50 protein-coding genes (1 of these 50 only partly in view) are annotated in these 55,578 nt (G+C 66.6%); 27 read left to right on the plus strand and 23 right to left on the minus strand.

The features are described 5' to 3' along the window. Positions 1-673 precede the first annotated feature (673 nt). Positions 674-1,819 carry a hypothetical protein gene (locus ABIC94_RS17245; protein WP_354374221.1) on the plus strand — a complete coding sequence of 382 codons (1,146 nt, stop codon included), beginning with the start codon at positions 674-676 and terminating at the stop codon, positions 1,817-1,819. Here the strand turns inward: ABIC94_RS17245 and ABIC94_RS17250 are convergent. The 3 genes from ABIC94_RS17250 to ABIC94_RS17260 are packed head-to-tail and all read right to left on the minus strand — an operon-like array spanning position 1,733 to position 7,682. After that, positions 1,733-3,313, minus strand: a complete 1,581-nt coding sequence (locus ABIC94_RS17250; protein WP_354374222.1) for an efflux transporter outer membrane subunit — start codon at positions 3,311-3,313, stop codon at positions 1,733-1,735. The two genes, ABIC94_RS17245 and ABIC94_RS17250, sit on opposite strands and share 87 nt — an antisense overlap. Further along, positions 3,310-6,450, minus strand: coding sequence for an efflux RND transporter permease subunit (locus tag ABIC94_RS17255; RefSeq protein ID WP_354374223.1), 3,141 nt, complete (start codon positions 6,448-6,450; stop codon positions 3,310-3,312). The genes ABIC94_RS17250 and ABIC94_RS17255 overlap by 4 nt, the downstream gene beginning before the upstream one ends. Positions 6,451-6,461: 11 nt before the next feature. Further along, on the minus strand, positions 6,462-7,682 hold the full coding sequence (locus ABIC94_RS17260) for an efflux RND transporter periplasmic adaptor subunit (protein WP_354374224.1): 1,221 nt from the start codon (positions 7,680-7,682) through the stop codon (positions 6,462-6,464). A 170-nt stretch (positions 7,683-7,852) separates the two neighbouring features. On the opposite strand from ABIC94_RS17260, the gene baeS reads away from it, so the two are divergent. Next, positions 7,853-9,232, plus strand: coding sequence for a sensor histidine kinase efflux regulator BaeS (gene baeS / locus ABIC94_RS17265; RefSeq protein ID WP_354374225.1), 1,380 nt, complete (start codon positions 7,853-7,855; stop codon positions 9,230-9,232). Then, a complete protein-coding gene (locus ABIC94_RS17270; protein ID WP_354374226.1) occupies positions 9,229-9,912 on the plus strand; it encodes a response regulator in 684 nt (227 codons plus the stop codon). The genes baeS and ABIC94_RS17270 overlap by 4 nt, the downstream gene beginning before the upstream one ends. A 91-nt stretch (positions 9,913-10,003) precedes the next feature. Here ABIC94_RS17270 and ABIC94_RS17275 read toward each other — a convergent pair whose 3' ends face one another. Further along, positions 10,004-10,792: a DeoR/GlpR family DNA-binding transcription regulator gene (locus ABIC94_RS17275; protein ID WP_354374227.1), complete on the minus strand. Its 789-nt coding sequence runs from the start codon at positions 10,790-10,792 to the stop codon at positions 10,004-10,006. A gap of 213 nt (positions 10,793-11,005) precedes the next feature. Here ABIC94_RS17275 and deoC point away from each other — a divergent pair, with 213 nt between their 5' ends. From deoC to ABIC94_RS17315, 8 genes are all read left to right on the plus strand, one after another. Further along, on the plus strand, positions 11,006-12,091 hold the full coding sequence (deoC, locus tag ABIC94_RS17280; RefSeq protein ID WP_354374228.1) for a deoxyribose-phosphate aldolase: 1,086 nt from the start codon (positions 11,006-11,008) through the stop codon (positions 12,089-12,091). Positions 12,092-12,095: 4 nt separating this feature from the next. Then, on the plus strand, positions 12,096-14,507 hold the full coding sequence (locus ABIC94_RS17285; RefSeq protein ID WP_354374229.1) for an aldehyde dehydrogenase family protein: 2,412 nt from the start codon (positions 12,096-12,098) through the stop codon (positions 14,505-14,507). A 123-nt stretch (positions 14,508-14,630) separates the two neighbouring features. Further along, positions 14,631-15,083: an RbsD/FucU family protein gene (locus ABIC94_RS17290; RefSeq protein WP_354374230.1), complete on the plus strand. Its 453-nt coding sequence runs from the start codon at positions 14,631-14,633 to the stop codon at positions 15,081-15,083. A gap of 5 nt (positions 15,084-15,088) precedes the next feature. Next, positions 15,089-16,033, plus strand: a complete 945-nt coding sequence (locus ABIC94_RS17295) for a ribokinase (protein ID WP_354374231.1) — start codon at positions 15,089-15,091, stop codon at positions 16,031-16,033. A gap of 13 nt (positions 16,034-16,046) precedes the next feature. Beyond that, entirely contained in the window at positions 16,047-17,099 is a 1,053-nt protein-coding gene (locus tag ABIC94_RS17300) for an ABC transporter permease (RefSeq protein ID WP_354374232.1), read from the plus strand. Positions 17,100-17,110: 11 nt separating this feature from the next. Beyond that, positions 17,111-18,115, plus strand: a complete 1,005-nt coding sequence (locus tag ABIC94_RS17305; protein ID WP_354374233.1) for a substrate-binding domain-containing protein — start codon at positions 17,111-17,113, stop codon at positions 18,113-18,115. Between the two features lie 11 nt (positions 18,116-18,126). Further along, on the plus strand, positions 18,127-19,731 hold the full coding sequence (locus ABIC94_RS17310) for a sugar ABC transporter ATP-binding protein (protein ID WP_354374234.1): 1,605 nt from the start codon (positions 18,127-18,129) through the stop codon (positions 19,729-19,731). Further along, entirely contained in the window at positions 19,728-20,771 is a 1,044-nt protein-coding gene (locus ABIC94_RS17315; RefSeq protein ID WP_354374235.1) for an ABC transporter permease, read from the plus strand. The genes ABIC94_RS17310 and ABIC94_RS17315 overlap by 4 nt, the downstream gene beginning before the upstream one ends. A gap of 15 nt (positions 20,772-20,786) precedes the next feature. Here ABIC94_RS17315 and ABIC94_RS17320 read toward each other — a convergent pair whose 3' ends face one another. Further along, entirely contained in the window at positions 20,787-21,782 is a 996-nt protein-coding gene (locus tag ABIC94_RS17320) for a Bug family tripartite tricarboxylate transporter substrate binding protein (RefSeq protein ID WP_354374236.1), read from the minus strand. 65 nt (positions 21,783-21,847) lie between these two features. Further along, complete coding sequence (locus tag ABIC94_RS17325) at positions 21,848-22,912, minus strand: tartrate dehydrogenase (protein ID WP_354374237.1); 1,065 nt, start codon at positions 22,910-22,912, stop codon at positions 21,848-21,850. 110 nt (positions 22,913-23,022) lie between these two features. Between ABIC94_RS17325 and ABIC94_RS17330 the strand changes: the two genes are divergently transcribed. Beyond that, positions 23,023-23,955: a LysR family transcriptional regulator gene (locus tag ABIC94_RS17330; RefSeq protein ID WP_354374238.1), complete on the plus strand. Its 933-nt coding sequence runs from the start codon at positions 23,023-23,025 to the stop codon at positions 23,953-23,955. A 28-nt stretch (positions 23,956-23,983) separates the two neighbouring features. On the opposite strand, the gene ABIC94_RS17335 is transcribed toward ABIC94_RS17330, so the two are convergent. Then, positions 23,984-24,460 (minus strand): NUDIX hydrolase, encoded by a 477-nt coding sequence (locus tag ABIC94_RS17335; RefSeq protein WP_354374239.1) that lies wholly within the window; start codon positions 24,458-24,460, stop codon positions 23,984-23,986. Continuing rightward, on the minus strand, positions 24,457-25,902 hold the full coding sequence (locus ABIC94_RS17340; RefSeq protein ID WP_354374240.1) for a PLP-dependent aminotransferase family protein: 1,446 nt from the start codon (positions 25,900-25,902) through the stop codon (positions 24,457-24,459). Before ABIC94_RS17340 ends, ABIC94_RS17335 begins: the two co-directional genes overlap by 4 nt. Positions 25,903-26,036: 134 nt before the next feature. Between ABIC94_RS17340 and ABIC94_RS17345 the strand changes: the two genes are divergently transcribed. From ABIC94_RS17345 to ABIC94_RS17355, 3 genes are all read left to right on the plus strand, one after another. Then, positions 26,037-27,173, plus strand: a complete 1,137-nt coding sequence (locus ABIC94_RS17345) for a pyridoxal phosphate-dependent aminotransferase (protein WP_354374241.1) — start codon at positions 26,037-26,039, stop codon at positions 27,171-27,173. A gap of 132 nt (positions 27,174-27,305) precedes the next feature. Next, positions 27,306-27,611, plus strand: coding sequence for a hypothetical protein (locus ABIC94_RS17350; RefSeq protein ID WP_354374242.1), 306 nt, complete (start codon positions 27,306-27,308; stop codon positions 27,609-27,611). Positions 27,612-27,727: 116 nt separating this feature from the next. Continuing rightward, positions 27,728-28,879 carry a DSD1 family PLP-dependent enzyme gene (locus tag ABIC94_RS17355; RefSeq protein ID WP_354374243.1) on the plus strand — a complete coding sequence of 384 codons (1,152 nt, stop codon included), beginning with the start codon at positions 27,728-27,730 and terminating at the stop codon, positions 28,877-28,879. A 57-nt stretch (positions 28,880-28,936) separates the two neighbouring features. Here ABIC94_RS17355 and ABIC94_RS17360 read toward each other — a convergent pair whose 3' ends face one another. Both ABIC94_RS17360 and ABIC94_RS17365 read right to left on the minus strand, forming a co-directional pair. Continuing rightward, entirely contained in the window at positions 28,937-29,248 is a 312-nt protein-coding gene (locus ABIC94_RS17360; protein WP_354374244.1) for a hypothetical protein, read from the minus strand. 249 nt (positions 29,249-29,497) lie between these two features. Beyond that, positions 29,498-30,325 carry a crotonase/enoyl-CoA hydratase family protein gene (locus tag ABIC94_RS17365; protein ID WP_354374245.1) on the minus strand — a complete coding sequence of 276 codons (828 nt, stop codon included), beginning with the start codon at positions 30,323-30,325 and terminating at the stop codon, positions 29,498-29,500. Between the two features lie 96 nt (positions 30,326-30,421). On the opposite strand from ABIC94_RS17365, the gene ABIC94_RS17370 reads away from it, so the two are divergent. Further along, a complete protein-coding gene (locus tag ABIC94_RS17370) occupies positions 30,422-32,275 on the plus strand; it encodes a PhoX family protein (RefSeq protein WP_354374246.1) in 1,854 nt (617 codons plus the stop codon). Between the two features lie 28 nt (positions 32,276-32,303). Next, the gene (locus tag ABIC94_RS17375; protein WP_354374247.1) at positions 32,304-32,693 is read left to right on the plus strand and encodes a DUF488 domain-containing protein; all 390 of its coding nucleotides are present in this window, start codon (positions 32,304-32,306) and stop codon (positions 32,691-32,693) included. Between the two features lies 1 nt (position 32,694). On the opposite strand, the gene ABIC94_RS17380 is transcribed toward ABIC94_RS17375, so the two are convergent. Continuing rightward, positions 32,695-33,597, minus strand: a complete 903-nt coding sequence (locus ABIC94_RS17380; RefSeq protein WP_337295954.1) for an SDR family oxidoreductase — start codon at positions 33,595-33,597, stop codon at positions 32,695-32,697. 146 nt (positions 33,598-33,743) lie between these two features. Here ABIC94_RS17380 and ABIC94_RS17385 point away from each other — a divergent pair, with 146 nt between their 5' ends. Then, positions 33,744-34,622, plus strand: coding sequence for a CoA transferase (locus ABIC94_RS17385; RefSeq protein ID WP_354374248.1), 879 nt, complete (start codon positions 33,744-33,746; stop codon positions 34,620-34,622). On the opposite strand, the gene ABIC94_RS17390 is transcribed toward ABIC94_RS17385, so the two are convergent. The 3 genes from ABIC94_RS17390 to ABIC94_RS17400 form a co-directional block, all read right to left on the minus strand. Further along, positions 34,623-36,740, minus strand: coding sequence for an esterase-like activity of phytase family protein (locus ABIC94_RS17390; protein WP_354374249.1), 2,118 nt, complete (start codon positions 36,738-36,740; stop codon positions 34,623-34,625). A 124-nt stretch (positions 36,741-36,864) separates the two neighbouring features. Next, positions 36,865-37,785 carry a hypothetical protein gene (locus ABIC94_RS17395; protein WP_354374250.1) on the minus strand — a complete coding sequence of 307 codons (921 nt, stop codon included), beginning with the start codon at positions 37,783-37,785 and terminating at the stop codon, positions 36,865-36,867. Between the two features lie 36 nt (positions 37,786-37,821). Next, entirely contained in the window at positions 37,822-38,751 is a 930-nt protein-coding gene (locus ABIC94_RS17400; protein ID WP_354374251.1) for a DMT family transporter, read from the minus strand. A 260-nt stretch (positions 38,752-39,011) separates the two neighbouring features. On the opposite strand from ABIC94_RS17400, the gene ABIC94_RS17405 reads away from it, so the two are divergent. Further along, positions 39,012-39,704 carry a cold shock and DUF1294 domain-containing protein gene (locus ABIC94_RS17405; RefSeq protein ID WP_354374252.1) on the plus strand — a complete coding sequence of 231 codons (693 nt, stop codon included), beginning with the start codon at positions 39,012-39,014 and terminating at the stop codon, positions 39,702-39,704. A 2-nt stretch (positions 39,705-39,706) separates the two neighbouring features. On the opposite strand, the gene ABIC94_RS17410 is transcribed toward ABIC94_RS17405, so the two are convergent. Then, positions 39,707-42,106: a YgiQ family radical SAM protein gene (locus ABIC94_RS17410; protein WP_354374253.1), complete on the minus strand. Its 2,400-nt coding sequence runs from the start codon at positions 42,104-42,106 to the stop codon at positions 39,707-39,709. Between the two features lie 176 nt (positions 42,107-42,282). Between ABIC94_RS17410 and ABIC94_RS17415 the strand changes: the two genes are divergently transcribed. Beyond that, positions 42,283-43,230, plus strand: a complete 948-nt coding sequence (locus ABIC94_RS17415) for a bifunctional helix-turn-helix transcriptional regulator/GNAT family N-acetyltransferase (protein WP_436318038.1) — start codon at positions 42,283-42,285, stop codon at positions 43,228-43,230. Here ABIC94_RS17415 and ABIC94_RS17420 read toward each other — a convergent pair. From ABIC94_RS17420 to ABIC94_RS17445, 6 genes are all read right to left on the minus strand, one after another. Further along, positions 43,217-44,725, minus strand: coding sequence for a tripartite tricarboxylate transporter permease (locus ABIC94_RS17420; RefSeq protein ID WP_354374255.1), 1,509 nt, complete (start codon positions 44,723-44,725; stop codon positions 43,217-43,219). The two genes, ABIC94_RS17415 and ABIC94_RS17420, sit on opposite strands and share 14 nt — an antisense overlap. Positions 44,726-44,740: 15 nt before the next feature. Beyond that, positions 44,741-45,214, minus strand: coding sequence for a tripartite tricarboxylate transporter TctB family protein (locus ABIC94_RS17425; RefSeq protein ID WP_354374256.1), 474 nt, complete (start codon positions 45,212-45,214; stop codon positions 44,741-44,743). Between the two features lie 43 nt (positions 45,215-45,257). Next, on the minus strand, positions 45,258-46,265 hold the full coding sequence (locus ABIC94_RS17430) for a tripartite tricarboxylate transporter substrate binding protein (RefSeq protein WP_354374257.1): 1,008 nt from the start codon (positions 46,263-46,265) through the stop codon (positions 45,258-45,260). 126 nt (positions 46,266-46,391) lie between these two features. Further along, complete coding sequence (locus ABIC94_RS17435) at positions 46,392-47,174, minus strand: 3-hydroxybutyrate dehydrogenase (protein ID WP_354374258.1); 783 nt, start codon at positions 47,172-47,174, stop codon at positions 46,392-46,394. 94 nt (positions 47,175-47,268) lie between these two features. Then, a complete protein-coding gene (locus tag ABIC94_RS17440; RefSeq protein WP_354374259.1) occupies positions 47,269-48,465 on the minus strand; it encodes a patatin-like phospholipase family protein in 1,197 nt (398 codons plus the stop codon). A gap of 83 nt (positions 48,466-48,548) precedes the next feature. After that, a complete protein-coding gene (locus tag ABIC94_RS17445) occupies positions 48,549-48,998 on the minus strand; it encodes a CHRD domain-containing protein (RefSeq protein ID WP_354374260.1) in 450 nt (149 codons plus the stop codon). 148 nt (positions 48,999-49,146) lie between these two features. Between ABIC94_RS17445 and ABIC94_RS17450 the strand changes: the two genes are divergently transcribed. After that, a complete protein-coding gene (locus ABIC94_RS17450; protein WP_354374261.1) occupies positions 49,147-49,698 on the plus strand; it encodes a DUF924 family protein in 552 nt (183 codons plus the stop codon). On the opposite strand, the gene ABIC94_RS17455 is transcribed toward ABIC94_RS17450, so the two are convergent. Then, on the minus strand, positions 49,695-50,612 hold the full coding sequence (locus tag ABIC94_RS17455) for a YihY/virulence factor BrkB family protein (RefSeq protein WP_354374262.1): 918 nt from the start codon (positions 50,610-50,612) through the stop codon (positions 49,695-49,697). The two genes, ABIC94_RS17450 and ABIC94_RS17455, sit on opposite strands and share 4 nt — an antisense overlap. Before the next feature lie 81 nt (positions 50,613-50,693). On the opposite strand from ABIC94_RS17455, the gene ABIC94_RS17460 reads away from it, so the two are divergent. The 3 genes from ABIC94_RS17460 to ABIC94_RS17470 are packed head-to-tail and all read left to right on the plus strand — an operon-like array spanning position 50,694 to position 52,883. Beyond that, complete coding sequence (locus ABIC94_RS17460; RefSeq protein WP_354374263.1) at positions 50,694-51,284, plus strand: chromate transporter; 591 nt, start codon at positions 50,694-50,696, stop codon at positions 51,282-51,284. Beyond that, entirely contained in the window at positions 51,281-51,889 is a 609-nt protein-coding gene (locus ABIC94_RS17465) for a chromate transporter (protein ID WP_354374264.1), read from the plus strand. Before ABIC94_RS17460 ends, ABIC94_RS17465 begins: the two co-directional genes overlap by 4 nt. 28 nt (positions 51,890-51,917) lie before the next feature. Then, positions 51,918-52,883 (plus strand): aldo/keto reductase, encoded by a 966-nt coding sequence (locus tag ABIC94_RS17470; protein WP_354374265.1) that lies wholly within the window; start codon positions 51,918-51,920, stop codon positions 52,881-52,883. A gap of 18 nt (positions 52,884-52,901) precedes the next feature. Here ABIC94_RS17470 and ABIC94_RS17475 read toward each other — a convergent pair whose 3' ends face one another. After that, the gene (locus ABIC94_RS17475; protein ID WP_354374266.1) at positions 52,902-53,423 is read right to left on the minus strand and encodes a GNAT family N-acetyltransferase; all 522 of its coding nucleotides are present in this window, start codon (positions 53,421-53,423) and stop codon (positions 52,902-52,904) included. Positions 53,424-53,491: 68 nt separating this feature from the next. Here ABIC94_RS17475 and ABIC94_RS17480 point away from each other — a divergent pair, with 68 nt between their 5' ends. The 3 genes from ABIC94_RS17480 to ABIC94_RS17490 all read left to right on the plus strand — a co-directional run. Next, the gene (locus ABIC94_RS17480; RefSeq protein WP_354374267.1) at positions 53,492-54,079 is read left to right on the plus strand and encodes a helix-turn-helix domain-containing protein; all 588 of its coding nucleotides are present in this window, start codon (positions 53,492-53,494) and stop codon (positions 54,077-54,079) included. A 125-nt stretch (positions 54,080-54,204) separates the two neighbouring features. Next, the gene (locus ABIC94_RS17485; protein ID WP_354374268.1) at positions 54,205-54,375 is read left to right on the plus strand and encodes a hypothetical protein; all 171 of its coding nucleotides are present in this window, start codon (positions 54,205-54,207) and stop codon (positions 54,373-54,375) included. 113 nt (positions 54,376-54,488) lie between these two features. Continuing rightward, positions 54,489-55,578 carry the 5' portion of an NAD(P)/FAD-dependent oxidoreductase gene (locus ABIC94_RS17490; protein WP_354374269.1) on the plus strand. 122 nt of this gene lie beyond the right edge of the window, so 1,090 of the gene's 1,212 nt are visible here — the first part of the coding sequence; the start codon lies at positions 54,489-54,491; the stop codon falls past the right edge of the window.

Here is a 55,578-nt window from a genome sequence, read left to right on the forward strand (position 1 = left end):
CTACGGCGAAGTGGGCAAGCTCTGGGCCTCCGGTGGCGACGCGAAGGTGAAGCGCACGGTGCAAGGCTCATTGGGGTTGCGCATGAAGTGGTGAGCGCATCGATGCCTGCATGCAGTTCGGGATGATTTCCGGCGCGTGATCGGGCTCGCCTGGCGATTCGTCTATGGCTGAAATCAACCGATACCTGAAGCGCCCTCATCCCATGAATAGCTGATGTGCGCCCTTCCTTGCCGAAAGATACTGCTGCAGAGAGCAGGAGGTTAAAACCTGAGAGCTAGCGACTTTCATTGCTCGGACACAAGAGCTCGATCAGGACGGAGAAGAAGAACCATGAATCTCGTAAGCACCTTCGGCATAGTCGCGACTGCTTGCGCTCTTACCGCCTGCGCTGTGGGTAGCCCCCCTGCCAAGCTAGAGCCCCCACGAAGTGCAATCGGCAGCACGACTGCACCCGCCTGGGCCATCTCCCCTGTTCCTATAGCCCCTGATCCGCCCGCCCGTCCGGTCGCGTCCCCGGGACCGCCCGCTGGTGGGACCCCAATTCCAGCACCCGCTCCAGCCGCAGTTCCTGCTGCAGCAGGAACGCCGCCTCCGGCACCCGCCGCAAATGGTGCACCGGTTGCGGCTCCAACTCCTGACGCAACAACCAAAGACCGGCGGCCAATACCGCGAGTGGACATCACTCCCCTGACAGGCTACACCGACCTTGACCGGAGTACCAACACAGCAGTGTCCCTGCACAATATGTACACACGCTTGGCTGTCGTTGGCGATGCCAACGAACAGAATGGCCTGCCCGGGCAAGAAGCGACGCAGGAACGTGGGTACGAGACACGTCAGTGGCTTCAGCGCTATCTCATCGGGCTCAAGGATGACATCAATCTTTCCTTGAGAGTGCGCACGGGAAGCTACGAAGAGACGATCTCGCTGGCAACACTCTCTTCCACGAGCGACCGCAATGGGTCGACATGGGATCGGGACGTTACGCATGACGCGCACAACTTTCCATGGTTTCTCGCCAACCGCGATGCGGCCGCCCCGATCCCGCAGTTGGTCTTGCAGTTTCGCGGCAGCCGCGCGATGGAGTCCGGTGCGGCCAGTGCCGCTTTGCAAGCAGCACTCGGTGCAATCAAGACGGTCAGTCCTCAAGCGACCGTCATTACGAAACTCAGTGAGCCCGGCACCAGAGAACGTGCGTCTGCAATCGATCAAGTCATAAGCAAGCTCTTCTCGAGCAAGGTCGGGGAGACACACCGCAGTGATCGGAATCTTGTCCAATGGACTGCGGAAGGTGGGGTTCGCGTCGCTCTTCGAGTCCCAAGAAGTACCTCCGATTGGGACGGCCCCTTGCAAGAGGTAGGTTACTGGACCATCGGCTTCGCGCCGCCGCGGCCTTCGCTCTTTTCCCAGTGGCAGATATGTGAGCCCAGTTCCAAGGCGACATACTGCATGAGAAAACCCGAGGAGGCCAAAAAGGCCATCCTCGAAACCAAGAATGCAGCGGCGATCCTGTCTTACCCGCTGATAAGGAATTCCGCGGGCGACCTTACGATCAAATCGCACCTTCTCCAGCAGAACTGGTACGTGGCTGCTCAGACCTCGTTCGTTGGGAATGTTCTCTCTGATTCGGGAACGGCAAATTTCCTGTGTCTCACGATCATCGAATCGATGATGGCGCTCGGCCTCAACGACTTGGACGCCTGGCTGGTGACGTGGGCGGCGATGAAGGGCTTACCCCAAGCGAAAGCAATGCACCCTGCAGCGTTGAGCAATGCGCAAGCCTGTGTAGAAGTCACCAAAAGTGTGAGCGCTTCTTGAGTGCGCTCTCGTGAGATCCGGCCCATCTGAATCATTCAGCTTCTCCCGTCTGCAAGCCCCCCCGAGAACCTTGTAGAGCGTGACACGGTTGCTGCTCTCCGTGAGCTGGAGCGAGATCAGGTTCTGTTGCGCCGTATAGAGGCTTCGCTGCGAATCCAGCGCGTCGAGATAGCTGTCGACGCCGCCGCGATAGCGCGCCGTGGACAGCTTGTAGCTTCGCGATGCCGCCTCCACCAGTGCTTGTTGCGCATCCAGCCGCTCCTGCAGCGTGGCGCGGACGGCCAGGGCATCGGCCGTCTCCTTGAATGCCGTCTGGATGGTCTTCTCATAGGTGGCCACCGCGACGTCGCGTTCGACCTCCGATACCTTGAGCGAAGCACGCAGGCTGCCGGCGTTGAAGATCGGCACGCTGATGCCGGGCGCGAACGACCAACTGCGGTTGCCGCTGCCGAACAGACCCGCGAGCTGGCTGCTGCTGAAGCCGGTCGATGCCGTCAGCGAGATGGTCGGAAAGAACGCCGCGCGGGCCGCACCGATGTCCGCGTTGGCGGCCTTCAGCGAGCGCTCCGCGGAGAGGACGTCGGGGCGCTGCAGCAACACCGAGGAAGGCATGTCGGCGGGAATCTGCGCCAGCGCCACCGGCGCCTTCAGGGCTTCTTCCGGCGGCAGCATTTCCTCGGGCACCGTGGCGCCGACGATCAGTTCCAGGGCGTTGCGGTCCTGCTGCACCTGCGCGGCGTAGCTGGCGACATCGGCCCTTGCGCTTTCCACGCTGGTCTGAATCTGCGCCAGATCCAGGCCGGACGCCGTGCCCTGCGCATGCTGGTGCTCGGTCAGCCCCAGCGATTCGCGTTGGCTCTCCAAGGTCTGGCGCGCGAGGGCGAGCCGCTGCCGGTCCGCCGCCAGCGTCAGCCAGTCGCCCGCAACTTCCGCCACCAGGCTCAGGCGCGTGCTGCGCTGGGTTTCCGTAGTGGCCAGGAAGGTCTGCAGGGCCTCGTCCGTCAGGCTGCGGATACGACCGAACAGGTCGAGCTCGTAGCTGCTGAACCCGACGTCGGCGCTGTACTGGCGGCTGATGACTGCGCTGGCCGAACTGCTGCCGGAGCTTGTGCTTGCGCTGACCGAAGCTGGTGTCCGGCTGGCGCTCTGGCTGCCTCCGGCGGTAATCGCGGGAAACAGGTCCGCCCGCTGGATGCGGTACTGCGCGCGCGCCTTCTCGATGTTGAGCATGGCAATGCGCAGGTCGCGGTTGTTCACCAGGGCCAATGCGATCACCTGGCGCAGGCGTTCGTCCTGAAAGAAGTCTTGCCAGGGAATCTCGGCGGCCGGCCTGTTCACGGATGCCGTGTCGGCGGTGGCCGCTTGGGTGGCCGGCGCGTCACGCCACTGCGGGGCCACGGGAGCATCAGGCCGCTGGTAGTCGGGCGCCATGCTGATGCATCCACCGAGCAGGAGCGCGGTCGCCAGCAGGGAGGGCAAGCCGAAGCGCTTCATGCTTCCACCTCCCCGGCACGTGGCGCGGCGTCGCGGCGCCCCGGAAAGAGCGAGCGCACGGCCACATAGAACAGCGGTACGAAGAAGATGCCGAACGCAGTGGAAAACAGCGTTCCGCCGAACACGCCGGTGCCCAGCGAGTGGCGTCCGCCCGAGCCGGCGCCGCTGCCGATCACCATCGGCAGCACGCCGAGCATGAAAGCCAACGAGGTCATCAGGATCGGGCGCAGCCGCAGGCGCGCGGCCTGCAGGGTTGCCTCCACCAGGGAAACGCCCTTGGCCTCCAGTTCCTTCGCGAACTCGACGATCAAGATGCCGTTCTTCGCAGCCAGCCCCATGGTGGCCAACAAGCCGACCTGGAAGTAGATGTCGTTCGAGAGGCCGCGCAGCCAGGTCGCCAGCAATGCGCCGGCGATGCCCACCGGCACCGCCAGCATCACCGAGATCGGGATGGACCAGCTTTCGTACAGCGCGGCAAGGCAAAGGAACACGAACACCAGCGATGCGGCATAGAGCAGCCAGGTCTGGGAGCCGGCGGCCTGCTCCTGATAGGACATGTCCGACCACGAATAGCCGAAACCGCCCGGAAGCTGCCTGACCAGGCCGGCAATCTCCGCCATGGCCTCGCCGGAGCTGACGCCGCTTGCGGCGCTGCCGGTGATTTCCATCGACTCGGAGCCGTTGAAGCGCCGCAGTACCTGCGGTGCAAAGCCCCACCCGCTGCTCGAGAAGCTCGAGAACGGCACCATGTCGCCGCTGGCGTTGCGCACGTGCCAGCGCTCGATGTCCTGCGGCAGCATGCGTGCGGACGCCTCGCCCTGCACATAGACCTTCTTCACGCGGCCGCCGTTGAGAAAATCGTTGACGTAGCTGCCGCCCATGATGGTCGACAGCGTGCTGTTGATGTCGGATGCTGAAAGTCCGAAGGCACCCGCCTTCCGGTCGTCCATCGAGACCTGGAAGGTGTTCGCGTCTTCCAGGCTGTTGTAGCGCACGGCGCTGAGCTTCGGGTTCCTGGCGGCTTGCGCGAGGAGCTCGCGGCGAGCCTCGGCCAGCGCCTCGTGGCCGCGGCCCGCCAGGTCCTGCAACTGCAGCGTGAAGCCGGAACTCGTGCCAAGGCTGCTGATCGCCGGAGGCGTCATGGCAAAGACCTGCACATCGCGCATGGACCCCATCATCGCCCCGGTGATGCGCATGGCGACCTGCTGCGCGGACGCACTGCGCTGGCTCCAGTCCTTGAGCTTGATGAAGCCCATGCCGGCGTTCTGACTGCTGCCCGCAAAGCTGAAGCCGGCGACCGCGAAGATGCCTTCGACCTCCGGTTGCTGGAGCACGAACTCCGTCACCTTGTCCATCGACTGCAGCGTGCGCTGCTGCGTGGCCCCGGGCGGTGCGCTGTACATCACCATCAGCATGCCCTGGTCCTCCTCCGGCAGGAAAGAAGAAGGCAGGCGCCAGAACAGTAGGCCCATCACGACCACCGCGACAAGGTAGACGAGGCCGCCGAGCTTGCGGTGCTTCAACACCTGCGAAACGCCGTTTCCGTAGCGTTCGGCACCGCGATCGAAGCGGTTGTTGAACCATGCGAAGAAACGGCCCAGCGGCCCGCGGGCGGACGCATGGCCGCCCTTCTCTATCGGCTTGAGCAGCGTGGCGCACAGTGCCGGGCTCAGGGTCAATGCGACGATCACCGAAAGAATCATCGACGCCGCGATGATGACCGAGAACTGGCGATAGATTTCGCCCGTTGCACCGCCGAAGAAGGCCATCGGCACGAACACCGCGGTCAACACCAGCGCAATGCCCACCAGCGCGCCTGTGATCTGGCCCATCGACTTGCGCGTGGCCTCGCGCGGCGACAGCCCCTCTTCGGACATCACGCGCTCGACGTTTTCCACCACCACGATGGCATCGTCCACCAGGAGGCCGATGGCCAGCACCATGCCGAACATGGTCAGCGTGTTGATCGAGTATCCGAGCAGCGACAGCACACCGAAGGTGCCCATCAGCACCACCGGCACGGCAATGACCGGCACCAGCGTCGCCCGCCAGTTCTGCAGGAACAGATACATGATCAGAACCACGAGCACGATGGCCTCGAGCAGGGTCTGGACAACTTCCTCGATCGAGATGCGCACGAAAGGCGTGGTGTCGTAGGCCACCTTGTAACTCAGGCCGGCGGGAAAATACGGCTGAAGCTCTCCCAGCTTGGCCTCCACCGCCTTGGCAACGCTCAGTGCGTTGGCGCCCGTCGCCAGTTGCAGGCCCATGCCCGCGGCCGGTTTTCCGTTGAACTTGGCGGATGACGAATAATTCTCCGAGCCGAGTTCCACGCGCGCCACGTCGCGCAGGTAGACGGTCGCTCCGCTCGTATCGGACCTGAGCACGATCGCTTCGAACTGGTCGACGCTCTTGAGCTTGCTGCGCGACGTGACCGTGGCATTGAGCTGCTGTCCGTCGACTGCCGGGAGGTCGCCGAGCGCGCCGGACGAGACGTCCGCGTTCTGCGCGGAGATGGCGCTCGTGATGTCCGAGGGCATCAGCGCGTAGGTCTGCAGCTTTTCCGGATCGAGCCAGATGCGCATCGAGTACTGCGAGCCGAAGACGTTGGCGTTGCCGACGCCGTTGACGCGGCTGACCGAGTCCTTCAGCGTGGACACCATGTAGTCGGCAATGTCGGTGGCGCTCATGCTGCCGTCATCCGAGGTGAACGCCAGCACCATGAACATGCCGCTGCTGCCGGCCTTCCGCACCGTCACGCCCTGGCTCTTCACCGCTTCGGGCAGCATCGCCTCCGCCTGCGAAACCTTGTTCTGAACCTGGACCTGCGCCGTGTCCGCATCGGTTCCCGACTTGAAGGTCAGCGTCAGGGAGGCTGTTCCCGCCGAACTGCTGCTCGAAGACATGTACAGCAGATTGTCCAGGCCGGTCATCTGCTGCTCGATGATCTGCGTGACCGAGTTCTGCACCGTTTCAGCCGAAGCGCCCGTATAGGTTGCATTGACGGAGATCGTCGGCGGTGCGATGTCGGGGTACTGTTCCAGCGACAGGTTGAAGATCGAGATGGCACCGGCCAGGGTGATGACGATGGCGATCACCCACGCGAAGATGGGGCGGTCGATGAAGAAGCGAGCCATGGCCGTTCTCCTCAGTTCGCCGGCCGCGTGCCAGAGGGCACTGCCGCGGTGGGGAGGGTCGCTGCCTTCTGCGCCGCGCGACCGTCGGCCACCCTGTCGGCCACCTTGACGCTGTCGCCGGCCTTCACCTTCTGGCCGCCCTCGACCACCACCTTTTCACCGGCCTTCAGTCCGGAGCGAACCGACCACCGGTCGCCCACCGCCTGGCCGATCTCCAACACCCGCTGCTGCACCTTCGCGTCCTCGCCGACCACCAGCGCGACGGCTTCGCCCTTGGCATTGCGCGACACGCTCTGCTGCGGAATCAGCAAGGCCTGCTCGTCGGTCGCCATCGACAGAACGGCCTTCACGTACATGCCCGGCAGCAGGAGCTTCTCGGGGTTGGGAACGATCGCGCGCAGCTGCACGTTGCCCGTGGTCTTGTCGACCGAAGCGCCGACAAACTCCAGCGTGCCGGCACGCGCATAGGTGCTGCCGTCCTCCAGCACGATGCGCACCTGCGCCTTGCCCGCGACGGCTTTCAGCGCACCGGCGTCGAGCTGCCGGCGCAGCTGCAGCAACTGCGCGCTGGACTGCGTCACGTCGACGAGGATCGGATCGAGCTGGTTGATGGTTGCCAGCGCCGTACTCTGGTCGGCCGTGACCAGCGCGCCCGGCGTAGACGTGGAGGTGCCGATGCGGCCCGGGATCGGCGCTGTGATCCGCGTGTAGTTCAGGTTGATCTTCGCGCTTTGCAGCGAGGCCTTCGCCGCAATCACCGAAGCTTCGGCTTCGCGCAAGGCCGCCAGGGCCTCGTCGCCGGACTGCTTGCTGACGGCATCCAGCGCCACCAGGCTGCGGTAGCGCTCGGCCTTGGGGCGCGCCGAGATGACCGACGCCTCGGCTTTCGCCAGGTCGCCTCTGGCCGTGTCGTAGGCGGCCTGGTAGGTCGCGGGGTCGATCTCGTAGAGAACCTGTCCGGCCTTCACGTCCGCGCCTTCGCTGAACAATCGCTTGCGCAGGATGCCGCCCACTTGCGGACGCACGTCGGAGCTCTGGTAGGCACTGGTGCGGCCCGGCAATTCGCTGTCGATCGCAAGGGATTCGGGCTTGACGGTGATTGCGGCGACTTCGGCCTGCGGCATCGCGGGCATGGGCTGTTGGCGCGAGCAGGCGGTCAGCGCCAGCACCACGGCCAGTGCCGCCGCAGACACAGGAAGCCGGAACGGGTATGGGGAATCGAAGCGAGTCATGAGCGTGGAGAGATGTCGGCGTGACCGAAAGTCGCCATGCTCGGAAGAAAATGTGGAGCAACTATGGATGCCACGGCCAGGCCCCGGCCCATCCTTGATTTTGTCGGCCGGTGCGGCGCTAATACCCGGATGACCCGGCATCATCCGTCCGCCATCGGCCGCCTCTTTCCATGAAAGTCGGCATCACAGCCAAGCTCTTCCTCGCCGTGCTGGTGGCCTGCGCCGCCGTGCTGGTCGTGCAGGGTGTCGCCATGCGCATCAGCTTCGAGCGCGGCTTTCTGGGCTACCTGAACGAACAGGCCACGCAGCGCATGGAAGAGATCGTGCCGCGCCTTGCGGCGGGCTATGACAAGCATGGCAACTGGGACTTCCTGCGCACCGACTTCAGGGCATGGATGGACCTCGCACTCTCGCGCGCCCAGGACGCGTCCACGCCGCCTGCGCTGACCTCCTCCGACCAGACCGGCGTGATCTTGCGCATGGGCGTGCTGGACGCCGGGTTGCGGCATGTCGCCGGCAACCCCCAGGTGGCGGCCGATTCCATTCGCCTGCCCGTGGTGGCAGGCGGCCGCACCGTGGGCTGGATTGCGACGGTGCCCTTCGAGAAGGTGCTCGCAAGCGGCGAGGCCCGCTTTCTCGAACAGCAATTCGGGGCGCTGCGGATGATCGTCCTGGCCTCGCTCGCCGTGGCCGCCCTGCTGACCTTCGTGCTCGCGCGGGCGTTGCTGCGGCGCGTGCGCGGCATGGCCGGCGCCACCCACCGGCTCGCGGCCGGCGACTACGCCTCGCGCGTCGAGATCGGCGCCAACGACGAACTGGGGACCCTCGCCCGGGACTTCAACCAGCTCGCGCAAACGCTGGAGCACACCGAGCGCGCGCGGCGCACCTTCATGGCGGACATCTCGCACGAGCTGCGCACGCCGCTCGCGGTGCTGCGCGCGGAGTTGGAGGCCATCCAGGACGGCATCCGGCCGCCGAGCGCCTCCACGCTGGAGGCCATGAACCAGGAGATCGGGCAGCTGGGCAAGCTGATCGACGATCTGCACGACCTGTCGCTGACGGACGTCGGCGCAATGGCTTACCGGCGCGCGCCGATCGATCTTGTGACCGTGCTGCAGGCCGCACAGGCTGGCATGCAACGGCGCTTCGAGGCGGCCGGCCTGCGGCTCGAGGTGTCGATCGCACCGCCCCCGCTGTCGATCAGCGGCGACGAGGCACGCCTGCAGCAGCTGTTCGGAAACCTGCTGGAAAACTCGCTGCGCTACACGGACAAGGGCGGCATCGTGCGGCTGCACTGCCAGCGCGATGACGCAGTGGCCGGCATTTCCATCGAGGACAGTGCCCCCGGGGTTCCCGAGGACAAGCTGGAAAAGCTGTTCGAGCGCTTCTACCGCCTGGAAGCCTCGCGCAACCGTGCCAGCGGTGGCAGCGGCCTGGGGCTGGCGATCTGCCGCAACATCGTCGAGGCACACGACGGCAAGATCGTCGCCGAGCCATCGCCGCTGGGCGGGCTGCGCATCCGCATCGAATTGCCGCTGGCCGCGCCATGAACACCCCGCAAGCGCACATCCTGATCGTCGAGGACGAGCCCCGGCTGGCCGCAGTGCTGGGCGACTATCTCGGCACCGCCGGCTATACGCACCATTGGGTTGCCGACGGCGCGCTGGCCATGCCTGCCTTCCACGAGCAACGGCCCGACCTGGTCCTGCTGGACCTCATGCTGCCCGGGCGCGACGGCATGGACATCTGCCGCGAGCTGCGCAGGCACAGCACGGTGCCGGTGATCATGCTGACCGCGCGCGTCGAGGAGATCGATCGGCTGCTGGGCCTGGAGATCGGCGCCGACGACTACGTCTGCAAGCCCTTCAGCCCCCGCGAGGTGATCGCGCGCGTGGGTGCCGTGTTGCGCCGCTATCGCCAGGGGCCCGATGCCGATGCGTCCGGAACCGTGCTGGTTCTCGAGGCAGAGACATACCGCGCGAGCCTCAATGGCCGCTTGCTCGATCTCACGCCCGTGGAGTTTCGCCTGCTCGGGGTGCTGTATGGATCGCAGGGGCGGGTGTATTCGCGCGAGCAGCTGCTCAACCGCATCTACGACGACCAGCGTGCCGTCACCGACCGTGCGGTCGACAGCCACATCAAGAACCTGCGCCGCAAGCTCGTCGAGGCCGGGGGAGCGGACGACTGGATCAGGTCGATCTATGGCGTGGGGTACCGGATGGAGCTGTGATGCTGGACGGAGAACCTGAAGGTGTCCCTCTCGTCCGGCCTGAGCCTGCGGTTGCTCAACTGGCGCGAGGTGCCGGTGGTGGAGTAAGGCCTCAGGCGGCCATGGGCCGCGCAAACTCGATCGGCAGCTCCTTGAACTGTTTGCGCAAACCCGGCGCGGGCGCCCCGCCCACCACGATGCGCGCAAACGCATCGAGCGGACTGAAGAAAGCGGGCCGCAGTCGGTTGAGCTTGCTTTCATCCGCGATCAGGAAGCTCTCGGATGCGCTGCGGATTGCCGCCTGCTTCACGGGTACTTCGTGAAAATTGGAGCAGCTCGCGCCCCGCTCCAGGTCCAGCCCGCCAGCTGAAATGAAGGCCTTGTTCACGCCCAGTCGATTGAGATATTGCAGCCCCTCGTCGGAAAAGAACGTGGCCGACGACGCGTGGTACAGCCCGCCCATCAGCATCAGCTGCGTATTCGGCCGGCGGCTCAGGATCGACGCGATGTTCGCGGAGTAACACACCACGCTCAGCGGGATCTCGGGCGGCAATGCCTCCGCAAAATGGACCATGGTGGTGCCGCAATCGATGAACAGGCTGTCATGCGCCTGCACCCATTCGGCGGCGCGTTGGCAGGCCACGCGCTTGTGCGCCGCGTGCTGGTCGCTAGCCTCGTCGAGCGAGTACCTGTCGCCGCCCGGCAGCGCAGTCGCGAGCACATAGCCGCCGAGGGCACTGAGCGGTGAATCGGCCGCAGAAAGGTCGCGGCGGATGGTCATTTCCGTCACGTCCAGCCGCTGTGCGGCCTGCTTGATCGGCAACGGTCCGCCGGTCTCGACGAGCTCCTGCATCTTTGCAAGGCGCAGGGCCCGGGCCTCGGCGCCGGCGGTCTTTCGCATGTTGTTGTTCCTCTGGTCCACAAGCCCGAGTATCGGGCATCGAAAATGTTATTTCAAAAACATCTTGCGCGATTAAATGTTATTGCAATAACATTCATGCCGCTACGCCGACGGCCCTGCACGACGGCTTGCACAACCGATCAGAGACAACGACATGTCCATTGCCTGCCTGCCGCTCATGCGGTGCCTGCGCGCCCCGGTGCCCTTCACGCCATGAATTCCACTTCCCTCGTTCGTGCCAGCGGCGCGGTGCGCGCGCGCCCCGTTTCAACCGCCGCGGCCGCATCGCCGCCGGCTGTTGCCGCTGAGGCCGACGCTGCCGCCGCGGCGCCCGACAACAAGCCGCACCCCGTCGCGCGCAACACCGCGCAGCCCTTCGAGGCCGGCTGGTTCGACAACATCCGCGTCAATCTCTCGGCCGCCGAACGCCGCGTGGCCACGCTGCCCGGCCGCCGCTCGGTCAAGAAGGACGCGCAGGCCGGCTGGCTGCTCAAGGCCATCAGCTGCATCGACCTGACCACGCTCAACGGCGACGACACGGCCGAGCGCGTGCGCAGGCTGTGCGCCAAGGCCGTGACCCCCGTACGCCCCGACCTGCTGGCCGCGCTGGGCTTTGCGGACCGCACGCTGCACACCGGCGCGGTCTGCGTCTATCACCGCTTCGTGGCCACGGCCGTCGATGCGCTCGCGGGCACCGGCATTCCGGTGGCGGCGGTGTCCACAGGCTTTCCGGCCGGGCTGATTCCGCACGAACTCAAGCTCAAGGAAATCGAAGCCTCGGTACGCGACGGCGCGGCCGAGATCGACATCGTCATCACGCGCGAACATGTGCTCACCGGCGAGTGGCGCAAGCTCTACGACGAGATGCGTGACTTCCGCCTCGCCGCGGGCGATGCGCATGTGAAAGCCATCCTCGCGACGGGCGAACTCAAGACGCTGCGCAACGTGGCCAAGGCTTCGATGGTCTGCATGATGGCCGGCACCGATTTCATCAAGACCTCCACCGGCAAGGAAGGCGTGAACGCCACGCCGCTGGTGACGCTGGTGATGCTGCGCATGATCCGCCAGTACGAAGCCCGCACGGGTTTTCGCGTGGGCTACAAGCCGGCCGGCGGTGTCTCCACCGCCAAGACCGCGCTCGACTACCAGGTGCTCATGAAGGAAGAGCTGGGCCGCGCCTGGCTCGAACCCGAGCTGTTCCGCATCGGCGCCTCCACCCTGCTGGCCGACATCGAGCGCCAGCTGGAGCACCACGTCACGGGCCGCTACTCGGCCTTCCACCGCCACCCGATCGGATGACCCGATGAGCAGCAGCAACAGCAGCGTCGCACGCTATTTCGACACCATGGACTACGGCCCCGCGCCAGAGAGCGACACCGACGCCCGCCAATGGCTCTCGCGCCATGCGGAGGGCTTCGGCCACTTCATCGGCGGCCGTTTCACCGCCGCATCGGCCGGCGCGCATTTCGACACCGTCGAGCCGGCCACCGGCCAGCGGCTCGCCCGCATCGCACAAGGATCTGTCCAGGACGTGGATGCGGCCGTTGCCGCGGCGCGCGCCGCGCAGGCCGGTTGGCTGGCGCTCGGCGGCCATGGCCGTGCACGGCACCTGTACGCCCTGGCGCGCATGGTGCAGCGCCATGCGCGGCTGCTCGCGGTGGTCGAGGCGCTGGACAACGGCAAGCCGATCCGCGAGACGCGCGACCTCGACGTACCGCTGGCGGTGCGCCACTTCTATCACCACGCCGGCTGGGCGCAGTTGCAGGAGCGCGAGTTCGCCGACCAGGTGCCGCTGGGTGTCATCGGCCAGATCATTCCGTGGAACTTCCCGCTGCTGATGCTGGCCTGGAAGATCGCGCCCGCGCTCGCGCTGGGCAACACGGTGGTGCTCAAGCCCGCGGAGTTCACGCCGCTCAGCGCCCTGCTGTTCGCCGAACTTGCGGCGGAGGCCGGCCTGCCCGCCGGCGTGCTGAACGTGGTGACCGGCGACGGCGCCACGGGCGCGGCGCTGGTGGCGCACGAAGGCGTCGACAAGATCGCCTTTACCGGCTCGACCGACGTGGGCCGCCTGATCCGCGAGGCCACCGCGGGCTCGGGCAAATCGCTCACGCTGGAGCTGGGCGGCAAGTCGCCCTTCATCGTGTTCGACGACGCCGACATCGATGCCGCGGTCGAAGGCGTGGTCGACGCCATCTGGTTCAACCAGGGCCAGGTGTGCTGCGCCGGCTCGCGGCTGCTGCTGCAGGAAGGCATCGCGGCCGACTTCATCGAACGCCTCAAGCGCCGCATGCAGAGCCTGCGCGTGGGCCTGCCGCTGGACAAGGCGATCGACATCGGCAGCCTGATCGACCCCTCTCAGCTCGAGCGCGTGCGTTCGCTGGTGGCCACGGGGGTGCGCGAAGGCGCGGCCTGCTACCAACTGCCGGGCGTGCTGCCGGCGGGCGGCAGCTTCTTTCCGCCCACTCTGCTGACGGGCGTGCACCCGGCTTCCACGGTCGCGACCGAAGAGATCTTCGGGCCGGTGCTGGTGACCATGACCTTCCGCACGCCCGACGAGGCCGTGGCGCTGGCCAACAACACGCGCTACGGTCTCGCGGCCAGCGTGTGGAGCGAGACCATCGGCCTTGCGCTGGGCATCGCGCCGCAACTGCAGGCCGGCGTGGTGTGGGTCAATGCGACCAACCTGTTCGACGCGGGCGTGGGCTTCGGCGGCTACCGCGAGTCGGGCTACGGCCGCGAAGGCGGACGCGAAGGCTGCTACGAATACCTGAAGCCGCGCGCATGGGCAGAGCGCAAGCCGCGTTTGGCCGCAGCACCTGCCCCGGCGGCAAGCGAAGCCGACAAGGCACCGGCCGCCGGCGCGCTTCCAGCCATCGACCGCACGGCCAAGCTGTTCATCGGCGGCAAGCAGGTGCGCTCCGACGGCGAGCAGTCGCAACCCGTGTTCTCCGCCACCGGCCATCGGATCGGCGAGGTGGGAACCGGCAACCGCAAGGACATCCGCAATGCCGTGGCCGCTGCGCGCGCCGCCGCAGGCTGGTCGAGCGCCACGCCGCACCGCCGCGCCCAGGCGCTCTACTACCTGGCCGAAAACCTCTCGGCACGCGCCGGCGAATTCGCCGCGCGTCTCACAAGCCTGACCGGCGTGGCCGCGCGCGCCGCAGAGGCCGAAGTCGACGCCGCCGCAAGCCGCCTCTTCGCCTACGGGGCCTGGGCCGACAAGTACGAAGGCACGGTGCATGTGCCGCCGCTGCGCGGCGTCGCGCTCGCCACCGTCGAGCCCATCGGCGTGGTCGGCGTGGTGTGCCCCGACGAGGCGCCGCTGCTCTCCTTCGTGAGCCTGCTCGCCCCGCTGCTCGCCATGGGCAACCGCACGGTGATCGTGCCGAGCGAAAAGCATCCGCTGATCGCCACCGACTTCTACCAGGTGCTCGAAACCTCCGACCTGCCCGCCGGGGTGGTCAACCTCGTGACCGGCCCCGCTGCCGGCCTTGTGCAGACGCTGGCCGAACACGACGACGTCGATGCGTTGTGGGTCTTCGGCGCGAAGGCGCTGTCACGCAGCGCCGAGCGGCTGTCTGTCGGCAATCTCAAGCGCACGCTGGTCGATCACGGCCTGGCCACCGACTGGCACGACGGCGCAGCCGCCGAAGGCCCGCTGTTCCTGCGGCATGCCACGCAGGTCAAGAACATCTGGATTCCTTATGGCGAATGAACCTCGGCGATGCCGCCGAAACCCCGGAAACCAAGGGAAATCCCCAAATAGCAAACGTTTGCGCAAACGTTTTCTTTCCATAAGATCGCGGCCAACCGAACCGTTCCTTCTCGAGGAGTACGCATGCTGAAGTCCATCCATCCGCTGCTCAATGCCGACGTGCTGTACGCCTTGCGCGCCATGGGCCATGGCGACGAACTGGTGCTGTGCGACGCCAACTTTCCGGCCGACTCGGTCGCACGCCAGACCACGCTGGGACGGCTGCTGCGCATCGACGGCGTGGGCACCACCGAGGCGGCGCGCGCCATCCTCTCGGTGCTGCCGCTCGACGAGGCGGTGGACGATCCGGCACGCCGGATGGAAATCATGGGCGAGCCGAACGAGATCCCGCCGGTGCAGCAGGAAATGCAGCGCGAGATCGACGCCGCCGAGGGGCGCTCGCGCCCGCTGGGCTCGATCGAACGCTTCGCCTTCTACGAAGCCGCGCGCCGCGCCTACTGCGTGATTGCCACCGGCGAGCGCCGCTTCTACGGCTGCTTCATCTTCAAAAAGGGCGTGCTCGCGCCGCAGGACTGAACCCCATGACCGTCGTCACTTCCAGGCAGCGCGGCGTGGCCGTGCTCGGCATCTTCGTTGCCGACCTCGCGTTCCGCGCGGCCAGCCTTCCGGGCGTGGGCCAGACCATTGCCGGCTCTGGCTTCGCGATGGGCCCGGGCGGCAAGGGATCGAACCAGGCCGTGGCGGCCGCGCGCGCAGGCGCCGGGGTGACGTTCATCTCCAAGCTGGGGCAGGACGCCTTCGGCAACGACGCGCTCGCCCTGTGGTCGCGCGAAGGCATCACGCCGCGCGCGCCGCAGGTGACGGCTCAGCCGACCGGCGCGGCGTTCATCTACGTGCATGAAGTCACCGGCGACAACGCCATCATCGTGGTGCCGGGCGCGGCCGCGCTGATCGATGCAGCCGACGTGGATGCGGCCGCCGATGCGATCCGCGGTGCGCGCGTGTTCGTCACCCAGCTCGAACAGCCGGCCGCCGCCGCACAGCGCGGGCTGGAGATTGCACGCAAGGCCGGCACGGTCACGGTGTTCAACCCCGCGCCCGCCCTGCCCTTCGACGATGCGCTCTACGCGCTGTGCGACTACATCACGCCCAACGAACACGAGGCCGCGGCCCTGAGCGGCATGCCCGTCGAAACCCTCGAGGACGCGCGCCGCGCGGGCGACTTCTTCCTCGCCAAGGGCGTGGGCTGCGCGCTCATCACGCTCGGCGACAAGGGCGCCCTGCTGCACAGCGCCAGCGGGTCCGAGCACATTCCGGTATTCCGCGCCGGCACGGTGAAGGAAACCGCCGGCGCGGGTGACGCCTTCAACGGCGGCTTTGCGGCCGCGCTGGCCGAAGGTGCCACCGCCCGCGAGGCGGCGCGCTTCGGCGCGGCGGTCGCGGCCATCTCGGTGACGCGCGCGGGCACGACACCCTCGATGCCCACGCGCGCCGAAGTCGATGCGCTGCTGGCCCGCGCCGCCTGACAGGACTCTCTTCATGAAGCTCACGTTTTCAGACCGCGAACTCAACTTCCTGGTCGGCATCAACGTCCTCATCCTCGTGGTGGCGACGGTGCTCTCCAAGGGCGACTTCCTCGACGTCTACAACTTCCAGTCTATGGGGGGCCAGTTGCCCGAGCTGGGCCTGCTGGCCATGGGCGTGGCGCTGTCGATGATCTCGGGCAACGGCGGCATCGACCTGTCGGGCGTGGCGCTGGCCAACCTGGCCGGCGTGGTGGCCGCCACGCTCGCACCGCAGCTGGCCTCGCCCGACGTGTCGCCCTGGCTCTACACCGGCTGGTTCGCCGCCATTGCGCTGGCGGTGGGGCTGGCCGGCGGGCTGCTCAACGGCGTGCTCATCGCGAAGGCGGGCCTCACGCCGATTCTCTGCACGCTGGGCACGCAACTGCTCTACACCGGCCTGGCCGTGGTGCTCACGGGCGGCTCCAGCCTGCGCGTGGGCAATGCCGAGGCGCTCTCCGCCATCGGCAACGAAATGGTGCTGGGCGTGCCGATTCCGTTCGTGATCTTCCTCGCGATGCTGCTGGCCGTCGGCTGGCTGCTGCGGCAGAGCCCCTTCGGCATCCGCCTGTTCCTGCTCGGCACCAACGCCAAGGCGGCGCGCTACGCCGGCATTTCGCAGGCCCGCATGCTGATCGCAACCTATGCGCTGTGCGGATTTCTCGCGGCCGTGGCCGGCGTGATCATCGCCGCGCGCACCGCGAGCGTGAAGTCGGACTACGGCAACTCCTACCTGCTGATCGCCATCCTCATCACGGTAATGGCGGGCGTGCGGCCGCAGGGCGGCTACGGACGCATGGTGTGCCTGTTCTTCTCGGCGGTGGCACTGCAGCTGCTGTCGAGCACCTTCAACCTGCTGGGCATTTCCAACTTCTTCCGCGACTGCGCCTGGGGCCTGTTGCTGCTGTTCTTCCTGGCGTACGGGCGCTTCGGCCTGCAGGACTTGCGCGTCTTTCTTTCCACCACGCGCTCCAGCGCACCGCCGCACCAGCTCCCTCCTGGCGTGACGCAAAGAAATCCCGAGGGCTAGGAGACAAACAAATGCTGAAGAAAACCAAGTTCGCCTGCACCGCGCTCGCACTCACCGCCGTGGCTTTCGCCTCGGCACTGCATGCGCAAGGCAAGCCGCAAGACATCGTCACCGTGGTCAAGATCACGGGCATCAGCTGGTTCAACCGCATGGAAGTGGGCGTGAAGGAATTCGGCGCAAGCACGCCGGGCGTGACCACGCGCCAGATCGGCCCGGCCCAGTCGGACGCGGCGCAGCAGCAACGCCTGGTGGAAGACCTGGTGGCCAAGAAGGTCGACGCCATCGCCGTGGTCTCGATGGACCCGCCCACGCTGGAGCCGGTGCTCAAGCGCGCGATGGAGCGCGGCATCAAGGTCGTGACGCACGAAGCCGACAACCAGAAGAACACCATGGTCGACATCGAGGCCTTCGACAACACGGCCTACGGCGCGCGCATCAACGAGCGGCTCGCGGCCTGCATGGGCCAGCAGGGCAAGTGGACCTCGCTGGTCGGCTCGCTGGGCAGCCAGTCGCAGGTGCAGTGGGCCGACGGCGGCGCCTCCAACGCGAAGAAGTACCCCAAGATGGCGCTGGTCGACGCCAAGAACGAATCGCTCAACGACGCCGAGAAGGCCTACGGCAAGGCCAAGGAGATGCTGCGCAAGCACCCCGACCTGAAGGGCTTCCAGGGCTCGTCGTCGCTCGACGTGCTGGGCATCGGCCGCGCCGTGGAAGAAGCCGGCCTGCAGGGCAAGGTCTGCGTCTTCGGCACCGGGCTGCCGAGCGAGGCAGCCAAGTTCCTCGAGTCGGGCGCGGTCGGCGGCATCGCCTTCTGGGATCCGAAGGACGCCGGCCTCGTCATGAACAAGGCGGCCAAGATGCTGATCGACGGCAAGACCATCACCGACGGCGCCGACATGGGCGTGCCGGGCTACAACAAGGTCTCGGTCAAGAAGGGCCCGGGCGTCGGCATCATCGTCACGGGCCAGGCCTGGGTCGAGGTCGACAAGCAGAACTACAAGAAGTACGCCTTCTGAGCCTGCGAACCATGACCCTTGCAGCGCTCTCTACGCCCGCCGCGCCTGTCCCGCCCGTCCCGCATTTCCCGGCCGCGCCGGCGGGGCGCCGCGTCTTTCTCGAAGTGCAGGACGTGCACAAGCGCTTCGCGGGCGTGCACGCGCTGCGCGGCATCGACCTGACGATCGAGGCCGGCGAGATCTACCACCTGCTCGGCGAGAACGGCTGCGGCAAGAGCACGCTGATCAAGATCATCTCGGGCGCGCAGCCGCCGAGCCAGGGCCGCATCGTGATCGACGGCACGCCGCACGATGCGCTGTCGCCGCTGGAGGCGCTCACGCTCGGCATCGAGACGGTCTACCAGGACCTGTCGCTGTTGCCGAACATGAACGTGGCCGAAAACGTCGCGCTCAGCGAGCAGCTGGTGAATACCGGCGGCAAGCTGGCGCGCCGCTTCGACCGCAAGGCGGTGGCGGCCACGGCCGTGCGCGCACTGGAAACGGTGAAGCTGCCGACCGATGCCGCCTTCCTGGCGCGCCGCGTCGACGAACTGCCCATCGCCACGCGCCAACTGGTGGCCATTGCGCGGGCCGTGGCCACGCGCGCGCGCATGGTCATCATGGACGAGCCCACCACTTCGCTCACGCAGAAGGAGGTGGACAACCTCGTGCACGTGGTCGAGGCGCTGCGTGCACAGGGCGTGGCAGTGCTGTTCGTGAGCCACAAGCTCGACGAGTGCATGGCCATGGGCGGCCAGGCCATCGTGTTCCGCGACGGCACCAAGGTCGCACAGGGTCCGATCAAGGACTTCACCAAGGCCGAACTCTCGCACTGGATGACCGGCAAGCAGCTCGACGGCGCACGCTACCGCCACCGCTCGCACGACGGCGACACGCTGCTGAAGGTCGAGGCGCTGGGCCGCGGTACGCAGTTCAGCGACGTGGGCTTCACATTGCACAAGGGCGAGATCCTGGGCATCACCGGGCTGCTCGATTCGGGCCGCAACGAGCTGGCGATGGCGCTCGCGGGCGTGCAGGCCGCGGACCGCGGCCGCATCTCGCTCGCGTCGAAGGCCATCACGCTGAAGACACCGGCCGACGGCATTCGCCAGGGCATCGGCTATGTGCCCGAAGACCGGCTCAGCGAAGGCCTTTTTCTCGACAAGCCGATTCGCGACAACATCGTGACGGCCGTGCTCAGCCGCCTGCGCGGCCGCTTCGGCGCACTCGATGCGCGCCAGTGCCAGGCGCTGGCCGAACGCACGGTGGCGGACCTGCAGATCGCCACGCCTGACGTGGACCGGCCGGTGCAGTCGCTCTCGGGCGGCAACCAGCAGCGCGTGCTGATCGGGCGCTGGCTCGCCATCGATCCGCGGGTGTTGATACTGCACGGCCCCACCGTAGGCGTGGACGTCGGCTCCAAGGACACCATCTACCGCATCGTGCAGCGCCTGGCCGAACAGGGGCTGGGCGTGATCCTGGTCAGCGACGACCTGCAGGAGCTGCTGCAGAACTGCGACCGCATCCTGCTGATGCGCAAGGGCCGCATCGCCCACGACTTCGATGCGCAAGGGCTGGCCGAAAGCGAGCTGTACCGCGCGCTGGTTTCCGACACACCCTCACCCGCTTTCTCATGACGGCTTCCACCATGCAAGCGCACACCACCGCTGTGCCCACGGCCCCCAAGCCCCGCACGCACACGTCCTGGCGCCACTGGCTCGCGCAGCGCCCCTCGGTCTTCACGCTGGCGTTGATCGTTCTGGTGAGCCTGGTAGTGGGTGCGATCAACCCGAGCTTCTTCCAGTTGCCGGTACTGTTCGACATCGTGCGCGCCTGCACGGTGCTGGGCCTGTTCGCGCTCGGCGTGCTGATCGTGCTGGCCGCGGGCGGCATCGACGTGTCGTTTGCGGCGATTGCCGCGCTCACGATGTACAGCATCACCAAGCTCGTGCTCAACTACTTTCCGGAAGCGCCGATTGCGCTGCTGCTGGTGGCAGGCGCGGTGAGCGGTGCCCTGCTGGGCGTGCTCAACGGCCTGCTGGTGCACTGGCTCAAGGCGCCTTCGCTGATCGTGACCATCGGCACGCAGTATCTGTACCGCGGCATTCTGCTGACCTTCGTCGGCACCGTGTTCTTCATGAACGTGCCGCTGCCGATGGACGCCTTCGGCAAGCTCGCGCTCTGGCGCTTCGACACGCCGCAGGGCCTGCATGCGGTGCTGCCGGCCACCGTGCTGGTGCTGGCCGGCGCGGCGGTACTCACCTGGTGGCTGCTGAACCGCACGCTCATCGGCCGCGCGGTGTACGCCATTGGCGGCAGCCTGGCGATCGCGGAGCGGCTGGGCTACAACCTGCGCACCGTTCACGTCTTCGTGTTCGCGTACGCGGGCTTCCTGTCGGGCCTCGCGGGCATCGTGCATGTGTCGAGCACGCGGCTGGCCAACCCTTTCGACCTGGTGGGCAACGAACTGGACGTGATCGCAGCCGTGATCCTCGGTGGCGCGCGTATCACCGGCGGCAGCGGCACCGTGGGCGGCACGCTGCTCGGCGTGGTGCTGGTCACGCTGATCAACAACGTGCTGATTCTGGCGGGCGTGCCGAGCACCTGGCAGAAGGTCATCATCGGGGCCTTCATCCTGGTGGCGGGAGCTTGCTTCGCGATGCGCAAGCAGGCCTGAGGGTTTCGGCAGTATCTACTCGACCGAAACCTTGCCTTCTTTCACGAGCTTGGCGAACTTCGTCGTCTCCTCGCGAATCCGGGCCGCCATCTCGGCGGAGCTGTCGCCGATCGGGTCTGCCCCGATCGCCTGCATCCGTTGGGCGAAGTCCGGCGACTTGATGATCTTGACCATCTCGGTGTTCAGCTTCGCAACGATGTCCTTGGGCGTTCCGCCCGGCGCCAGCACGCCGAACCAGGTGCCGATGTCGAAGCCCTTCAGCCCGGCCTCGTCGAGCGTCGGAACATCGGGCAACACGGCAGAACGCTTGGCCGTGGTGACGGCCAGCGCGCGCAGCTTGCCGCCCTTGATGTGCTGCAGCACCGGCGTGATGGTGTCGAAGGACATGTCCACCTGTCCGCCCAGCAGGTCGGTCGTGAGCGGCCCGCTCCCCTTGTAGGGCACGTGCAGCAGCTTCACGCCGGTGCTGGCCTGAAACTGGGTGCCGATGAGATGCTGCGCGGTGCCGTTGCCGTTGGAGCCGTAGGCCATCTCCTTGGACGATGCCTTGGCGAGGGCAACCAGTTCGGCCACCGACTTGGCCGGCGTGAGCGAAGCGTTGACCACCAGCACATTCGGCACCATTGCCACCGTGGTGACGGGAACGAGATCTTTCTGGAAGTCGTACGGAAGCTTCTTGTAGACGCTGGTGGCGATGGTGTGGTGCACCGCGCCCATCAGCAGCGTGTACCCGTCGGGCCTGGCCTTGGCCACGTAGTCGGCGCCGAGCGTGGCACCGGCGCCCGGCTTGCTCTCCACGATCACGGCCTGGCCCAGGCTCTTGGACAGCGCATCGGCGAGCGCGCGCGCCAACACGTCGGTGGTGCCGCCGGACGGGAAAGGCACGACCAGGCTGATCGGCTTGGCCGGCCATGGCTCCTGGGCGGCGGCCCAGGGTGCGATGGAAAGGCCGAGAGCCGCGAAGGCGGTTCCCGTCAGGGTGCGGCGCCCGATGGCGAATGGTTGCTTCATGTCTTTGTCTCCTGCTGACGGTCTGCGCCGTTCTTCTTGCGGTTGCGGTTTGAAATGGATGTTCTTTATGCGAGCCGCGCGCACACAGCCTGCGTGACCTGCGCGGTGGTGGCGGTGCCGCCGAGATCCCGTGTGTGAAGCGTCGGGTCGGCCGTCACGGCCTCGACGGCCTGCATGACACGCCGGGCGGCCTCGGCCTCGCCCAGGTGCTCCAGCATCATCACGACCGACCAGAAGGTGCCGACCGGGTTGGCGAGGCCCTTGCCCATGATGTCGAAAGCAGAGCCGTGAATCGGCTCGAACATCGACGGGTAGCGGCGCTCGGGGTCGATGTTGCCGGTCGGCGCGATGCCCAGGCTGCCCGCGAGTGCGGCGGCCAGATCGCTGAGGATGTCGGCATGCAGGTTGGTGGCGACGATGGTGTCGAGCGAGGCCGGCCGGTTGATCATGCGCGCGGTCGATGCGTCGACCAGTTCCTTGTCCCAGGTCACGTCCGGAAACTCCTTGGAGACTTGCAGCGCGATCTCGTCCCACATCACCATGGCGTGGCGCTGGGCGTTGCTCTTGGTGATGACCGTGAGGAGCTTGCGGGGCCGCGACTGCGCCAGCCTGAAGGCGAAGCGCATGATGCGTTCCACGCCGGCACGGGTCATCATCGACACGTCGGTGGCGGCTTCGATGGGGTGGCCCTGGTGCACGCGGCCGCCGACACCGGCGTATTCGCCTTCGGAGTTTTCGCGCACGATCACCCAGTTGAGGTCGTCCGGTCCGCAGCGCTTGAGCGGCCCGTCGATGCCGGGCAGGATGCGCGTCGGGCGCACGTTGGCGTACTGGTCGAAGCCCTGGCAGATCTTCAGGCGCAGGCCCCAGAGGGTGATGTGGTCGGGAATGTGCGGATCGCCCGCCGAGCCGAACAGGATGGCGTCCTTGCCGCGCAGCGCATCGAGCCCGTCGTCCGGCATCATCACGCCGTGCTCGCGGAAATAGTCGCCGCCCCAGCCGAAGTTCTCGAATTCGAATTTGAAACTGCCGCCTGCCGAAGCCAGGGCTTCCAGCACCTGCTGGCCGGCGGGCACGACTTCCTTGCCGATGCCGTCTCCGGGGATGGTTGCGATCTTGTACGTCTTCATTTGCGCCGCGGTCCTTTGAATGGTTCAGCCGATTCTGTCGTTTGCACTCGACGGCATCACACGGTTAAAGTGAATCCATCGTTAACCGCAAGTCAACAATCGCTTCAACCATGAGCCAAGGCATCCAGCCCTCCGAACTGGGCTTCTTCGTGCAGATCGCCACGGGCGGAAGCCTGAGCGCCGCGGCGCGTAATCTGGGCGTGTCCACGCCGGCGGTGAGCAAACGGCTGTCCCTGATGGAGCAACGGCTTCGCATGCCGCTAGTAAACCGCACCACGCGGCGCATGAGCCTGACACCCGAGGGCGAGGTGTTCCTGGAACATGCGCGCCGCATCCTCGGCGAGCTCGACGACCTCGACCAGCTCCTGGCCAAGGGCCGGGGGTCGCCGAAAGGCCTGCTGCGCGTGAACGCGACGCTGGGCTTCGGCCGCATGCACGTGGCGCCGGTGATTTCACGCTACAGCCGCTTGTGCCCCGACGTCGAGGTGCAATTGCAGTTGTCCGCCGACCCGCCGCCGCTGACCGACGATGCCTTCGACGTCTGCGTCCGCTTCGGCGAGCCGCCGGATGCGAGGGTGATCGCGAAACGCCTGGCGCCGAACCGGCGGCTGCTGTGCGCCTCGCCGAAGTACCTGGCACAGCGCGGAATGCCGGTCGTGCCCAGCGATCTGGCGCGCCATGACTGCATCGGCATTCGCCAGGGCAACGACGCCTATGGGGTGTGGCGCCTGTCGAGCGGAAAGGGCCGCCGCGAACACACCGAAACCATCAAGGTCCGCGGCGCGCTGACCACCAACGATGGGGAGATTGCGGTGCGCTGGGCACTCGACGGGCATGGCATCGTGATGCGCGCGGAGTGGGACATCGAGCGCTATCTGGCAAGCGGCCGCCTCGTGCAGGTGCTGCCGCAATACCGAACGCCCAACGCCGACATCCATGCCGTCTACGCGCAACGGCATCAGCTCTCGTCGCGTATCCGGGTGTTCGTGGACTGCCTGTCCGATGCCTTCGCGCGCCTCGGGTCTGGCAGCGCGAAGAGCTGAGCCTATAGCTTGCGCTCTACCCGAACCATCATGGGTACTCGCGCTGCACGGCGTGGGAAAAAACCGGCGGATTGGCCGCCAGAGAGGCTGGAAGAAAAGTCGGCCGCAGGTTGATGGCCGCAAGCTCCGTGACCGGGAACCAACGAAACTCCAGGTCCAGGTGGCTCTCGATGCCCCGGTAGATCCGTGCCTTGTCCAGGTGGCCCGAAGTGTCGGCCAGCGAGACGAGAAAGTAGAAACCGATCTCGTGATTGCGCTGACCGGCAAGGTCGAAAAAATTCTCCGCAATGTGGAGAAGCTCGCCGCATTCGACTTCCTCGCCGAGCTCTTCCTTCATCTCCCGAACGATCGTTGCCGACGCCTCCTCGCCCACTTCGACCCGGCCGCCCGGCAAGGCCCAGTAAGCGTCGCCCGGTGCGCGGTGCACGAGTACATGGCCGGCATGAAGAATGATTGCGGCGGCCCGAACCTGGAAACGCTGGCCGTGAAGATGGACTGAAATCATGGCTTGAGGCTCCGGCCCGCAAACGCCTTGCAGGCCATGGCGCCGAGCGTGCGCAGGCCCTTCTCGATCCGCGCGTCCCAACCGTGGCCTCCGCTCAGGCGCAGGCAGTTTGCGTATTTGCCGCTGGCCGAGAACACGACGCCGGGTGCGAAGCAGATCCCCTTCTCCAGCGCCTGCGCAAACAGCAGCCGCGTGTCCGCCGGTTCGGGCAGCTCGAGCCACAGCACGAAGTTGCCTGCAGGCCTCGACACCTTCGTGCCCGGAGGAAAGGCCTGCTCGATCACGCGCGTCATGCGGCCGAGCGTGTCGGCGAACTCGCGCCGGATGCGGCGCAGGTGGCGGTCGTAATCGCCGTTCGAGAGAAAGGTGGCGAGTGCCACCTGCGTCAGCACCGGTGTCGCAAGGCTCGTCGCGAACTTGGTTTCGAGCACTCGCGCCATGTGGCGGCCGGTCACGATCCAGCCGATGCGGTAGCCCGGCGCGAGCGTCTTGGAGAACGAGCCGCAATAGATGACGTTGTCGTGCGTGTCGAGCGCGCTGAAAGGCAGGGGCCGCTCTTCCCCGAAATGAACGTCGCCATAAACATCGTCCTCGATCAGCGGCACGCCGTGCTTCGCCAGCAGGCGCAGCACGGCGCGCTTGTTCTCTTCGGGCATGGTGCAGCCGAGCGGATTGCTGAAGCTCGATGCCAGCACGCAGGCGCGCACCTTGCCCGAGGCCACGACGTCGCGCAGTGCATCGACATCCACCCCGGTATTGGCATCGGTCGGCAGCTCGACCACCTTGAGCTTCTTCGCGCGCAGGACCTGCAGCAGTCCGAAGTAGGTCGGCGACTCGATGGCGACGGTGTCGCCGGGCTCCGTGACTGCGTCGAGCGCGAGCGCCAGCGCTTCGGTGCAGCCGCAGGTAATGGCAATGTCGTCCGGCGAGAGCGCCTGCCCGAACCGCAGCGCGCGCCGCGCAATCTCCAGGCGCAGCGACATCTCGCCGCGCGGCGGCGAGTAGGTGTTGCACTGCCCGCCCTTCACGCGGGCCGTGCGCGCAAGAACGAGGTCGAGCTTGGACGAAGACAGCAGGCGCTGGTTCGGGATGGCGCAGCCGAGCGGCACCAGGGTTTCGTCCGACGCGTTCTCCAGCAGGTCGAGCATGAGCCCCGACAACTCCACCTTGGCGGGCCGGATCGAATGCCGCGTGGTCGTGGGCACGGGCAATGCGGGCGGCGCCTTGGCGACGTAGTAGCCCGACTGCGGCCGCACTTCGAGAATGCCGCGGTCTTCGAGCAGGCGGTAGGCCTGCACGGCTGTGCTGAGGCTGGTGCGCTGCTGCGTGCTGATCTCGCGCAGCGACGGCGCCCGCTTTCCGGGCTGCAGCGCGCCGCGGCCGGCCAGGCCGGCGACGAAATCGGCGACTTCTTCATAGCGAAACCGGGGGGACTGCGACACGGATGGCTCCTGCTTGCGTGGACGACACGGCACGCAACTGTACTGCACCTAATTTCAGGAAATTGTGGCTGTTATCGCGACCCGTGAATCTGCAACATGAGTGCCAGCGACAACAACGGATCAAGCAGCAGCACATGGCACGGTTTCCTGACAACGAGATCATCTCCCTGGTCAGCAAGGCGCCCCGCTTCGACCTCGCGGAAAGCGTGGGCCCGAGCGTGCGGCTCTCGGAGCTGATCGACATGGCTTTCGGCAACGACGCCGACTTTTCGCTGGACTACGGCACAGCGGCGGGCAACCCGGAGCTCCGCCGGCAGATTGCGAACGAAAGCGGGGTCGACGCCGATGACGTCGTGGTCACGGTCGGCGGCATGCACGCCCTCTTCCTCATCGCTTTCACGTTGTGCCAGGCAGGCGACGAAGCCGTCGTGGCCGAGCCGGTGTTTCCGCTGGCGCGCAATGCGCTGGCCGCCGTCGGCGCAGTGACGCGCGCGCTGCCGCTCGGCTTCGACACGGGCTACCGGGTCGACCTGGATGCGCTGCGAAAGCTGCTGTCGCCGAAGACAAAAGTGGTGAGCCTCGCCTCGCCGCAGAACCCCTCGGGCGTTGCGATTCCCGCGCAGACCTTGCGCGAGATCGTCGCGATGCTGGCCGAGCATGCGCCCGAAGCCTGGCTGGTGGTCGACGAAACCTACCGCGAGGCGGCTTATGGCGACGACATCCCGGCGCCAAGCGCCGCGAGCCTGGGGCCCAAGGTCATCTCGGTGGCCTCGCTGTCCAAGTGCCACGGCTCGGCGGGCTTGCGCATCGGCTGGGCCATCACGCGCGACACCGCGCTGCGCCAGGCGCTGGTGACGGCGAAGTTCAGCACGGTGATCTCGTGCTCGCCGGTCGACGAGGCACTCGCGCTGGCCGTGTTCAGGCAACGCGACCGAATCATCGGCGAGAGACGGAAACTCCTCGCGCAAAACCTGCAGGTCGTCGAAAACTGGGTGTCGCGCCATCCCGCTCACATCGAGTGGGTGCGCCCGGACGCCGGGGCGTTGTGCTGCGTGCGGCTGAAGCGCGAGGTCTTCGACGCCGCCGCCGTCGAACGCTTTTACGCGACGCTGGCCAAATACAGCACGCGCGTAGCACCGGGTGCGTGGTTCGCAGACGATCCGCTGGTTTTCAGGCTGGGCTTCGGATTGCCCACCCTCACGGCGCTGGCCATTGCGCTGGAGTGCGTATCGGTGGCGCTGACTGAAGCAACGCGGACCGACGGCAAATAAGGCAGGTACCTGACGACCGCGCTCGCGGCGTTCCCTGGTTTCCTGGTTGGGCGAGGCGTCGCCTGAAGGCTTACATCGCTTCGCGCGGGTGGCTGTCGCAATTCACCCCGAAGTCCTGCAATCGTTCGCCGTATGGACACAGCTGACCCCCGGCCGCTCTTCCCCTCCTGGTGGCGCATTGGCGCGCTCGCCTATTCGGCCGCGGGCGTGGTCTGCGTCGTTTCGTCGGCCGCGTATCCGGAAAGCGAAGTGCCCATGCTGGCAGCGATTGCAGGCGCGCTCCCCTGGTCGCTGGCGCTGCTGACGCTCGACCTGGCACCAGGGGTTGCGCAGACCGCGCTCTTCCTGCTTGCGGGTGGCTGGGCCATCAATGCAGCGCTGCTCTGGTGGCTGGCGCTCAGGCGTTCGGGGCACAGGATGCCGTCTCGAGGCGACTGAGAGACACTCCTCTCGAGTCGGTGCGCAAGGTACCGCCGGCGGCATTTCGGTGCGATCATTTCGCCATTCATCGTGCTCGGCGCGCGCATTCCGAATTCTGCATACAAAGGTTTTTCATGCTCACCGATACGCACTCCACGCAAGTCAACACGCCGCTGATCGGCCTTGCCGGCGGCCGGCAGTCGCTCGATACGCCCGCGCTCCTGCTCGACCTGGGCGCCCTCGCGCGCAACATCGAGCGCATGGCGGCCTTTGCCAAGGCACGCGGCGTCGGCCTCCGGCCGCACGTCAAGACGCACAAGTCGGTGGAGATCGCCCGGCGCCAGGTGGCCGCGGGAGCTATCGGCGTGAGCTGCGTCACGCTCGGCGAGGCGGAGGTCATGGTCAAGGCCGGTATTCCCGACGTGCTGATCACCTCGCCCGCCGTGACCCCGAGCAAGATCGCGCGGGTGGTCAAGCTTGCGAGGCTCGCGGGACCCGGCGGCATGATGGTGGTGGTGGACGACCCGCGCAACGCCGCGGACCTTGCGGCCGCCACGCTCGGCCTGCCGCATCCGCTCGAAGTGCTGGTCGACTACGGCGCGGGCTACAACCGCACCGGCGCTGCCAGCGAAGTGCAAGTGCTCGAGCTCGCGCGCCAGATCGCGGCCGAACCGCGCCTCAAGCTGCGCGGCTTGCAGGCCTACGCCGGCAATCTGCAGCACATTACCGACCGGGAACGGCGCAGCGCCGCGGCAGCCGGCCTGCGCGAAACCGTTGCACGCATCGTGGCGGATGCCAGGCGCAGCGGCATTCATTTCGAGATCGTCACGGGCGCGGGCACCGGCACCCACGACCTGGATTCGCAGCGCGACGCGTTCACCGAGTTGCAGGCGGGCTCCTATGTCTTCATGGACGCGGAATACACCCAAGTGCTCGGCGGCGCGGGGCAGCCCTCGCCTTTCGAAGTGTCCCTGTTCGTGCAGACGGCGGTGGTGAGCACCAACGCGGCGGATTGGGTCACGGTCGACGGCGGCACCAAGTGCTTCGCCACCGACAGCGGCGTGCCGCTGGTGGCTCGCGGCGCCGACCCGGCGAGCCGCTACGCATTCTTCGGCGACGAGCATGGCAAGCTGCTGTTCGCGGGCGCACGGCCCGCGCTGGGGGACCGTGTCGAGTTCGTCACGCCGCATTGCGACCCGACGGTCAACCTGCACGACGCTTACCACGTGGTCGACGGCGACACCCTGGTGGCCATCTGGCCGGTAGACGCGCGCGGCAGGCACTAGGGCCAGGCAACAAGGCTGCTGCAATTCAGCAGATGCGATGAACCCGCTGCGGGGCCGTCAGACGCGGGGCAATGCCGCGAGATAGGTAGACACGACGATTGCGGCCGCGCGGTCCAACTGCAGGATGTCTGCCACTTCGAAGGGGCGCGCAACCTCCTGCCCGCTGTTTTCGGGCGATCTGCGGATCTCGACAAGAACTTCGGCCGCCAACTCGCGGTCGCTGCGGGGCCTGCCATCGGGGTGCATCACCCACTCGTCTATTTGTTCGAACGGAATGCTTCGGAAAACGCCGATGACGGGGATGTACTTGTAGCGATCCTCACCCACCAGGATGGGCACGCTGAGGTTGCAGAAAAACGTGGTCGACATGCAGGATCGCCGTCGCAGTCAAAAGGATTAATTGTTAAGGAATGTGACTGAATCAGCCACCCTTCCCGACCCTTATTCCCAAGCAAGACGTGACCTTCGTCACACAAAGGTCATCTTTGTCCTTTGTGACAGCCCTCAAAATAAGGATACTTAATTCTTACACATGCGTCGTGTCATGTCGCGATTTGGCGACTTTTAGGCCCAAAAAGGCAAAAAATGCCGTGCTTCGGACGCGCGCGGAACCGGGGTTCAGACCGCCGCGCCGAACCGTGGCAGGCGTCGTTCGATGTTGGCCTGCACCGCTTCCGTCTGATTCGCACTGCCGATCAACGCCCGCTGCTCCACGGATTCGGCGATCAGCAGATCGGCCGCGCTGTGCGACAGCGAGGCATTGAGCAGGCGCTTGCCCGCCCGGATGGCGTCCGGGCTCTTGCCCGCGATGTCGTGCGCCATCTGAAGCGCTTGCGTCAACGGGTCGGCCGCCAGCCGGGTGGCGAAGCCGAGCTGCAGCGCTTCCTCGCCCGAGAAGATGCGCCCAGTGAAGGTGAGCTCGCGCACCACGTCGCTGCGGGCCAGCTCGCGCATCAGCACCATGCCGCCCATGTCGGGCACCAGGCCCCACTTGATTTCCATCACCGAAAGCCTGGTGTCCGGCGCCACGATGCGAATGTCGGCACCCAGGGCCACCTGCAGGCCGCCGCCGAAAGCCACGCCGTGCACAGCCGCGATGACCGGCACCGGCACTTCGCGCCAGACCATTGCGACGTACTGGGCTGCGTTCGAAATGCCGTGCGTCCGGTCGGAGAGATCGGTGCCGGTAGCGGCTGCCCCCAGCACGGCGCTTGCGGCGCCCTGCCCCATGCGCTCGAAAGAGGCCATATCGAGGCCGGCGCAAAACGCCTTGCCCTGGCCCGAGATCACCACGGCGCGTACTGCGGTGTCGCCGCGCAAGGCTTCGCCCGCGTCGATCAGCGCGTCGAACATCGCGGGGTCGAGTGCGTTCATCTTGTCGGCGCGTGCAAGCTGCAGTTCCACCACGCCGTCGGGGTGGCGGGTCCATTCGATCCGGTCGGCCATTTGCATGTCTCCTTCGGTTTCTTCGCGCCAGTATCACCCGATGCAGGCGCTCGGCGATGATGGCGCCTGTCGCCTACCCAACACTTCCTTCGACTCATGTCCCTGGATCGCCGGATTTTTCTGCAATCGGGTGCCGCCGCCGTGGTGGCGCTGCTCCACCGAAGTGGCGCCTGCGCGTCTCCCAACCGGGACAACCCTGCCGGGCTCGGCTTCACCGCCGTGCCCGCTTCGCTGCGCGACGCCGTGGTGGTGCCGCCGGAATACGAATGGCAACTGCTCTACCCGTGGGGTACACCCACCGGCGTGAAGGGCCACCCGATGCCGGCCTTCGCGCCCGATGGCTCCCACAGCGCGGCCGACCAGGCGTTGCAGGCGGGCATGCACCACGACGGGATGCACTTCTTTGCGCTGCCGGCCGAAGATCGCGCCCTGCTCGTGATGAACCACGAGTACAGCGACGAGCAATTGCTCCATGCCGACGGCATCAAGGAGTGGACCGCCGAGAAGGTGCGCAAGTCGCTGCATGCGATGGGCGTTTCGGTCATCGAGATCCGGCGAACGCGCGAAGGCTGGCGCCAGGTGCGCCCCTCGCCTTATGCCCGGCGCGTGCACGGCAACACGCCCATGCGCATTGCCGGCCCCGCCGCGGGCGCACCGCTGATGCGCACCGCCGCCAATCCGGCCGGCGACGAGGTGTTCGGCACCTTCGCCAACTGCGCAATGGGCGTGACGCCATGGGGCACCTACCTGACCTGCGAAGAGAACTTTCATGGCTACTTCGGCGGCCCGAAAGAGGCCGCGAAAGACATGACGCCCGCGCAACGCCGCTACGGCACGGTGCCGGGTTCGCAATGGGTGGAATACTGGCGCTTCGAAGAACGCTTCGACCTGAGCCGGCATCCGAACGAGGCGCACCGCTTCGGCTGGGTGGTGGAAATCGATCCCTTCGACCCCACGGCCAGGCCGATCAAGCGCACGGCGCTCGGCCGCAAGCGCCAGGAAAGCGCCACCTGCACGCTCGCCAGGGATGGGCGCGTCGTCGTCTACATGGGCGACGACGCACGGTTCGAATACATCTACAAGTTCGTCAGCCACGGAAAGGTTTCGGCCGGCGGCGGCGCTGCGGCCAACAGCCGCCTGCTCGACGAAGGCACGCTCCATGTCGCCCGCTTCGACGCCGACGGCCGCGGCCGATGGCTGGAACTCGTTCACGGGCGCAACGGCCTCGATGCGGCGGGCGGCTTCGCCGACCAGGCCGAGGTGCTGGTTCACGCAAGACTCGCGGGCGACGTGGTGGGCGGCACCCGGATGGACCGCCCGGAGTGGATCGCGGTGCATCCGCGGACGGGCGAGGTGTACATGACCCTCACCAACAACAGCCAGCGCGGCGACCCAGGCAAGCCCGCCCCGGATGCCGCCAATCCGCGCGCCGGCAATCTCTTCGGCGGCATCCTGCGTTGGCGGGAGGACGGCGGCGATGCCGCCAGTACCAGCTTTGCCTGGGACCATTTCGCGCTCGCCGGAGACCCCGCGCAAACGGACAGCGGCGCGCGCTATCCAACTGGCGATGCGGACATCTTCGGCAGCCCCGACGGCCTGCACTTCGACAGCGGCGGACTGCTCTGGATCCAGACCGACATGAGCGGGCAGCTCATCGGCAAACCGCCCTATGCCTCGCTCGGCAACAACCAGATGCTGTGTGCCGATCCGGCGACGGGCCGCATCAAGCGTTTTCTGACCGCACCGAATGGCAGCGAGGTGACGGGTTGCGTGGTGACGCCCGACCGGCGCACGCTGTTCGTCAACATCCAGCATCCGGGCGAATCGCGCGACGACGGCAACGGAACGCCGACCAGTGCATGGCCCGACGGCACCGTGCCCGGCAGCGCACGCCCGCGCTCGGCCACGCTGGCGATTCGCCGCCGCGACGGCGGTATCGTCGGCACCTGAAGCCCGTCATAAAAAAAAGGAGACCTGCATGAGCATTCGCATCGTTCGCCTGGGCACACCACGCGCCAGTGGCGAGGGCTTGCGCATCGGCACCGTACGCCGGCCGCCGCGCGGTGTTCCGAAGACCGAATTCGCCTCGCAGAACTGGTACGACGTGTGGTACCCGAATCTCGCGCCTTCGGCCGAGACCATGAAGCTGGGCCAGGAAGCGGAGACACCCGCGCAATGGAATGCCTTCATGCGCAAGTACAAGGCCGAGATGGCCGAGGCCGACGCGAGCCGCAGCCTCGACCTGCTCGCGGCACTCTCGCACGCCGCGGCGTTTTCCGTGGGCTGCTATTGCGAGGACGAGTCACGCTGCCATCGCTCGCTGCTGCGCGGCCTGCTGGCTGAGCGCGGGGCGGACATCGCGAACTGATTCAGCGCTGCGCCTTGTCCTTCTGGTTCTGCGCCTCGATGCGCTCGCGCGCGGCCTGCCAGTCGTCATCGCTCCATTGGCGCAGTTCGTAGAAGTTGCCACCCGTGGCCAGCGCGTTGCCGCCGTCCATCATGATGCTCTGGCCGGTGAGCCAATCGCACTGGCCAGGCGCCATGAGAAAGGCCGCCAGGTTCTGCAGCTCGCTCATACGGCCGGTGCGCGCCATCGGGTTGGTCTTCTTGCTGCGGGCGCCGGGTTCCTCGCCGGGGTTCAGGCGCTTGCTCATGCCCTCGGTCGGAATCTCTCCCGGGCCGACGGCGTTCAGGCGAATGCCGTGGCGCGCCCACTCCACCGCGAGCGACTTGGTCATGACCTCGATGCCGGCCTTGCTCATGGCCGAAGGCACCACGTAGGGGCTGCCGTTGTCGACCCAGGTCACGATGATGCTCATCACGCTGCGCAGCGCGTCGCCCTCCTTCCATTTGCCGGCCTTGGCTTCGGCCACCCAGCGCTTGCCCACAGCCTGCGTGACGTAGAAGCTGCCGTGAAAAACGATGTTGGCAATGGCGTCGAAAGCGCGCGGCGAGAGGCTCTCGGTCGGCGCCACGAAGTTGCCCGCCGCGTTGTTGACGAGACCGGTGAGGCCACCGCTCTGGAACAGGCTCTCGACCATTTCATCGACGTTCTGCGCAATGCGGATGTCCACGCCGAAGGTGTCGATGCGGCGCCCCGGGAACTGCTGGCGCCACTCGGCCGCGGTTTCTTCGCAGACCGACTGGCGGCGTCCGCAGATTGCGACGTCGGCCCCCAGGCCCAGAAAGCGCTCGGCCATTGCGCGGCCCAGGCCGGTGCCGCCGCCTGTCACGAGAATGCGCTGGCCGCTCATGAGGGAAGCTTCAAACATGGTGAATCTCCTTGGTCGTTGCAACAGAGCGGCAAAGCGCGGCGCCGCCATGGCGCATGCTACGCCGCCGGCAAATGCCATGGCTTGCGAAATCTGGCTCTGCGCGGGTAAAAATGTCCTTCGCCCTGATCACCGGATACATGACCATGCAAAGCCCCGCTGCTTCGTCTTTCCAATCGCTCGCCGGCGTGCGTGTGCTGAGCCTTGCGCTCAACCTGCCGGGCCCCGCGGCACTGTTGCGCTGCCGTGGCATGGGAGCCACCTGCCTGAAGTTCGAGCCGCCCGCCCGCGACCCGATGGCGCTCTACAACAAGGCCGCGTACGCCGCGCTGCACGAGGGCATCGAGGTTCGCACGGCCGACCTGAAGACCGAAGCCGGCCAGCAGCAGCTGCATGCCGAACTGGCGCGCACGGACGTGCTGCTGACATCTTTCCGGCCTTCGGCGCTCGTCAAGCTGAAACTCGACTGGGCATCGCTCCAGGCGCGCCATCCGTCACTGTCTCAGGTCGCCATCGTCGGCGCACCCGGCGAGCGGGCCGAGGAGCCGGGCCACGACCTCACCTACGTTGCGGAAAGCGGCCTGGTCACCGGCACCGAACTGCCGCCCACGCTCTACGCCGACATGGGCGGCGCCCTGCTCGCGAGCGAAGCGGTGCTGCAGGCCACTTTGCATGCGCGGTCGGCAGCCAAAGCGAACGGCGTGTACCTCGAGGTGGCGCTCAATGCCTCGGCCGACTGGCTGGCCTTGCCACGCACCTGGGGCCTGACCCGACCCGAGGGTGCGGTGGGCGGCGCGCACGCGGGCTACCGCGTCTACACGTGCGCGGACGGACGCGTGGCGGTTGCCGCGCTGGAGCCGCACTTTGCGGAGCGCCTCTGTGAAGCGGCCGGCGTGGCTTCGCGCGACATGTTCGCTCCGGCCACGCGCGAGGGCATTGCCGCGTGGATTCGCACACGCACCCGCGCGCAGCTCGAAGCCATGGCGCGCGAGCGCGACGTGCCGCTGCTCACGCTGGCCGAGTGATCAAAGGCGCAGTTCGCTCAGCTTGCGATCGAGCTTGATGAGCCAGATGCGCACCGGCCGCTCCAGGTCGCTGCCGCGCGTGATGCGCGCGCCCGTCACGCCCGCCGGGCACTTGGCGATGATCGCGCCGGCCGCGTCCACCGTGCAGTCTTCGACGCTGCCGGCCACGGTCTTGCCCTCGGCATCGAGCAGGATCGTGCTCAGGCCGAAGTCGTTGTCGTTCACCAGCGCCAGCGTCTGGTCGTCCACCGCGGTCAGGCCCTCGGCCTTTTCGGCCAGCCAGCCCAGTGCGTTGAGATCGAGCAGCTCGGTCTTGCGCATGGTCACCACCGTGGAGTAGTCGGCGACGCCGGAAGGCGCCTGCGTGATGCTGCTGACCTCCAGGTTGTGGTCGAAGGCCGCGATGTCGGTTGCATCGGCCGGCAGCTCGACCAGCATCAGCTTGTTGAACACCTTGCCGTCGCTCTTGCGCGCACCCTGCTCGATCACGATGAAGCGGCCGTTGCCCAGGCTCACCACGTCGCCGAGCTTGGCGTTGCCGGTGCGGTTCTTGTCGTACTGGCTGCCGTCGATCGGATAGGCGTAGAGCTTCGATGTCTCGGTGGCCGGGTCGAACGCGAGCCAGCGCGTGAACTTCGCGATGTGGCGCACATCGGTCTTGCTGCCGCCCGGCGGCACGGCCTGAATCGACTTGCCCGCGCCATCCTTCGGGTCGATCGGGCTCTGCAGGAAGCCGTGCAGCTTGCCGTCCGCCGCGTCGAGCGTCAGACCCTCCATGCCGCGATTGGCGCGGCGCTGCGCGAGTACCAACGGCAGGTCGGCGGCGCCGCTGCCGGGGGCGTATTTCTTCTCGATCACGCCGGTTGCGATGTTGATGCGTGCGATGAACGGGCCGTACTCGTCGCTGGTCCACAGCACGTTGCGCGCCTTGTCGAGCACCATCGTTTCGGGGTCGAGGCCGTTGGCGTCGTAGTTCGCCTTGGCGGCATCGAACACGTAGCGGTCGGTCAGCGGCGTTTCGCCCGTCGAGCCCACGCCCGACTGCGGCGGCAGGCCCGTGATCTTCCTGTTGGCATCGAGCTTGAGCGGCAGGCTCGATGCGAGCACCGCACCGGTCTTGCCGATGCGCACGATGCCGAAGCTCGGCGCGAACGACGGTGCGGGAAACACCTTGCTGATGTTGGTGGCGCCGCCGCCGTTGGGCACGGGCGCGGTGGGGCCGTCGCCGTTCGGGCCGCGGTCGGTAATGGCATAGAACTCGAGCGTGCCGTTGTCGGCCTTGCCCTTGAATGCCAGGCCCGAGCCGTAGGCCGGCAGGAAGCCTGCGGGAAAGTCGGCCTTTGTCTTTTCGTTGTCGCCCTCGTAGGGCACGTTGAAGCTGGCATCGGCCTGCAGCTGGTAGCGCGTGACGTCGATACCGATGGTGCCGAGCGCGTTGGTCTGCGTCGAGGCCTCGGTCACCGGCGCACCGAGGCGCGAAGCCAGCGTGTCCTCGAAGTGTTCACGCGCCAGCGTGCGGCGGCTTGAATCGACCATGCGGGCATTGTAGGGAGCGGGCAGCCCCGCGAGCACCGCATTGAGAGCGGTGTTGAAGCTCTCCGCTGCGGCGCTGAAATCGATTGCGCCAGCCGTGAGCGCTGCCTTCAGCGCCGGGGTCAGGCGAATACCGTTCGAAGGATCGCGGTCCTCGTCGAAGCTCTGCAGCGCGAGCAGGCGGTTGACCACCGCATCGGCTTTCACGTCGGTGCCGCCGGCCAGGGTCAATGGGGTGATTGCGTCTCCGCAGGCGGCACTGCCGAGCGCGAGTGCGCCGACGCTGAAGACAACGGTCTCGCCGTCCTTGCAGGCGAATTCACCATTGGCGTTGGTAGCGGCCTTGGCGCCGTTACCGGCAACGTAGTCGAGGCCCTCGACCGCCGCATCGAGGAAGGTGCCGGTCTTTGACTGGATGGCCGGTGGATTCGTGGTGCCGCCGCCGCCTCCGCCGCCGGACGCGGGGGGAAACGCCCATCCGCCGCCACCGCCACCGCCACCGCCACTACCGCCGCAGGCGCTCAACAGCACGCCGACACCCGCGAGCGCCAGCCATCCCATCTTCGATCCTCTTGTCTTCCGCATTGCTTGTCCTTGTGATGCGCCTGCGCAAAGGCGCAGCCCCCGGCGATTAGCGCCGAGGCAGATGACAAGTCCGTGAAATTGCAGTCGAAAGGCTGCGTTGGCCGCGCCTTTTCTTCGCGCCGGTTCAGCGCTTCGTGCCGTCGCGTTCGCGGTCCTCGCGCTTGACTGCGAGGTAGGTTTCCAGTTCGATCTCGTGCAGTTGCCGCGGATACTGCTCGGCCGCGGCAAACCAGGAGCGCTCGCGCCGCTCGGCGGGCGCTCCGGCTTCGGACGAGAGATAAGTGTCGAGCGTCAGAAAGTAGCGCATCGCATTGCGCTCCACCAGCCCGCGCGCACCGCGGATGTACTCGGGCTGCCCGTCGGCCTCCTTGCCCACCACGGTGAAGCCCACCTTGTTGCGGCCGAAGGTGGCCAGGTACGCCTGCGTGGCCATGCGAACCATCATGTTGTGGTCATAGCTGTAGCCGAAATGCAGGAAGCTCTTTTTCTCGTCGAGCGCCACTGCTTCGAGCGTGACGCGGTAGTTGCTCGTGCCCAGCGGTCCGCTGGCCGCGTTCATTTCGACCGACAGGTACTCCGGCGTCGCGTTGGCCACGCGATAGATGAAGGGCAGTTGGAACGCCTGATCGACCGGCTTGTCGTAGCGCCGCACGACGAACAACGTCAGCATGTCTTGCCCTTGCGGCGTGGTGCCCGCGCGGCAGCGGCGATTGTTGACGTGCAGCGTGAGCAGTTCGCACCAGTGGGAAGATTCCTTGAGCGCAGCGCTGATCTCCGGCAGCGAATGGTCCACCACGGCATAGATGTCGCCCTGCAGTCCGCTCGGCGTCTCCGCCGAATCGAGCTGAATGGGCCGCCCGAACCCGCTGCGCGCGAGCTTGCCCTTCATGCGCTGATGCGTCGCGCGCAACGCGTCCGCCGAAGCGGAAGCCGGTGCCTGCGGGGATTCGGACGGCGCCGCCACCGCATGCACCGAAGCCGCGAACAGAACGGGCCCCGCCAAGGCGCGCAACCATGAAACCGGCAAGGAGAACGGACTGCTCATGGGACCACACCATACAACGGACGGCCCTCGGCCGACTCAGCCGCCGGGTTTCGCGGCCCCTGTTTGCCGCACGAGCAACACCATGGCCAGCGCCAGCAAGGCCGCACCGGCCCACTGGCGCGGCGCCATCGGCTCGGCGAGCAGCAGCGCCGCCAGCAACGCGGCCACGAGCGGCTCGATGAGCGTGCCCACCACGGCGGCCGTGGGTGAAAGGCGCCGCGCGCCCCATGCAAAGGCCAGGTAAGCCACCGACGTCGTCACCACGCCGGTGTAGCTCACGCCGAGCCACTGCGCGGTTCCGGCGGGCCACGTGATGCCGGCCGGCCATGCGATCGCGAGCATGCAGAGCGCCGCGACGCTCATACCCCATGCGGATGCCGTGACGGCACCCAGCCGCACCGGCATGCGCGCGTTGCCGAGCACCACCATGGCGTAGCAGAGCGCCGAGCCGAACGACCAGGCCAGGCCCGCGATGTGTCCACCGGGCAAGGAACTCCCGTTCCAGCCCTCGGCTGGCATGACCAACAGCCCCACGCCGGTCAGCGCCAGCACGAGCCCTCCAAGCAGTCGCACGCCGAAAGGCTCGTAGCCGCGCAGCACGGACACCAGCGCGACGATCACCGGTGCGCAGCAGATCGAGATCACGGTCGGAAGCGCCGCGCCCAGATGCGCAATGCCGGCGAACCAGAAGCTCACGTTCAGCGCCATGGCCGCGCCGGTGCCGACCACCTGCCACCGCTCCCGCCGCGCCAGGTTGCACCAGCGCGTGCCGGCACCCGCGAAGCTCGGCTGGCGTTGCGCGTGCCAGTGCAAATACCAGAGAAGCGGCAGCCCGAGGGCGAAGCGCGCCAGCGACAGGCTCTGCGGCGCAATGCCGCCATCGATGAGGAACTGCGCCACCAGCGCACCACCGCCCCAGAGCGCGCCGGCCAGCAACACGCCGCCCCAGGCCAGGGCGGCAGACATTCTTGCGTTCATTCTTGAAATTTCTCCATGACGCCCGCCGCATTCGAGGGCGGGCATGACCATCCAGCCGCCGCCCGCCTCATGAAGGGCGGGCAGCGGCGACCACTTGCAGGTCTGAGCGCGGCGAAAGGTGCGCGCGTCAGCAGCGGGTCGAAGGAGGGGGAGAGTGGTGCAGATGCATGGGCGATCGATGATAGAAGCCGGGCGCGGCAGCCGCAAGCGAGAATCGGCGCCATGTGCCCTCCTCTTCCTCGCATGCCATGAAGCGCCAAGGCCGGCTCGTGCGCTGGGAGCCCGAGCGGGGTTTCGGCTTCATTCGAAGCCCCGGAGTGTCCGCCGACGTGTTCGTGCATCTGCGCGACTTCCTCGACCGGCAACTGAAGCCGCAGGTCGGCATGGAGTTGAGCTTCGAGGAGATCCACGTGGGCGGCAAAGGGCCGCGTGCAATGGCGGTTCACGCCGTGGGTACCGCTCAGCCTCAAGCCCGGCAGACGGAGGCGCGCAGAGCTCCCGCATCGCCGCATGCACGTCGCACCGCAGCCGACTCGAGACGGCGCGGCGAGGCAGTGCACTCCTCTTCATCGCCGTCGATGCTGCCCATCGGCGTGCTGCTTCTGGGTTACGCAGCGCTGCTCGGCTACGGCGTATGGACCGCACGCCTGCCGCCGCTTGCCTTGGGCGTGCTGCTGCTGATCAACCTTCTGACCGTCGTCATCTACGGTGTCGACAAGAGCGCCGCCCAGGCCGGCCGCTGGCGCACCGCGGAAAGCACGCTGCACCTGCTGTCGCTGATGGGAGGATGGCCGGGGGCGTGGTGCGCGCAGCGGCTCTTCCGCCACAAGTCGCGCAAGGCGAGCTTCATGGCGGGCTACTGGGCCACTGTGCTGCTGAATATGGCCGCGGTCGCCGCGTGGGTCGGCAAGCTATTGCCGGCGAGCCTGCTCGCGAGCTGAACTCAGCGCGGCTTGCGAATGCTGCCGCGCACCGGGCCGGCTGCGGCCTTGCGCGGCGGCGCCGCACCATTGTCCCGCGGCGGCAGACCGGTGTGCTGCGTGAGCATGCGCCCCTTCGACGGTTTCACCGGCGCCAGCCTGACTGGCGCAGCAGCCTTGGCTGCCACCGGCGCGGAGGTCGAGTTCTTGCGCCGCGCGCTCGTGTAGCCGCCATCGGTCAGCGGCTGCCACGTCGGGATCAGGTGGTGCTTGCCGTTGCCGATCAGGTCGGCGCGGCCCATGCTCTTCAAGGCCTCGCGCAGCAGCGGCCAGTTGTTGGCGTCGTGGTAGCGCAGGAAGGCCTTGTGCAGGCGGCGGCGCTTGTCGCCGCGCACGATGTCCACCGTCTCGCTTTCGCGCGTGATCTTGCGCAGCGGGTTCTTGTTGGTGTGGTACATCGTGGTGGCCGTGGCCATCGGGCTCGGGTAGAACGTTTGCACCTGGTCAGCGCGGAAGCCGTTCTTCTTGAGCCAGATCGCGAGGTTCATCATGTCCTCGTCGCTGGTGCCCGGATGCGCGGCAATGAAGTACGGAATCAGGTACTGCTTCTTGCCCGCCTCGGCCGAGAATTTCTCGAACATCTGCTTGAACTTGTCGTAGCTGCCGATGCCGGGCTTCATCATCTTGGTGAGCGGGCCCTGCTCGGTGTGCTCGGGCGCGATCTTCAGATAGCCGCCGACGTGGTGCTGCACCAGCTCCTTCACGTACTCGGGCGATTGCACGGCCAGGTCGTAGCGCAGGCCGGAACCGATCAGGATCTTCTTGATGCCCTTGAGCGCACGCGCGCGGCGGTAGATCTTGATGAGCGGATCGTGGTTGGTGCCAAGGTTCGGGCAGATGCCGGGGTACACGCAGCTGGGCTTGCGGCACGCCGACTCGATCTCGGGGCTTTTGCAGCCGAGCCGATACATGTTGGCCGTGGGGCCGCCGAGGTCGGAGATGGTGCCCGTGAAGCCGCTCACGCTGTCGCGGATGGCCTCGACCTCCTTGATGATCGATTCTTCCGAGCGGCTCTGGATGATGCGGCCCTCGTGCTCGGTGATGGAGCAGAAGGTGCAGCCGCCGAAGCAGCCGCGCATGATGTTCACGCTGAAGCGGATCATTTCCCACGCGGGGATCTTGGTCGTGCCGTCGTGGCTGCCGTTTTCGTCGGCATAGCGCGGATGCGGGCTGCGCGCATAGGCCAGGTCGAACACGTGGTCCATCTCGGCCGTGGTGAGCGGAATAGGCGGCGGGTTGATCCACACGTCGCGCGCCGTGGCGCCCTCGCCGTGCGCCTGCACCAGCGCGCGGGCGTTGCCGGGATTGGTCTCGAGGTGCAGCACGCGGTTGGCGTGGGCATAGAGCACCGGGTCGGCGCGCACCTGCTCGTACGACGGCAGGCGAATCACGCTGCGGTCGCGCGGAGGCACCTTGATTCTGGTGCGCTGCGTAAGCGCGGGATTCGGCACGAAAGTCAACGGCTTGATCGCCGGATTAACCGGGTTCGCCGCCGCGCCGGCTTCGGCGGCCTGTGCCACGGCCTGGGCTTCGTCTTCCTTCGCACAGGTGGCGCCATTGGCCTTGGCCTGCTCCGACACCATCAGGTACGGGTTGACATGAGCCTCGACACGGCCGGGTTCGTCCACGCTGGTGGAGTTGATCTCGAACCAGTCTTCGGGCGTGTCGCGCCGCACGAATGCGGTACCGCGCACATCGGTGATCTCGTGCACCGGTTCGCGGGCCGCCAGCCGATGCGCAATTTCGACGATGGCGCGCTCGGCGTTGCCGTACAGCAGCAGGTCGCACTTCGAATCGACCACGATCGAGCGGCGGACCTTGTCCTGCCAGTAGTCGTAGTGGGCGATGCGGCGTAGCGACCCTTCGATGCCGCCGAGGATGATGGGAACATCGTTCCAGGCTTCCTTGCAGCGCTGCGAATACACGATGGCCGCGCGGTCGGGCCGCGAGCCGCCGATGTCGCCGGGCGTGTAGGCGTCGTCGCTGCGGATCTTCCGGTCCGCCGTGTAGCGGTTGATCATCGAATCCATGTTGCCGGCGGTCACGCCGAAGAACAGGTTCGGCTTGCCCAGCGCCTTGAAGGGCTCGGCGCTTTGCCAGTCGGGCTGGGCAATGATGCCCACGCGGAAGCCCTGCGCCTCGAGCATGCGGCCGATCACGGCCATGCCGAAGCTCGGGTGGTCGACGTAGGCGTCGCCCGTCACCACGATGATGTCGCAGCTGTCCCAGCCGAGCGCGTCCATTTCCTTGCGCGTAGTGGGCAAGAACTTGGCCGTGCCGAAACGGGCCGCCCAGTACTTGCGGTAGCTGGTCAGCGGCTTGGCGGCACGCGCAAAAAAGGAGACGTCGACGGGGGCGTTCATCAGTGGGGGATATGGCAGCGATATGGCAGCGCGGCTTGGCGGGCTCGGCGCAGCAGTGGGCAACCCACGATTTTAGGGTTTTCCAGCACTCCTGTCGCGTCCCGCCTCGTTGGCGCGACTTCAGCAAGGCCTTTAGTTAATTGCCAAAGTCAACCATTAAAATGACAATGGCAACCATGTCGAACGTTCTGCCAGCTCCCGATACCGCCGCCGTCAAGGCGATCCGCCAGTTCAACCGCTTTTATACGAGCCGGATCGGGGTGCTCGACCCCTACCTGGGCAGTGAAATGTCGCTGACCGATGTCCGCGTGCTGTACGAGCTGGCCCACCGGAAAATGCCCGTGGCCAGCGAGATCGGCCGCGACCTGAAGCTCGATGCCGGCTACATCAGCCGCATCCTGCGCCGCTTCGAGGCCGAGGGCTGGCTCACGCGCGAGCCCCACGCCCGCGACGCGCGGCAAAGCGTGCTGCGCCTTACCGAAGCCGGCCACGCCGCATTTGCGCCGCTGCAACAAAAATCGCGCGACGAGGCCGCCGCCCTGCTCTCCCCGTTGCCTTCGCACGACCGCCAGCAGGTGGTCGATGCCATGGCGCGCATCGAGCGCCTGCTCGATCCAGCCACCGCTCCCGCGGCACGCACCCGCACCGTCGTGCTGCGCGATCCCGTGCCCGGCGACATGGGCTGGGTGGTGCAGCAGCACGGCGAGCTGTATGCGCGCGAGTACGGCTGGAACAGCGAATTCGAAGCCCTGGTCGCCGAAATCGTGGCCGAGTTCGTTCGCAAGTTTCAGCCCGCGTGGGAGAAATGCTGGATTGCGGAGCTTGATGGCGAGCGCGTCGGCGCAATCTTCGTGGTGCGCAAATCGGCCACCACGGCCCAGTTGCGCCTGCTGCTGCTCGCACCCTCGGCGCGCGGCCTGGGGCTGGGCGCACACCTCACCGACGAATGCATTGCCTTCGCCCGCGCCAAGGGCTACCGGAAGATGGTGCTCTGGACCAACAGCTGCCTGGAGGCGGCCCGCGCCATTTACGCCAAGCGCGGTTTCAAGCTGGACAAGTCCGAACCCTACGAAGGCTTCGGCCAACAGCTCGTGGGCGAGACCTGGTCGCTCAAGCTGCAGTAGACGGAGCGGCGCGCCTGCCTTTGACCCATAGCTTCTTGAGCAAGGGCGCAAGCCACACCAGCACGACGACGACTGCCAGCGAAGCGGCAATAGGCCGCGACACGAAGCCCGCCAGGTTGCCGTCGGACTTGATCATCGAGGTGATGAAGTTCTCCTCGAGCATGCCGCCGAGCACCACACCCAGAATGGCGGGCGCAATCGGAAAACCGTTCTCCTCGAGCAGATAGGCCACGATGCCGGCCGCGAGCATCACGCCCACGTCGAACAGCGAGTTGTTGATGGCAAACGCGCCGACGATGCAGAACAGCAGAATGAGCGGCATCAGCACGTTGCGCGGCACTCGCAGGATGCGCTTGGACACCTTGATGCACAGAATGCCGAGCGGAATCATGATGATGTTGGCAATGATGAACAGCATGAACACTGCATAGATGTTCTGCGGGTTCGTGGTGAACAGCGTCGGCCCCGGATTGAGGTTCTTCATGTAGAGCACGCCGATCACAATGGCGGTGATCGAGTCTCCCGGAATGCCGAACACCAGCGCCGGAATCCACGCACCGGCCAGCGCGCTGTTGTTGGCCGAGCCCGATTCGACAATGCCTTCGACATGGCCCGTGCCGAACTTCTCGGGCTCTTTCGAGAATTTCTTGCTCATGGCGTACGACATCCATGCCGCGATGTCGGCGCCCGCGCCCGGCAGCGCGCCCACCGCCGTGCCCAGCACGCTGCCGCGCAATATCTGCACCGGGTACTTCTTGGCCAGCGCCCACTGCCCCGAGAGCACGCGGCCCACTTTCTCGACCACGATCTCGCCGGGCGGCAGCGTATCGACGGCGAAGCGGATCACCTCCGAGATGGCGAACATGCCGATCATCATCGGGATCATGCCGATGCCGCCGGTCATCTCCGCATTGCCCAAGGTGAAGCGCGGAAAACCTGCAGGGTTTCCAAGCCCCACGCAGGCCACCAGCAGGCCGAGCAGCAGCGTGACCATGCCCTTCAGCGGCCGGTCGGAAGTGATGAACACCGCGCAGGTCAAGCCCAGCAGCACCAGCCAGAAGTACTCGAAGGAACTGAAGTTGAGCGCAAAGTCGGCCAGCGCCGGCGCCGCCACGATGAGCACCACCGTGCCGAAAAGCCCGCCCACGGCGGAGAACACCAGCCCCGCGCCCAGCGCGGTCTCGGCCATGCCCTTGCGCGTCATCGCAAAGGCTTCGTCGGTGTAGGCGGCGGATGCGGGCGTGCCCGGAATGCGCAGCAGGCAGCCCGGAATGTCACCCGAGAAAATGGCCATTGCGGTGGCCGTGACCATGGCGGCAATGGCCGGAATCGGCGGCATGAAAAAGGTGACCGGCACCAGCAGCGCAACCGCCATGGTGGCCGACAAACCAGGTACCGCGCCAACGAACAGGCCGTAGAGCGACGCCAGCACCATCACGAGGATGGTGTAGGGCTCGAAGACCATCGAGAAAGCCTGCAAGAGTGCTGCCGACATGAATGGAGCCCCCGGTTACCAGGCGATGGGTGTCAACACGCCCCACGGAAGCGGAACGCGCAACAGCTTGTAGAACGCGGCATGGATGAGCAGCGAGGCAATCACGGCCACCAGCACCGCGCGGCCCGGCGGCACGCGCATGGCGAGCATCAGTGCCAACAGCGAGATCGCCGCGGTCGGCAGAAAGCCGAGCCGCTCGGAGGCGAAGATGTAGAACAGCACCGCGCCGATGACCAGCGCAGCCGACAGCACGTGGCGCGGCGAAGCGGCCCAGTCGCCAAACCGCACCCAGGCCACGGCCTGCCGCTCGCGCCAGCCCTTGACCAGCAGCATGGCGCCGCAGACGCACAGCCCCACGGCAATCAGCCCCGGGAACAGGGCCGGCCCCACTTGCTGGCCCGGTATGCCGGGGTAGCTGCGCACCACGGCGAGCACCAGTGCGCCGAGCACCAGCAGGATCAGCCCGAAGACCGCGTCGTTGAACTTCATCGCGCCGCACCTCCCTTGGCCGTGCGCGCACGCCGCGCGGCGCTCACTTGACGATACCCACGGCCTTCATGGTTGCACCGAGTTCGGCGTCGGACTTCGCCATGTAGGCGGCGAATTCATCGGGCCCCGCATAGATCACGCCGAAGCCGCGCGACGCCATGAAGTCGGTGTACTCCTTGCTCGCCACCACCTTCTTGATCGCGGCCGCAAGCTTGTCGCGCACGTCGGCGGGCAGGCCCTTGGGCGCCACGATGCCGCGCCAGGCCGCCAGCGACCAGTCGCTGCCGATGGCCGCCTTGAGCGTGGGCACGTTGGGATAGAGCGCCGAAGGCTTGTCGCTCATGATGGCAAGGCTCTTGACCTTGCCCGCATCGATCAGCGAGCGTGCCTCGGGCAATGAAACGGGCGCCACGTCGACGCCGCCCGCGACCACGTCCTGCAGGCCCGGCGCCGCGCCGTTGCTCGGTACCCAGGGCAATGCCGCGGGGTCGATCTTCTGGTCGCGCAAGAGGCCCGCGACGGCGAGGTGCCAGATGCCGCCCTGCCCCGTGCCCGAGGCCTTCAGCTTGCCGGGGTTGGCCTTGATGGCCGCCAGCAGTTCGGCCACGTTCTTGTAGGGCGCGTCGGCGCGCACCTGAACGCCGGCCGGGTCGAGATTGGTAAGACCGATGGGGGTGTACGAAGCGCCTGTCAGCTGCGTCAGCCCTTGCCAATGCATCATGCCGATCTCGACTGTGGCCATGCCGATGGTGTAGCCGTCCGGCGGTGCGGCGGCAATGGCCGAGTGGCCCACCACGCCGTTGCCGCCGGTGCGGTTCACCACCGTGATCGGTTGGCCCAGTTCTTTTTCGAGCAGGCTCGCGATGATGCGCGCCGTGGCATCGGTGCCGCCGCCCGCGCCCCAGGGAACGATCAGGGTGACAGGCCGGCTCGGATAGGCCTGGGCCGCTGCGGGAGCCGCCGCTGCCAGCATGGCGAGCCCGGCCGCAACGCCCGCGGCATGGGCAACAAAGGAGCGTCGCGAAAAGAAACGGGGCGAACGAACATGCATGGCTGTTGTCTCCTGGCGAAGGTCATTGGTATGACGTTTGAATGGCTGGTGCGAGTTTTCGCACAGTTCACTCGCCAGAGACATTAGGGTGAACCATCGTGTGCCGCGCGCAGCGGCGTCATTTCGTTACTGCATGAACCAGCCGTGGCTCACTACCAGCGATTGGCCGGTCAATGCATTGGTCGGAAAAGCCGCGAACAGCAGCGCCACGCGCGCCACGTCTTCGGTGGTGGTGAATTCGCCGTCGACCGTCTCCTTGAGCATCACGTTCTTGATCACCTGTTCCTCGGTAATGCCGAGCGTCTTCGCCTGCTCGGGAATCTGCTTTTCGACCAGCGGCGTGCGCACGAAGCCCGGGCAGATCACGTTGGCGCGCACGCCGTGCTTGGCGCCTTCCTTCGCGACCGTCTTGGAGAGGCCGATGAGGCCGTGCTTGGCCGTGACGTAAGGCGCCTTCAGCAGAGAAGCCTCCTTCGAGTGCACCGAGCCCATGTAGATCACGCTGCCGCCGCGGCCTTGCGCGTACATGTGCTTGAGGCAGGCCTTGGTGGTGAGGAAGGCGCCGTCCAGGTGAATGGCGAGCATCTTCTTCCAGTCGGCAAAGCTGAACTCCTCGACCGGGTGCACGATCTGGATGCCGGCGTTGCTGATCAGGATGTCGATGCCGCCGAAGGCCTTGGCGCCCTCTTCGACCGAGGCGTTGACCTGGTCTTCGTTGGTTACGTCCACCGCCACGCCGATGGCCTGCGCGCCCGTGGCCCTGAGCTCTGCAGCCGCGGCGTCGGCCGCTTCCTTGTTGAGGTCGGCAATGATGATCCTGGCGCCTTCCTGTGCGAAGAGGATGGCAATTTCCTTGCCGATGCCGCTGGCCGAGCCGGTGATGTAGGCGACCTTGTCCTTGAGTTGCATGGTGAACGTCCTTGAGGTTTGATAAAGGAAGAGGAAGAAAAAGAAAAGCGCGATTGCAAAAATCAGCCGCGCATGCGAACCGCGGTGCCTCGCATCAGCGCGACAACCCGGGACGCTTGACGCGCTCCACCCCGGGCTCGCCCAGGTCGAAGGTTGTCACGCCATTTACCGTGGCCTCACTGCGCAGCGTTTCGGGGTACGCCAGCGTCCGCCGCATGTCGCGCGCACCGGCCTCCCAGTGCTCTTCGACGGCGGCGCGCGAGAACTCGTAGTCCTTCGATTCGGCCTCGTAGGGCTTGTCGCGGTAGATCAGGTGAAAGATGTCGATGGGCTGGTGCGTGAGCTCGGCCTGCACTGCGAGCACCGAAGGGTCGTTGCGCAAGCGCGCGGGCAGCTTGGAGATCAGGTCCGCAATCGCCTGCTGCAGATTCAGGTTGGCGGCCAGCGCATCGGTGTTCATGCGGGTACGGCTCGAGTAGGTGATGTCCTTCTGCCGCTCCAGCACGCCAGAAAGCGTGCGCGGCATTTCGCCCCGCGCATTGAAGAGGTCGACCTGCAGCACCACCAGCGGCTCGCTGCGCGGATGAATGTCGAGCACGTATTGCAGCGGCGTGTTCGAGACGATACCGCCGTCCCAGTAGTCGTCGCCGTCGATGTGCACCGGCGCAAAGCCCGGCGGCAGCGCACCGCTGGCCATGATGTGCTCCGGGCCGATGCGCTGGCGTGTGTTGTCGAAGTACACCGAATTGCCGGTGCGCACATCGACCGCACCCACGCTGAAGCGCGCCTCGCAGGCATTGATGCGGTCGAAATCGATCAGCCGTTCGAGCGTGGTCTTGAGCGGCGAGGTGTCGTAGTAGCTCAGGAGCGGCGCGGCGCCGCCCATCAGCAGGGCCGGTGAATACCGCGGCTCGAAGAAGCCCGGAATGCCGACCAGCGAAGCCATGGTGGCGCTCCACTGGTTCTGCGTGGCGCGGTCGCCCAGCCACGAAGGCAGCCGCTGCGAAGGCCCTGAAGACACCAGATGCCAGAACTCGCGCAGCTTGTCGACCCGATGCTCGGGCGCGTTGCCCGCAATCAATGCCGCGTTGATGGCGCCGATGGAAACGCCGGCGATCCAGTGCGGCTGCAGCGCGGTTTCGCTGAGTGCGGCATACACACCCGCCTGGTAGGCGCCGAGCGCACCTCCACCCTGGAGAACGAGGGCCTTGCGCGCATCGCGCATGTCTTCGCGGCGTGCCGCGAAAGTGTTGAGGGTCTTGGTTGCGGCACGGGGCTTCTTCGTCGTCATGATGTCATTTGACACCAGCCCCGTGGCGCGAGCCTGACCAAGGTCATGGCGCCATCAGGCGCCGCATGCAATCGTGCGGTCGATCACATCTTGGGAAGCATTTGCCCCCGGATCTCGCCTGCCGGATTGGCCGCCGTGTGGATGTTGGCATACCACTTGCCGGCGATCAGGTCGGCCGCCTGCGCCGGTGTGAGCGTGGCCTGGCCTTCGATCGGACTCTCCGCTCTGGCAAAGGGCAGCACCACGCCGGCATTGGCACCCGCTGCCGCAGGGCCGTGGAAGTGGCCTGCCGTGGCCGGGCCGCTGAGGCCGCTGTAGGTGATCTTGTACTTCAGGACATTGGTGTCTCTGTTGAGCCAGGCTTCTGCCATGCCGCTGCCGCGCGTCATGTTGGGCGGCACTTCGCTGGCGGCGTTCATTGCGCCGCTGAAACTCGCGGTGTTCGACTTCGACATCATCCCGCAGCCGACCAGCGCAGCACTGGCCACGCCTGCAATGAGGGCTGCGCGCAAAAAGGTGCCATATCGGTTCATGAGCTTTATCTCCTGAGTTATGAAAACCGCTCCAGCATAGGCAGCCCGGGCGTATTGCCGTGTCGGCCACCACCGCGACTTTCCAGGCCCTTCGCGGACGCTTTGGCGGCCCTTTTGGGCCGCCTGTGCGTTGAAAGAGAATGCAGCGATGACCTTCTCCGACCTCCCCACCGCCCGCGATGTCGTCGACTTCTGGCGCAGCGCCGGGCCCGATCGATGGTTTGCCAAGAACGAAGCCTTCGACGCCAAGTTCGGCGAACGCTTTCTCGCCGCGCATGAAGCGGCAGCCCGCGGCGATCTCGACCACTGGGCGCACGACGCCGAGGGCGCGCTCGCGCTGCTGGTGCTGCTCGACCAGTTCCCACGCAACACCTGGCGGGGCAACGCCCGCATGCTCGCGACCGACGCCAGGGCCCTGGCAGTTGCCCGCGACGCGATCGAGGCTGGCCTCGACCTGAAGGTGGACGAAGACCTGCGCCGGTTTTTCTACCTGCCGTTCATGCATTCCGAATCGCTGGCAGACCAGGAGCGCTCGGTCGAGCTCAATGCGGCACTCGACGCCAACACGCAGCGCTTTGCGGTATTGCACCGCGACATCGTCGCGCGCTTCGGCCGCTTTCCGCACCGCAACAAGCTGCTCGGGCGCACCGGCAGCGCCGAGGAGCAGCGTTTCCTGGACGAAGGCGGCTTTGCCGGTTAGCCCTGCGGGAGCGGCTCCGACCGGGTCGGCGAAGGGTTCGCGTCGCCGCTGTCCCTGGCGTTCTTGAGCGAGCCATAGGTCTTGGCATACACCCAGGTGAACTCGGCTCCCAGCAGGAAGATCTGCGCCGAGTAGTACACCCACACCAGCACCACCACCAGCGAACCCGCGGCACCGTAGCCCGAAGCCACGCTGCTCTTGCCGATGTAAAGGCCGATGAGGTGCTTGCCGACGGTGAAGAGCAGCGCCGTGACCGCTGCGCCCACCCACACGTCGCGCCACTGCACCTTGGCGCGCGGCATGATCTTGTAGATCATCGCGAAGATCACCGTCACCATCGCAAAGCTGAAGACGAAATTCACCGCCTGCGCCAGGGCGGCCCAGGTACCGAATACCGGCGACCACCATTTGCCCAGTGCCGCGAGCGCCGCACTCGCCACCAGCGACACCATGAGCAGGAAGCCGATGCCCATGATCATGCTGAACGACAACAGCCGCACGCGCAGCAAATTGAAGAGCCCCTTGTTCTTTGCGCGGGCCGGCGCGCGCCAGATGCGGTCGAGCGCGTCCTGCAGTTCGCCGAAGACGGTGGTCGCGCCGACCACCAGCAGAGCGATGCCGACCACCGTGGCCACCACGCCCTCGGTCGGCTTGTTGACCGCCTGCAACATGCCCTGCACCGCGGCTGCGCCCTGTTCGCCCATCAGGCCCGAAAGCTGCAAGAAGATTTCACCGCGCGCGGCCTCCTGGCCGAACACCAGCCCGGCCACGGCAATCACGATCAGCAGCAGCGGTGCAATCGAGAATACCGTGTAGTACGCCAGCGCGGCCCCCATGCTGGGGGCGTAGTCGTTCGACCAGGAGGCGACGGCTTCCTTGCACAGGTCGAAGAGCGCGCGGATTTGCATGACCATGAAGTCTCCCTTTGAGTGGCGCAAGGGCATGTCAGCCCGGTGCCCGCCGTGTTGCAGGTATGGCTACGATAATCGCTCCACATGCATCCGTCCCCCTCAGGCGCGGCGGCGCCGTCCGACCCTCCGCAACCGAAGTCGCCACGCGACCTTTTTATTTCATTCACCTGGCTTGCGCTGCAGGGATTCGGCGGCGTGCTCGCCATCGTCCAGCGCGAAATGGTCGAGAAAAAGCGCTGGCTCACGCCCGAGCAATTTCTTGAAGACTGGGCCGTGGCCCAGGTGATGCCGGGGCCCAACGTGGTCAACCTCGCGCTGATGATCGGCGACCGCTATTTCGGACTGCGCGGCGCGATTGCCGCCGTGGCCGGCATGCTCGCGATACCGCTCGTCGTCATCCTCATGCTGGCCGTGCTGTACGCCCACTACGCCGCCAACCCGCAGGTCGCGGGCGCGCTGCGCGGCATGGGCGCGGTGTCGGGCGGGCTGATCGCCGCCACCGGCATCAAGCTGATTCCGCAACTGCGCAAGCACCCGCTCGGCTTTGCCACCTGCCTGGTGTTCGTGGCACTGGTGTTCGGCGCCATCGCGGTGTTGAAGATTCCGCTCGGCTGGGTGCTGCTGGCTGTGGGCGGCATGGCTTGCGCGTGGACGTGGCGGAGGATTGCGCCATGAGCCCTATCACCATCGTGATGCAGTGGCACGACTGGCTCGCGCTTTTTGGCCAATACCTGCTGCTTTCGCTGCTTTCGATCAGCGGCGCCATCACCACGGTGCCCGACATGCACCGCTACCTCGTCGCGCAGCACGGCTGGCTCACCGAGGCGCAGTTCAGCTCGTCGGTCGCCATCGCCCAGGCCGCGCCGGGCCCGAACGTGCTCTTCGTCGCGCTCATGGGCTGGAACGTCGGGCTCAACGCGGGCGGCGGCATCGGCGCCGGGCCGGGCGCCTGGCTGCTCGGCTTTCTCGGGCTCATGGTCACCATGGTCGGCATCATGCTGCCGAGCACCACCCTCACCTACCTTGCCACGCGCTGGGGGCACCGCAATCGCGACCGGCGCGGCGTGCGCGCCTTCAAGCAAGGCATGGCGCCGGTGGTGGTGGGCTTGCTGATTGCCACCGGCTGGGTGCTGGCGGCGGGTAACCACGCCGGCGATGCGCCCGCGTGGCATCTGTGGCTGCTGACCGCGGTGGCAGCGCTTATCGTCTGGCGCACGCGCTTGCACCTGCTCTGGCTGCTGGGCGCGGGTGCGCTGCTCGGTGCCGTGGGCTTTGTCTGATCCTCGCTCTCTTTAGGGAAACAACTTCATGTCGCAACTCCGCTCGCTCGGCCGCTCCGGCCTCCTGGTTTCACCGCTCGCCTTCGGCGGCAACGTGTTCGGCTGGACGGTGGACGAAGCCACCTCGTTCCGCCTGCTCGACGCCTGGCTGGATGCGGGGTTCAACTTCATCGACACCGCCGACGTCTACTCGAGCTGGGTGCCGGGCCACACCGGCGGCGAGTCCGAGACCATCATCGGCAAGTGGCTCAAGCAAAGCGGCAAGCGCAACCGCGTGGTGCTGGCCACCAAGGTCGGCAAGCCGATGGGCGAAGGCAAGGTGGGCCTGTCGCCCGCCTATATCCGCGAGGCGGTGGAAGCTTCGCTCCAGCGCCTGCAGACGGACTACATCGACCTGTACCAGGCGCACGACGACGATGCCGCCACGCCGCTGGAAGACTCGCTAGGTGCGTTCGACGAGCTGATCAAGGCCGGCAAGGTACGCGCCATCGGCGCGTCGAACTACAGCGCGCCGCGGCTGGCCGAAGCGCTCGAGGTGTCGGAGCGGCTCGGCATTGCGCGCTACGAAAGCCTGCAGCCGCTCTACAACCTCTACGACCGCGCCGTGTTCGAAGACGCGCTGGAGCCGCTGTGCGTGAAGCACGAAGTGGGCGTGATCAACTTCTATGCGCTCGCGGCCGGCTTCCTCACCGGCAAGTACCGCACCGAAGCCGATGCCGCCAAGAGCGCGCGCGGCGCCAACACCACCAAGAAGTACCTGAACCCGCGCGGGTTGCGCATTCTCGAAGCGCTCGACAAGGTGGCCCAGCAGTACAACGCCAAGCCGGGCCAGGTCGCCATCGCATGGCAGATTGCGCGGCCTTCGGTCACGGCCCCCATCGCCAGCGCCACGTCGATTGCCCAGCTGGAAGAACTGGTCGTGGCCACCCAGCTCAAGCTCGACGCCGGCACCATCCAGATGCTGGACCGGGCGAGCGCCGAAACCCCGGCCTGAGGCTGGAAGACGCGCGGCCTAACCGTCGACCGGATTCAGCGGCGTCGAAAGAATCCGCTGATAGAAGGCCACGTCGAGCCAGCGGCCGAACTTGAAACCGGCCTGCCGCACGGTGCCGGCGTGCTCGAAGCCCAGCCGCTCGTGCAGCCCGATGCTGCCGGCGTTCGCGGCATCGATGGCACCGACCATGACATGCACGTCGCGCGCCGCAGCCTCGGCAATGATCGCCTCCATGAGCGTGCGGCCGAGGCCGGCGCCCCGGTGACCGGCCTCCACATACACCGAGTGCTCCACCGTGTACTTGTAGGCGGGAAAGGCGCGAAACGCACCGTAGCTCGCAAAGCCCAGCAGCTTGCCGCTCTCGTCTTCCGCGCCGATCACGGGAAAACCGTTGGCTCGCTTGGTGGCAAACCACGCAACCATGTTCTCGGGCGTGCGCGGCTTGTAGTCGTACAGCGCGGTCGAATTGACGATGGCTTCGTTGAGGATGGCAAGGATGGCGCCCGCGTGGGCTTCCTCGGTGCAGGAGATCAGGCGCATGGTTGTTCCTTTCGGCCGGCGGCTCGATGCCGCGCAATTTGTCCAATATAGGAGAATAATAATCTCATATGAGAAACAATTCGTCTCCGCCCATCGAGCCGTCCGGCATCGACTCGCTCATTGCCGGCCGGCTTCTTGCGCTGCGCCAGGACAAGTCGCTGAGCCTTGCCGAACTGGCCGAGCTTTCGGGCGTCAGCAAGGCGATGATCTCGAAGGTCGAGCGTGCGGAGAGCAGCCCGACCGCCGCGCTGCTGGGGCGGCTGGCCGCTGGCCTCGGCGTGCCGCTCGCGCAGTTGCTGACCGAGGACAAGGGCTCGCCGCAACGGCTGCGCGCCCGGGCGCAACAGGAGGTGTGGCGCGATCCCGAGGCCGGCTACTTGCGTCGCCAGATCGTGGAGCGCAGCGCCAACGGCGGTGTCGAAATGGTCGAGATCGAATTGCCGCGCTCGGCACAGGTCGGCTATCCGAGGTGGAGCGGCAAGCCGTACCGGCAATGCCTGTGGATGCTCGAAGGCGCGCTGCAAGTGGACTATGGCGACGAGCGCTTTGAACTCGCGCCCGGCGATTGCCTCGATTTCGGCGTCGACCGCCCTCTGGTCTTCAAGGCCCTCGGACGCACGGCTTGCCGCTACCTGTTGGTGGCCTCCCCCGCGTAGACCGGGGCAGGTCCGGCATCAACAAAGTAGTAGGCAAGTTCCCACAGCGACTGGCGACGAAGGCCGGTGCGGGCCCCGATGCCGGCCGGGATACTGCAAGGCATCACAGTTTCGGGGGAACAAGCATGTCTTTTGTGCTCTACATGATCGGTTTTCTGATCTTCCTGGCCGGCGTTGCCTGGGGTGCCTCGGTGGCCGGCGTGCCTACGCTCTACATCGGCATTGGCGCGCTGATCATCCTGGGCATCGGTATCTTCAGCGCGGTGTCACGCACGCGCAGCAAAGATCCTTCCTGAATTTTCTGCCTGCCGTTCAATTCACACAGGCTTCACGCCGCGCGCACATGGCGTAGCTAACTTCGCGTGCGCACCGCAAGTCGCGGTGCGCAACGCCACAAGTCAGCTCGCCCATGCTCGTTTCCAGCTCCTTCTCCCGCCTCGACAATTCCCCGCTTTCTGCTGTCGCCACTTCCGCGCCCCCGATGGCCGGCGGGCGGATTTCGACTGCGCAGGTCGATCTGCTCGTGGTCGGGGCTAGCTTTGCCGGGCTGGCCTGCGCCCGCGCCGCGGCGTTGGCCGGGCTCAGCGTCATGGTGCTGGAGAAGAAGTCCAGCGCCGGTGCCAAGCTGCACACCACCGGCATCATCGTGAAGGACGCGGTCGATACGGTGCCATGGCTTGCGGAAGTGCCGCCCGCCCTGGTGCGCCGCATCGACGGCGTGCGGCTTTATTCGCCCGACATGCGCCACGTGGATCTGCATGCGCCGGGCTACTGGTTCTGGGCCACCGATGCGCCCGCCCTGCTCGACTGGATGGCCGGTTCAGCCAGGGCCAGCGGGGTCGATGTGCAGCTTGGCGCCTTGTTCGAACAGGCACTGTGGCGGAATGGCCGCTGGGAAATTCCGCTGGCCCACGGGCCTTGCCACGGCACTTGCATTTCTGCCCGCTACATCGTGGGTGCGGACGGCCCGCATTCGCGCGTTGCCAAGGCCTTGGGGCTGTCGCGCAACACGCGCTTTCTCTACGGCGTGGAACACGAATACCAAGGCGCGCGCATGGCACCCGGCTTTCTGCACTGCTTTGTCGACCGCCAGCTGGCGCCGGGCTACATCGGATGGGCGCTCGACGGCGTCGGCGTGAGCCAGATCGGGCTTGCCCGTCGCATGGGCGCACAGGACGCACCGGCGCTTCGGCTCGATCCGCTGTTGCGAAAGATCGCCTCGGTCGTGTCGCCGGGCGATGCGCCGCCCGTGGCAATCCGTGCAGGGATGATTCCGTGCGGCGGCATATTGCCCGTGGTGGCGCGCGAGCGTGCGCTGCTGGTGGGCGATGCGGCCGGCATGGTGTCGCCGGTCACGGCCGGCGGCATTCACACGGCGTTGCAGCACGGAGAGCGCGCCGGCGACGCCATCGCGCGCTTTCTTCGGGGCGAGGTGGAAGACCCGGCCGGCTGGTTCGTGCGCAGCTATCCGCGCTTCAGGCTCAAGCGCGCGCTGCGCT

It is taken from the genome of Variovorax paradoxus, assembly GCF_040544635.1.
GTDB lineage: Bacteria > Pseudomonadota > Gammaproteobacteria > Burkholderiales > Burkholderiaceae_C > Variovorax > Variovorax paradoxus_R.

Coding starts and splice junctions, on each gene's coding strand:
- ABIC94_RS17250 (WP_354374222.1), bottom strand. CDS start 3,313: ATGAAGCGCTTCGGCTTGCCCTCCCTGCTGGCGACCGCGCTCCTGCTC.
- ABIC94_RS17255 (WP_354374223.1), bottom strand. CDS start 6,450: ATGGCTCGCTTCTTCATCGACCGCCCCATCTTCGCGTGGGTGATCGCC.
- ABIC94_RS17260 (WP_354374224.1), bottom strand. CDS start 7,682: ATGACTCGCTTCGATTCCCCATACCCGTTCCGGCTTCCTGTGTCTGCG.
- baeS (WP_354374225.1), top strand. CDS start 7,853: ATGAAAGTCGGCATCACAGCCAAGCTCTTCCTCGCCGTGCTGGTGGCC.
- ABIC94_RS17270 (WP_354374226.1), top strand. CDS start 9,229: ATGAACACCCCGCAAGCGCACATCCTGATCGTCGAGGACGAGCCCCGG.
- ABIC94_RS17275 (WP_354374227.1), bottom strand. CDS start 10,792: ATGCGAAAGACCGCCGGCGCCGAGGCCCGGGCCCTGCGCCTTGCAAAG.
- deoC (WP_354374228.1), top strand. CDS start 11,006: ATGAATTCCACTTCCCTCGTTCGTGCCAGCGGCGCGGTGCGCGCGCGC.
- ABIC94_RS17285 (WP_354374229.1), top strand. CDS start 12,096: ATGAGCAGCAGCAACAGCAGCGTCGCACGCTATTTCGACACCATGGAC.
- ABIC94_RS17290 (WP_354374230.1), top strand. CDS start 14,631: ATGCTGAAGTCCATCCATCCGCTGCTCAATGCCGACGTGCTGTACGCC.
- ABIC94_RS17295 (WP_354374231.1), top strand. CDS start 15,089: ATGACCGTCGTCACTTCCAGGCAGCGCGGCGTGGCCGTGCTCGGCATC.
- ABIC94_RS17300 (WP_354374232.1), top strand. CDS start 16,047: ATGAAGCTCACGTTTTCAGACCGCGAACTCAACTTCCTGGTCGGCATC.
- ABIC94_RS17305 (WP_354374233.1), top strand. CDS start 17,111: ATGCTGAAGAAAACCAAGTTCGCCTGCACCGCGCTCGCACTCACCGCC.
- ABIC94_RS17310 (WP_354374234.1), top strand. CDS start 18,127: ATGACCCTTGCAGCGCTCTCTACGCCCGCCGCGCCTGTCCCGCCCGTC.
- ABIC94_RS17315 (WP_354374235.1), top strand. CDS start 19,728: ATGACGGCTTCCACCATGCAAGCGCACACCACCGCTGTGCCCACGGCC.
- ABIC94_RS17320 (WP_354374236.1), bottom strand. CDS start 21,782: ATGAAGCAACCATTCGCCATCGGGCGCCGCACCCTGACGGGAACCGCC.
- ABIC94_RS17325 (WP_354374237.1), bottom strand. CDS start 22,912: ATGAAGACGTACAAGATCGCAACCATCCCCGGAGACGGCATCGGCAAG.
- ABIC94_RS17330 (WP_354374238.1), top strand. CDS start 23,023: ATGAGCCAAGGCATCCAGCCCTCCGAACTGGGCTTCTTCGTGCAGATC.
- ABIC94_RS17335 (WP_354374239.1), bottom strand. CDS start 24,460: ATGATTTCAGTCCATCTTCACGGCCAGCGTTTCCAGGTTCGGGCCGCC.
- ABIC94_RS17345 (WP_354374241.1), top strand. CDS start 26,037: ATGGCACGGTTTCCTGACAACGAGATCATCTCCCTGGTCAGCAAGGCG.
- ABIC94_RS17350 (WP_354374242.1), top strand. CDS start 27,306: ATGGACACAGCTGACCCCCGGCCGCTCTTCCCCTCCTGGTGGCGCATT.
- ABIC94_RS17355 (WP_354374243.1), top strand. CDS start 27,728: ATGCTCACCGATACGCACTCCACGCAAGTCAACACGCCGCTGATCGGC.
- ABIC94_RS17360 (WP_354374244.1), bottom strand. CDS start 29,248: ATGTCGACCACGTTTTTCTGCAACCTCAGCGTGCCCATCCTGGTGGGT.
- ABIC94_RS17365 (WP_354374245.1), bottom strand. CDS start 30,325: ATGGCCGACCGGATCGAATGGACCCGCCACCCCGACGGCGTGGTGGAA.
- ABIC94_RS17370 (WP_354374246.1), top strand. CDS start 30,422: ATGTCCCTGGATCGCCGGATTTTTCTGCAATCGGGTGCCGCCGCCGTG.
- ABIC94_RS17375 (WP_354374247.1), top strand. CDS start 32,304: ATGAGCATTCGCATCGTTCGCCTGGGCACACCACGCGCCAGTGGCGAG.
- ABIC94_RS17380 (WP_337295954.1), bottom strand. CDS start 33,597: ATGTTTGAAGCTTCCCTCATGAGCGGCCAGCGCATTCTCGTGACAGGC.
- ABIC94_RS17385 (WP_354374248.1), top strand. CDS start 33,744: ATGCAAAGCCCCGCTGCTTCGTCTTTCCAATCGCTCGCCGGCGTGCGT.
- ABIC94_RS17390 (WP_354374249.1), bottom strand. CDS start 36,740: ATGCGGAAGACAAGAGGATCGAAGATGGGATGGCTGGCGCTCGCGGGT.
- ABIC94_RS17395 (WP_354374250.1), bottom strand. CDS start 37,785: ATGAGCAGTCCGTTCTCCTTGCCGGTTTCATGGTTGCGCGCCTTGGCG.
- ABIC94_RS17400 (WP_354374251.1), bottom strand. CDS start 38,751: ATGTCTGCCGCCCTGGCCTGGGGCGGCGTGTTGCTGGCCGGCGCGCTC.
- ABIC94_RS17405 (WP_354374252.1), top strand. CDS start 39,012: ATGAAGCGCCAAGGCCGGCTCGTGCGCTGGGAGCCCGAGCGGGGTTTC.
- ABIC94_RS17410 (WP_354374253.1), bottom strand. CDS start 42,106: ATGAACGCCCCCGTCGACGTCTCCTTTTTTGCGCGTGCCGCCAAGCCG.
- ABIC94_RS17415 (WP_436318038.1), top strand. CDS start 42,283: ATGTCGAACGTTCTGCCAGCTCCCGATACCGCCGCCGTCAAGGCGATC.
- ABIC94_RS17420 (WP_354374255.1), bottom strand. CDS start 44,725: ATGTCGGCAGCACTCTTGCAGGCTTTCTCGATGGTCTTCGAGCCCTAC.
- ABIC94_RS17425 (WP_354374256.1), bottom strand. CDS start 45,214: ATGAAGTTCAACGACGCGGTCTTCGGGCTGATCCTGCTGGTGCTCGGC.
- ABIC94_RS17430 (WP_354374257.1), bottom strand. CDS start 46,265: ATGCATGTTCGTTCGCCCCGTTTCTTTTCGCGACGCTCCTTTGTTGCC.
- ABIC94_RS17435 (WP_354374258.1), bottom strand. CDS start 47,174: ATGCAACTCAAGGACAAGGTCGCCTACATCACCGGCTCGGCCAGCGGC.
- ABIC94_RS17440 (WP_354374259.1), bottom strand. CDS start 48,465: ATGACGACGAAGAAGCCCCGTGCCGCAACCAAGACCCTCAACACTTTC.
- ABIC94_RS17445 (WP_354374260.1), bottom strand. CDS start 48,998: ATGAACCGATATGGCACCTTTTTGCGCGCAGCCCTCATTGCAGGCGTG.
- ABIC94_RS17450 (WP_354374261.1), top strand. CDS start 49,147: ATGACCTTCTCCGACCTCCCCACCGCCCGCGATGTCGTCGACTTCTGG.
- ABIC94_RS17455 (WP_354374262.1), bottom strand. CDS start 50,612: ATGGTCATGCAAATCCGCGCGCTCTTCGACCTGTGCAAGGAAGCCGTC.
- ABIC94_RS17460 (WP_354374263.1), top strand. CDS start 50,694: ATGCATCCGTCCCCCTCAGGCGCGGCGGCGCCGTCCGACCCTCCGCAA.
- ABIC94_RS17465 (WP_354374264.1), top strand. CDS start 51,281: ATGAGCCCTATCACCATCGTGATGCAGTGGCACGACTGGCTCGCGCTT.
- ABIC94_RS17470 (WP_354374265.1), top strand. CDS start 51,918: ATGTCGCAACTCCGCTCGCTCGGCCGCTCCGGCCTCCTGGTTTCACCG.
- ABIC94_RS17475 (WP_354374266.1), bottom strand. CDS start 53,423: ATGCGCCTGATCTCCTGCACCGAGGAAGCCCACGCGGGCGCCATCCTT.
- ABIC94_RS17480 (WP_354374267.1), top strand. CDS start 53,492: ATGAGAAACAATTCGTCTCCGCCCATCGAGCCGTCCGGCATCGACTCG.
- ABIC94_RS17485 (WP_354374268.1), top strand. CDS start 54,205: ATGTCTTTTGTGCTCTACATGATCGGTTTTCTGATCTTCCTGGCCGGC.